The sequence below is a fragment of the Bradyrhizobium nivariense genome, from assembly GCF_029846695.2.
GTDB lineage: Bacteria > Pseudomonadota > Alphaproteobacteria > Rhizobiales > Xanthobacteraceae > Bradyrhizobium.
The window spans coordinates 1-45,824 of the sequence record NZ_JARWCR020000076.1 but is presented as its reverse complement, the minus strand read 5'-3'; the positions used below and the strand labels follow the sequence as shown (position 1 = coordinate 45,824).

42 protein-coding genes are annotated in these 45,824 nt (G+C 64.6%); 21 read left to right on the top strand and 21 right to left on the bottom strand.

The genetic code is table 11. The annotated features are described in order from the left end of the window. Positions 1 to 414 precede the first annotated feature (414 nt). Complete coding sequence (locus tag QCM77_RS38325; protein WP_279662755.1) at positions 415 to 1,476, bottom strand: isocitrate/isopropylmalate dehydrogenase family protein; 1,062 nt, start codon at positions 1,474 to 1,476, stop codon at positions 415 to 417. Between the two features lie 171 nt (positions 1,477 to 1,647). Between QCM77_RS38325 and QCM77_RS38320 the strand changes: the two genes are divergently transcribed. After that, positions 1,648 to 3,036, top strand: a complete 1,389-nt coding sequence (locus QCM77_RS38320) for an MFS transporter (protein ID WP_280096327.1) — start codon at positions 1,648 to 1,650, stop codon at positions 3,034 to 3,036. 4 nt (positions 3,037 to 3,040) lie between these two features. Here QCM77_RS38320 and QCM77_RS38315 read toward each other — a convergent pair whose 3' ends face one another. From QCM77_RS38315 to QCM77_RS38285, 7 genes are all read right to left on the bottom strand, one after another. Continuing rightward, positions 3,041 to 4,660, bottom strand: a complete 1,620-nt coding sequence (locus QCM77_RS38315; protein ID WP_279662753.1) for a B12-binding domain-containing radical SAM protein — start codon at positions 4,658 to 4,660, stop codon at positions 3,041 to 3,043. Between the two features lie 198 nt (positions 4,661 to 4,858). Beyond that, positions 4,859 to 5,698 (bottom strand): aKG-HExxH-type peptide beta-hydroxylase, encoded by an 840-nt coding sequence (locus QCM77_RS38310; RefSeq protein WP_279662752.1) that lies wholly within the window; start codon positions 5,696 to 5,698, stop codon positions 4,859 to 4,861. Positions 5,699 to 5,720: 22 nt separating this feature from the next. Further along, positions 5,721 to 7,151 carry a hypothetical protein gene (locus tag QCM77_RS38305; protein WP_279662751.1) on the bottom strand — a complete coding sequence of 477 codons (1,431 nt, stop codon included), beginning with the start codon at positions 7,149 to 7,151 and terminating at the stop codon, positions 5,721 to 5,723. Beyond that, positions 7,148 to 8,308, bottom strand: a complete 1,161-nt coding sequence (locus QCM77_RS38300) for a radical SAM protein (protein WP_279662750.1) — start codon at positions 8,306 to 8,308, stop codon at positions 7,148 to 7,150. Before QCM77_RS38300 ends, QCM77_RS38305 begins: the two co-directional genes overlap by 4 nt. Beyond that, positions 8,305 to 10,272, bottom strand: coding sequence for a RiPP maturation radical SAM C-methyltransferase (locus tag QCM77_RS38295; RefSeq protein ID WP_280096326.1), 1,968 nt, complete (start codon positions 10,270 to 10,272; stop codon positions 8,305 to 8,307). Before QCM77_RS38295 ends, QCM77_RS38300 begins: the two co-directional genes overlap by 4 nt. After that, entirely contained in the window at positions 10,269 to 11,204 is a 936-nt protein-coding gene (locus QCM77_RS38290; RefSeq protein ID WP_279662769.1) for a radical SAM superfamily enzyme, read from the bottom strand. The genes QCM77_RS38295 and QCM77_RS38290 overlap by 4 nt, the downstream gene beginning before the upstream one ends. Positions 11,205 to 11,400: 196 nt before the next feature. Beyond that, entirely contained in the window at positions 11,401 to 11,655 is a 255-nt protein-coding gene (locus QCM77_RS38285) for a hypothetical protein (protein WP_279662748.1), read from the bottom strand. Between the two features lie 269 nt (positions 11,656 to 11,924). Here QCM77_RS38285 and QCM77_RS38280 point away from each other — a divergent pair, with 269 nt between their 5' ends. The 10 genes from QCM77_RS38280 (at position 11,925) to QCM77_RS38235 (ending at position 21,277) form a co-directional block, all read left to right on the top strand. Further along, entirely contained in the window at positions 11,925 to 12,374 is a 450-nt protein-coding gene (locus tag QCM77_RS38280) for a (2Fe-2S)-binding protein (RefSeq protein ID WP_279662747.1), read from the top strand. Between the two features lie 11 nt (positions 12,375 to 12,385). Continuing rightward, positions 12,386 to 14,572 carry a xanthine dehydrogenase family protein molybdopterin-binding subunit gene (locus QCM77_RS38275; protein ID WP_280096325.1) on the top strand — a complete coding sequence of 729 codons (2,187 nt, stop codon included), beginning with the start codon at positions 12,386 to 12,388 and terminating at the stop codon, positions 14,570 to 14,572. A 53-nt stretch (positions 14,573 to 14,625) separates the two neighbouring features. Continuing rightward, complete coding sequence (locus QCM77_RS38270; RefSeq protein WP_280096324.1) at positions 14,626 to 15,897, top strand: FCSD flavin-binding domain-containing protein; 1,272 nt, start codon at positions 14,626 to 14,628, stop codon at positions 15,895 to 15,897. Between the two features lie 201 nt (positions 15,898 to 16,098). Continuing rightward, positions 16,099 to 16,533: a sulfur oxidation c-type cytochrome SoxX gene (soxX, locus tag QCM77_RS38265; RefSeq protein WP_279662744.1), complete on the top strand. Its 435-nt coding sequence runs from the start codon at positions 16,099 to 16,101 to the stop codon at positions 16,531 to 16,533. 8 nt (positions 16,534 to 16,541) lie between these two features. Further along, positions 16,542 to 17,009, top strand: coding sequence for a SoxY-related AACIE arm protein (locus tag QCM77_RS38260; protein ID WP_279662743.1), 468 nt, complete (start codon positions 16,542 to 16,544; stop codon positions 17,007 to 17,009). Beyond that, positions 17,009 to 17,326 (top strand): thiosulfate oxidation carrier complex protein SoxZ, encoded by a 318-nt coding sequence (soxZ, locus tag QCM77_RS38255; protein WP_279662742.1) that lies wholly within the window; start codon positions 17,009 to 17,011, stop codon positions 17,324 to 17,326. Before QCM77_RS38260 ends, soxZ begins: the two co-directional genes overlap by 1 nt. Continuing rightward, positions 17,323 to 18,102, top strand: a complete 780-nt coding sequence (gene soxA, locus QCM77_RS38250; protein ID WP_279662741.1) for a sulfur oxidation c-type cytochrome SoxA — start codon at positions 17,323 to 17,325, stop codon at positions 18,100 to 18,102. Before soxZ ends, soxA begins: the two co-directional genes overlap by 4 nt. A 78-nt stretch (positions 18,103 to 18,180) precedes the next feature. Continuing rightward, on the top strand, positions 18,181 to 19,506 hold the full coding sequence (locus QCM77_RS38245; protein ID WP_280096323.1) for an ABC transporter substrate-binding protein: 1,326 nt from the start codon (positions 18,181 to 18,183) through the stop codon (positions 19,504 to 19,506). Continuing rightward, positions 19,503 to 20,441 (top strand): carbohydrate ABC transporter permease, encoded by a 939-nt coding sequence (locus tag QCM77_RS38240; RefSeq protein WP_279662739.1) that lies wholly within the window; start codon positions 19,503 to 19,505, stop codon positions 20,439 to 20,441. Before QCM77_RS38245 ends, QCM77_RS38240 begins: the two co-directional genes overlap by 4 nt. After that, complete coding sequence (locus QCM77_RS38235; protein ID WP_462676333.1) at positions 20,438 to 21,277, top strand: carbohydrate ABC transporter permease; 840 nt, start codon at positions 20,438 to 20,440, stop codon at positions 21,275 to 21,277. Before QCM77_RS38240 ends, QCM77_RS38235 begins: the two co-directional genes overlap by 4 nt. Here QCM77_RS38235 and QCM77_RS38230 read toward each other — a convergent pair whose 3' ends face one another. Together QCM77_RS38230 and QCM77_RS38225 are read right to left on the bottom strand one after the other, a co-directional pair. Continuing rightward, on the bottom strand, positions 21,278 to 22,930 hold the full coding sequence (locus QCM77_RS38230; RefSeq protein ID WP_280096322.1) for a regulator: 1,653 nt from the start codon (positions 22,928 to 22,930) through the stop codon (positions 21,278 to 21,280). A gap of 10 nt (positions 22,931 to 22,940) precedes the next feature. Beyond that, the gene (locus QCM77_RS38225; RefSeq protein WP_279688666.1) at positions 22,941 to 23,645 is read right to left on the bottom strand and encodes a cysteine hydrolase family protein; all 705 of its coding nucleotides are present in this window, start codon (positions 23,643 to 23,645) and stop codon (positions 22,941 to 22,943) included. A 337-nt stretch (positions 23,646 to 23,982) separates the two neighbouring features. Here QCM77_RS38225 and QCM77_RS38220 point away from each other — a divergent pair, with 337 nt between their 5' ends. Continuing rightward, on the top strand, positions 23,983 to 24,609 hold the full coding sequence (locus QCM77_RS38220; RefSeq protein ID WP_347882425.1) for a DUF6537 domain-containing protein: 627 nt from the start codon (positions 23,983 to 23,985) through the stop codon (positions 24,607 to 24,609). 142 nt (positions 24,610 to 24,751) lie between these two features. Here QCM77_RS38220 and QCM77_RS38215 read toward each other — a convergent pair whose 3' ends face one another. The 4 genes from QCM77_RS38215 to QCM77_RS38200 all read right to left on the bottom strand — a co-directional run bounded on the left by QCM77_RS38215 (position 24,752) and on the right by QCM77_RS38200 (position 29,867). After that, a complete protein-coding gene (locus tag QCM77_RS38215; RefSeq protein WP_280096320.1) occupies positions 24,752 to 26,479 on the bottom strand; it encodes an FAD-dependent oxidoreductase in 1,728 nt (575 codons plus the stop codon). Positions 26,480 to 26,538: 59 nt separating this feature from the next. Beyond that, positions 26,539 to 27,558, bottom strand: coding sequence for a S1C family serine protease (locus QCM77_RS38210; protein WP_279662734.1), 1,020 nt, complete (start codon positions 27,556 to 27,558; stop codon positions 26,539 to 26,541). Positions 27,559 to 27,619: 61 nt separating this feature from the next. Further along, a complete protein-coding gene (locus QCM77_RS38205; protein ID WP_279662733.1) occupies positions 27,620 to 28,069 on the bottom strand; it encodes a hypothetical protein in 450 nt (149 codons plus the stop codon). Between the two features lie 199 nt (positions 28,070 to 28,268). Then, positions 28,269 to 29,867 carry a GMC family oxidoreductase gene (locus QCM77_RS38200; protein ID WP_279688670.1) on the bottom strand — a complete coding sequence of 533 codons (1,599 nt, stop codon included), beginning with the start codon at positions 29,865 to 29,867 and terminating at the stop codon, positions 28,269 to 28,271. 203 nt (positions 29,868 to 30,070) lie between these two features. Here QCM77_RS38200 and QCM77_RS38195 point away from each other — a divergent pair, with 203 nt between their 5' ends. After that, positions 30,071 to 30,859, top strand: a complete 789-nt coding sequence (locus QCM77_RS38195; protein WP_279662731.1) for a thermonuclease family protein — start codon at positions 30,071 to 30,073, stop codon at positions 30,857 to 30,859. Between the two features lie 241 nt (positions 30,860 to 31,100). On the opposite strand, the gene cyoD is transcribed toward QCM77_RS38195, so the two are convergent. From cyoD to QCM77_RS38175, 4 genes are read right to left on the bottom strand one after another with little or no spacing between them, the layout of a single operon-like run. Further along, a complete protein-coding gene (cyoD, locus tag QCM77_RS38190; RefSeq protein WP_280096319.1) occupies positions 31,101 to 31,493 on the bottom strand; it encodes a cytochrome o ubiquinol oxidase subunit IV in 393 nt (130 codons plus the stop codon). Then, on the bottom strand, positions 31,490 to 32,131 hold the full coding sequence (locus QCM77_RS38185; RefSeq protein WP_279688674.1) for a cytochrome (ubi)quinol oxidase subunit III: 642 nt from the start codon (positions 32,129 to 32,131) through the stop codon (positions 31,490 to 31,492). The genes cyoD and QCM77_RS38185 overlap by 4 nt, the downstream gene beginning before the upstream one ends. After that, positions 32,131 to 34,131, bottom strand: a complete 2,001-nt coding sequence (cyoB, locus tag QCM77_RS38180) for a cytochrome o ubiquinol oxidase subunit I (RefSeq protein ID WP_280096318.1) — start codon at positions 34,129 to 34,131, stop codon at positions 32,131 to 32,133. Before cyoB ends, QCM77_RS38185 begins: the two co-directional genes overlap by 1 nt. Beyond that, complete coding sequence (locus QCM77_RS38175) at positions 34,121 to 34,954, bottom strand: cytochrome ubiquinol oxidase subunit II family protein (RefSeq protein ID WP_280096317.1); 834 nt, start codon at positions 34,952 to 34,954, stop codon at positions 34,121 to 34,123. The genes cyoB and QCM77_RS38175 overlap by 11 nt, the downstream gene beginning before the upstream one ends. A 225-nt stretch (positions 34,955 to 35,179) precedes the next feature. On the opposite strand from QCM77_RS38175, the gene QCM77_RS38170 reads away from it, so the two are divergent. Genes QCM77_RS38170 through QCM77_RS38160 form a run of 3 tightly spaced genes read left to right on the top strand, consistent with a single transcriptional unit; the run spans position 35,180 to position 37,372 of the window. Then, a complete protein-coding gene (locus tag QCM77_RS38170) occupies positions 35,180 to 36,001 on the top strand; it encodes an SDR family NAD(P)-dependent oxidoreductase (RefSeq protein ID WP_280096316.1) in 822 nt (273 codons plus the stop codon). Between the two features lie 14 nt (positions 36,002 to 36,015). Continuing rightward, positions 36,016 to 36,570: a carboxymuconolactone decarboxylase family protein gene (locus tag QCM77_RS38165; protein WP_280096315.1), complete on the top strand. Its 555-nt coding sequence runs from the start codon at positions 36,016 to 36,018 to the stop codon at positions 36,568 to 36,570. 1 nt (position 36,571) lies between these two features. Then, the gene (locus QCM77_RS38160) at positions 36,572 to 37,372 is read left to right on the top strand and encodes an SDR family NAD(P)-dependent oxidoreductase (RefSeq protein WP_279688680.1); all 801 of its coding nucleotides are present in this window, start codon (positions 36,572 to 36,574) and stop codon (positions 37,370 to 37,372) included. Positions 37,373 to 37,440: 68 nt separating this feature from the next. Here the strand turns inward: QCM77_RS38160 and QCM77_RS38155 are convergent, their stop codons facing one another. Beyond that, positions 37,441 to 38,772 carry a PQQ-dependent sugar dehydrogenase gene (locus QCM77_RS38155; RefSeq protein WP_280096314.1) on the bottom strand — a complete coding sequence of 444 codons (1,332 nt, stop codon included), beginning with the start codon at positions 38,770 to 38,772 and terminating at the stop codon, positions 37,441 to 37,443. Between the two features lie 235 nt (positions 38,773 to 39,007). On the opposite strand from QCM77_RS38155, the gene QCM77_RS38150 reads away from it, so the two are divergent. The 3 genes from QCM77_RS38150 (at position 39,008) to QCM77_RS38140 (ending at position 41,576) form a co-directional block, all read left to right on the top strand. Beyond that, on the top strand, positions 39,008 to 40,213 hold the full coding sequence (locus QCM77_RS38150; RefSeq protein WP_280096313.1) for a urate hydroxylase PuuD: 1,206 nt from the start codon (positions 39,008 to 39,010) through the stop codon (positions 40,211 to 40,213). Between the two features lie 151 nt (positions 40,214 to 40,364). After that, positions 40,365 to 41,222: a VOC family protein gene (locus QCM77_RS38145; RefSeq protein ID WP_280096312.1), complete on the top strand. Its 858-nt coding sequence runs from the start codon at positions 40,365 to 40,367 to the stop codon at positions 41,220 to 41,222. Positions 41,223 to 41,300: 78 nt separating this feature from the next. After that, positions 41,301 to 41,576, top strand: coding sequence for a hypothetical protein (locus tag QCM77_RS38140; RefSeq protein ID WP_280096311.1), 276 nt, complete (start codon positions 41,301 to 41,303; stop codon positions 41,574 to 41,576). A 9-nt stretch (positions 41,577 to 41,585) separates the two neighbouring features. Here QCM77_RS38140 and QCM77_RS38135 read toward each other — a convergent pair whose 3' ends face one another. Then, positions 41,586 to 42,620 (bottom strand): L,D-transpeptidase family protein, encoded by a 1,035-nt coding sequence (locus tag QCM77_RS38135; RefSeq protein ID WP_280096310.1) that lies wholly within the window; start codon positions 42,618 to 42,620, stop codon positions 41,586 to 41,588. Between the two features lie 195 nt (positions 42,621 to 42,815). Here QCM77_RS38135 and QCM77_RS38130 point away from each other — a divergent pair, with 195 nt between their 5' ends. Then, positions 42,816 to 43,778, top strand: a complete 963-nt coding sequence (locus tag QCM77_RS38130) for a lytic transglycosylase domain-containing protein (protein WP_280096309.1) — start codon at positions 42,816 to 42,818, stop codon at positions 43,776 to 43,778. A 48-nt stretch (positions 43,779 to 43,826) separates the two neighbouring features. Here the strand turns inward: QCM77_RS38130 and QCM77_RS38125 are convergent, their stop codons facing one another. Then, complete coding sequence (locus QCM77_RS38125; protein ID WP_279662717.1) at positions 43,827 to 44,951, bottom strand: DUF1236 domain-containing protein; 1,125 nt, start codon at positions 44,949 to 44,951, stop codon at positions 43,827 to 43,829. Positions 44,952 to 45,056: 105 nt separating this feature from the next. Between QCM77_RS38125 and QCM77_RS38120 the strand changes: the two genes are divergently transcribed. Continuing rightward, a complete protein-coding gene (locus QCM77_RS38120; RefSeq protein ID WP_279662716.1) occupies positions 45,057 to 45,518 on the top strand; it encodes an NUDIX hydrolase in 462 nt (153 codons plus the stop codon). Positions 45,519 to 45,824 lie beyond the last annotated feature (306 nt).

Below are 45,824 nucleotides of genomic sequence, written 5' to 3'. Positions count from 1 at the left end.
AATCATCGAGGCATTCCGGCAACAGCGTCGTCTGCTGGCGATCCGCCCCTTGAACGAAACCCCGCATCACTTCCCCCGCCGATTCAGCAAGGAATCATAGCATCGACGGGGTTTTCACACAGCCTGGGTCAAAAGGCGGAATGCCGGAGCTGCACACGTAGATCCGCTTCACCACAGAGAGCGGACTTCGCACCTTCACGCGGAGCACACACTGGTCTTTTGCCGACCGGTGCAATCCTAGCATCCTGCCAGTGTTTTGCCCGACGGGTCAACGTCATGGCAGCGGCGAATGTCGTCGTGGCGCGTTTCGAAAATCCCTTATTGATCAAAGAGCCTTCTACTGTGCATGGGGTTGTTTTCGAGTTTTTTTGTTTCGGGCCCCAGAAAAAAAAACGCAAGGCCCCGCAGGACCACTCACCCCGCCTGCAAGATCTCCGCGATCGCGGCCCCCGCCGCGATCGTGCCGAGTTTGCCGCCGACGTCGCGCGTCGCCCTGCCCTCGCGAAACGCCTTCGCCACTGCCGCCTCGATCGCACGCGCGGCTTCCTCATAGCGCACCGCGCCGTTCTTCTCGCCGTGCCATGCAAGCAGCAAGGCCGCCGACAGGATCAGAGAGACCGGATTGGCGACGTCCTGGCCTGCGATATCAGGTGCCGAGCCGTGCGCCGCCTGCGCCATGGCGTGGCTGTTACCGACGTTGAGCGAGCCGCCGAGGCCGAGGCTACCCGAGAGCTCAGCCGTGAGGTCGGACAGGATGTCGCCGAACATGTTGGTGGCGACGATGACGTCGAAGCGGTCGGGGTTGCGCACCACATGCGCCATCATGGCGTCGACGAGGATGTCGTCGACCGCGAGGCCGGGATAGCCCTTCGCCGCCTCGCGGCAGATGTCGAGGAACATGCCGTCGCCAAGCTTGAGCACATTGGCCTTGTGCACGATGGTCAGATGCTTGCGCCGCTTCATCGCGAGACGGCAGGCCGCGTGCGCGATACGCTCGCAGCACGCCCGCGTGACCCGGCGCAGCGAGATCACGACATCTGATGTGACCAGCATCTCGCCATTGCCCTGCTCCATGTTGCGGTCGGCGTAAAATCCTTCCGTGTTCTCGCGCACCACGACGAGGTCGAAATCGCCGACCCGGCCGGACCGCCCCGCATAGGTGCGCGCCGGCCTGACATTGGCGTAGAGGTCGAGGTTTTTGCGAAAATGCCGCGACGGATTGATCTCGCCATGCGCCTCGTCCTTGAAGTCGAAGGTCGCGGTCGGCCCGAGGACCAGGCCGTCGGCGGCGCGGACGATATCAAGCAGCTCGTGGCGCACCGTCGTACCGAATTGTTTGAGGCTCGCATGGCCGACCGCGTGCTCTTTCAGGCGCAGATTGAGCTGGAAGCGCTCGGAGGCCGCGCGCAGCACGCCTATTGTCGCGGTCGTGATCTCCGGTCCGATGCCGTCACCGGGCAAAACGACGATGTGCATGGCGATCCCCTGAAATTGCGGCAGCTCGCGCGATCATACGCCAGCGCCCGGAATCATCGCCCGGCCTTCGCGCATACACCGCATGCAAGCATATGCCTGTGGAAGGCGGCCGCGCCGTAGTACATGCCAAAAGTCCCCTCAGCCACGCCGCCGGAGCAACGCGCTAACGCAATGAACATCACGTTACCTGCCGCCGCGCGCGAGACCGACCACCCCATTGCCGACGGCCTTCCGGCCGCACAGCGGCGCTGGGCCATCGCCGCGATCTTCACCGCGCTCGCGATGGCCTCGCTCGACACCGCGATCGCCAACATCGCGCTGCCCGCCATTGCCGGCGACCTGCATGTCACGCCGGAGCAGTCGGTCTGGGTGGTCAACGTCTACCAGATCGCGCTGGTGGCGACGCTGCTGCCGCTCGGGGCGCTCGGCGAGATCGTCGGGCACCAGCGCATCTATCTCGGTGGCCTGATCCTGTTCACCATCGCCTCGCTGTTCTGCGCTGTGGCGTGGTCGCTGGAGAGCCTCTTGGTCGCACGCACGCTGCAAGGCCTCGGCGCGAGCGGCATCATGAGCGTCAACACGGCGCTGGTGCGCTTCGTCTATCCCGGCCGGATGCTCGGCCGCGGCTTCGGCCACAACGCGCTGGTGGTCGCGATCGCCTTCACGTTTGGCCCGTCGATCGCTTCCGCCATTCTCGCGGTCGGCCCGTGGCCATGGCTGTTCGCCGTCAACATCCCGTTCGGCCTCGTCGCGATCGGCATCGGCTTTGCGATGCTGCCGAAGACGCCGCGCGCCGATCACGGCTTTGACTTTCTCGGCGCGATCCTGGCGTCGGCCTGCCTCGGCCTGTTCATCACGGGCATCGGCAGCGCCGCGCATAATCTCTCACCGGTGGTCGTGGGCGTCGAGCTGGTCACGGCTCTCGTGCTCGGCTTCATCCTGACGCGCCGCCATGCCGACCATCCGGCGCCGATGCTGCCGATCGACCTGTTCAGCCGGCCGATGTTCGCGCTGTCGGCGGCGACGGCGGTGTGCTCCTTTGCGGTGCAGGGTCTCGCCTTCGTCTCGCTGCCGTTCTATTTCGAGGATGTGCTCGGGCGCTCGCAGGTCGAGACCGGCTTCTTCATGACGCCGTGGCCGCTGGTGGTCGGCATCATGGCGCCGATCGCGGGGCGCCTCTCCGACCGCCATGCCGTTGGGTTGCTGGGCGGCATCGGGCTGGTGCTGCTCGGCCTCGGCATGGCGCTGCTCGCGATGCTTCCCGCGAATCCTGCTATCCCCGACATCATCTGGCGGATGGTGATCTGCGGCATGGGGTTCGGCTTTTTCCAGGCGCCGAACATGAAGGCGGTGATGTCGAGCGCGCCACCTCACCGCAGCGGCAGCGCCTCGGGCATCGTCGCGACCGCGCGCCTGACGGGGCAGACGACAGGGGCGGCGCTCGCTGCCCTCTGCTTCGCGCTGGCCGGTCACGATGGCGCAACCGTCGCATTGGCACTTGGCGCCGGCTTTGCCGCGCTCGGCAGCGTGATGAGCTTTTTGCGGCTGGCGGTGAAGTAGACCCTCAAGCCAGATGTCGGGCCGCCGCCACCTCGACAGTCGCGACCGGAATGACCGTCTCCGCGTCGAGCGCGGCGAGGCGTGCATCGATGGCAGCGATGACCTTGCGCGAGAACGGCCCGAGATGCGCATAGGCAGCGATCATCTGCACGGCGATCCGCGCCGATGACGTGTCGCGCTTGGCGCAGTTCATGAAGGTCTGCCACAGCGGCCCGCGCGCCTCGGGAAGGGCTGTGACCACCTTATGCACCGTTTCCATCGCACCGAGCCCCGCGCGGATGTCGCCTTCGGCGAGCTCCTGGCGCTGCCTTGAACGGTCGAGCAGCGTCATCAGCCGATCGACCCGTCTGGCATAGGCCGCCGGGCTGTAGATGTGCTCCAGCACGCGTTTGTAGTCCGTCAGGATGTCGCGCAACGGGCGCACCGGGTCGAAGTTGATCCCGGCGGTACACTGATCGGCGCCGATGGTCGGCGCCAAATCGTGGCCCGGGTGCAGCCGGCCTTCGCGCTCAAGGCGGCGCGTGAGCTGCGTGTTCGGCAAGGCATAGAGCAGGCCGACCATGCTGACGGGGATCGCCGCCTCTTCGATGAAGTCGATCATGGCATCCGCCATCGAGAGCTTCTCATTGTCGAAGCCGACGATGAAACCCGCGGTGACGAGCATGCCCGCGGCGTAGATCTTGTGGATGCTCTCGGCGATGTTGCGCCGCGTGTTCTGCTTCTTCCGCATGGCGACCAGTGTCGCCGGATCCGGACTTTCGATACCGACGAAGATGGCGAAGAAATTCGCCTGGCCCATCAGGTCCAACAGCTCGGGATCGTCGGCCAGATTGACCGAGGCCTCAGTCGACAATTCGAAGGGATAGCCGTGGGCGCGCTGCCATTCGGCGAGTTGGGGCAGGAACAGCCGCAGGGACTTCTTGTTGCCGATGAAGTTGTCGTCGACGAAGTCGAGATGGCCGCGGTAGCCCATGGCGTAGAGCCTGTCGAGCTCGACCAGCATTTGCTCATTCGTCTTGGTTCGCGGGACGCGGCCATAGAGCTCGATGATGTCGCAGAACTCGCAGGTGAACGGGCAGCCGCGCGAGTACTGCACACCGAGATAGAGGTAGTCTTCGAACTTCAGCAGGTCGAAACGCGGCACCGGCGTCGTGGTGACGTCGGCCTGGAATTTCGGCGCGGTGAAGATGCCGGAGCGTGCGCCGCCGTCCCAGGCCGCGATGAATTCGTCGATGACGCTCTCGGCCTCGCCGAGCACCTGGAAGTCGGCCCTCTCATAGATGTGGGGGCTCGAGGTGGGATCGGGACCGCCGACGACCACCGGCTTGCCCGCGGCACGGCACTTGTCGATCAGGCGTAGCGTGTCGGCCTGCTGCGGCATCATTCCGCCGGTGAAGACGACGTCGGCCCAGGAAAGATCCTCGTCGCCGAAGGACGCCGTGTTGCAGTCGATCAGTCGGACCGTCCAGCTCTTCGGCAACATCGCGGCGACCGTGATCAGGCCGAGGGGCGCCGCGGGGCGCTTCACGCCCAACACTTTGCAGGATTCGCCAAAGCTCCAGAACGACTCTGCCGAGAACAGCGGATAGAGCATCAGGACGTTGCAAGGCTGCGGTACGTTCATGGAACCCCTTTTTGCTTGATTCCACTGTAGCAGAGCGTCACCGACTTGCACCCCCTGCAAAAGGGACAAACTGTCGCCGCAGCGCAGCGGTAATCGAGCCTGGAACCGGCATTTACCCGCGGGACGTCGTCCCAAGCCGGGGATTGGCGTTCAGGGACGAGTGCGCGCCGCGGCCAGCCTGGAACCCGGCCCGATCGATCAGCAGCGCTCGGTCACCAGCATCTTCCGGCTGCTTGCCAGCACGTCGCTGCACCAGGCGAAGAACGCGCCGAGAAACTCGCGGCCGGCCGCGTCGGTGCGGGCGTGCTGCCGCAGCGTCTCGAACCCCGTCTCCATCCGGGAAGCGTTGCGCGCGAGCAGCGCACGGATGTCGCTGCGGACCTGCGGGTCGTCTTCCTGCTCGAGCATATGCACGTCGAGCTGGGTGACGTGGATGAACGAATATTGCGCGTGCAGGACGGCCGTCATCGGACGCGGCCGGTCGACCACGATCGGACTGGGATAAAGCTCGTCTTGCGGATTGCTGATGATCCGGACCGCATTCTCGTTGGCGACGCCGAACGCCCTCAGCTTGTGATGGGCCATCTCATGGACGATCGCCTGCGCGGCCGCGAGCGGGCAATTGACCGTGAGGCCGATGACGCCGAACCGCGCATCGACCGAATGACTAGCCGAGCCGAGGCGGCCGGGACCATCGGTCGGCTGTTCGGTGTCGCGATAGCACTGGATGGTGTGCACGATATCAGGCCATTGCTTCGCAGCGAGCGGCCAGCGGCGGACGTAGCCAAGCGCCTGTTCCATTGCCGCGACAGCTTGCGCATCGGGGACAAACCGCGGCGCGGGCAGCAGTGGATCCTCGGTGCGCAGGGCAACTCTCCCCTCCGCAATCGCCGGCGCACCATTCACCGGAGGTCGCCGCGGGGGCAGCGGCCGCCACGGCGTCGATTCGGTTTCGATCAGGCCCAGCGCAACGGCCGTATCATAGCCGTCAGTTTGCGGTCGTGCCGTGCGTTCCCAGTCAATCGACGTCGCATCCATGGCGAGCTCTCCTTCGAACCGGTCAGTGCGGGCGGCCACTCGTCGCCGAGAGCGCCGCGGACACGCGCCCTGCGCGTCCAGGCAGCAAGGCAATCCCCATCGTTGCCGCAAGCGTATCCATGTCTTTGTGCCGGTGCAGCGAGCGGTCGGTGCCGATCACGATCACCGATTTCGCGATCGCGCAAACGGCAGCAAGACCTTCGCGGTCGCCAAGACGCTCCGGATCGACGAAGGCGAGATCGATTCCAGCGGGCGCCAGACGCGACAACGCCGCAAGCGCCTCGATGCTGGATCCGCCGAGCACCGGCAAGGATGCACCGAGGCGCCGGCGCGCGGCCTCCGCTGCACCGGCATCTTGCTCGATGCCGCACAATCTCAGCTTTGGCTTTGTCTGGGAGATCAGCTCCAGCAACAGTCCATCGCCACATCCGACGTGCACGGCCGATGCAGCGCGGCGCAGCGCAGCGGTCTGCTCCCAGACCACGGTGCTGAAGCGCGAGCGCATGGCGAAAGGATTGTCGAAGCCGGCCACTTCAAATCCGATGCCGATTTCGGTGAGGATGTCGGCGCTATCCACGGGCTTCATAGTCGCGGCTGCCGCGCCCTCTCGTTTTCCCGGGCGTGTCACCGCTGTGCCGTGACGAGGCGGCGTGCCCTCGTCAGACAGCCATGTGCAGCGGAACGCAGCCGTCGTGACCTCGGCGATGCCGTTGACCAGCGACGCATCGACCACCCAATCCGCGATCTCGTCAAGCCAGCTCATTTCCTCGACAAACCCAAGCTGGCGGCCGAGGTCGAGAAACGCACACGAACGATCATGCGTAGCGGAACAATCCGCAGAACACGGTGCATGCCTCACCGGCCCCAATCCCAGCACCGCCAGCGCGACGTGAGCATGCATAGCCGCCTTGTCCCCGCGCGCGAGCATGCCGGCCAACGGATCGCTTCCGCCGCGCCGAAGGTAGTCCGCCCAGGATGTTGCGCAGCATGCGGGATAGCCGAACCGTATCGCCGCTTGCACCAGATCATCCGCGGCCGGCTCGGCGAGCGATGCATCGAGCGGCGCAGCGCCGATCAGGAAGGCATAATCGAGCAGTCGCTTCGGGTCGTCGATCGACGCTTCAAGCGACCAGTCGGCAGCATAACCGAGCGACGCCTTGATCGGCTTGGCGTCGAGGCCGATCGAGCGTGCCCGCTCCGTCAGGGCGCCGATGCCATCATAACCGGTCCACAGCACCGTCGCCGGAATGCGCTTCAGACGTACCATTTCCAGCTCGATTGCGAGCGCTGCATGCCTGAGACGTTCCAGACGCGGCTGCCAGAGCGCGCGCGCCTGCGGGCCGCTGAAGCTGATGCGCTGCGCTGCCGCCTTGACGACATCGGGCTCGCGCGGTGTGGCCGCTAGCGGAGCGCGCGGCCAGGTCAACGAGCCTGTCAGCCCCGCGGACGTCATGGTGTTTCCACCTGTTGGAGCAGCGAATGCAAGGTCGGATTGTCGCCGATCGACCAGGCCGCGATCATCTTCGCTTCGAGCTCGGAGCGACGCTCCGATCGGCTGATCGCGGTTTCCCCCTTTGCCTGAAGTTCGGTCTCGATGTCCTCGAACAGGCCGAACCACACCGGGCAATCGATCGAGCGCATTCGCCAATCGCCGCCGATCGCGGTGCCCGGACAATTGCCCTTGCATGCGAGGAAGAACCGGCAATCCTGACATCCACCATCGGCCTGCGGCGTCCGGTAAAGCGAGAGCTGGCGATCGAATGCCTCGCGGCCGGCGCGCAGATGGGTCACGCCGTCCTTGTTGGTACGGCCGCAATTGCCGAGCCGGCCGTCGCTCTCGACGCCCACCACGGCGCGGGTCGCATAGGGATCGCAGGCATGGAACACGCACGAGGTGCGGGCGTCGTCGCCCCCGAGCATCGAGGCCATCTCGGCGAAGATGTCGAACTGGACTGACGGCAGCTCCTGTTCGAGCCGGCGCAGCCGCCGCAAAGCCGGAAGGTTCTCCTGCGCGGTGAGCGCGAGGCCTTCGCCAGCTTCTGTTTCATCCTGTTCCAGCAAATGCAGGCGCAGCTTGCGGACACCGAGGCTGCCGAGAAACCCGATCCACGCGCACAGCACGTTCAATCGATCCGGTGCAGCGTTCATCCGGTTCAACGTCACGATCACGTTCGGCGGCATTCCCTCGCGGCACAGCGTCTCGATCGCCGCCTCGATGCGCGCGGTCGCACGCCGCGTCGCCGGCAGGCTGCCGGCCCAGCGGGCATCGTTGAGCGGTCCCGGCCCGTCGATCGAGATGCCGACGCGTACGTGGTACTTCCTGAACAACTCGATGTCGCGCTCCTCGATCAGTGTGCCGTTGGTCTGCATGCCGACGCCGCCGTGGCGATCGAAGCCCAACCGCATCAGGCGTTCGAGATCGGACCGGCGCGTCATCATGATCTCGCCGCCGAACAGGCTGAACGGCTCCGCCAATTTGTCCAGCGTCGCGATGATCGCATCGAGATCGTAACGCGTCGGCACATTGCCGGCGGTGCGGATGCCCTCCTGATAGCAGTAGCGGCACTTGATGTTGCACTTGTCGCCGAGCGGGCGGACTTCGACGGTCATGGCTCCACCCGTTCGAGGCCGACCGGTTCACCGCGGACGTCCGTCAGGCTTGCATGTAACGCGCCTGCTTCATCCTGAGCCGCCACACGTCCGCGCGGCAGCACGAAGCCGAGCGGAAACTCGGCTCGGGCCTCCGCATCGAAGATCTCTCGACCGGCCTCGGTGACGAGCGACAACATCCTGCCGTCGATCTCGATCGCGAACCGCCGCATCAGAAGCGCATCCATGGCGGCCTCGATCGATGCCGCGTCGAAACGCTCGGCGAACTGCGCGACGGCGTTTGGCCGTGTGGAGGGATTGCGCAGCCAATTGAGCACGGCGATCTCGACCGGTGTCGGACAATAGAACGGCTGAAACGCACATGCCCGCGTGTCGCTGACGAGATGAGCGGCGCCCACTTCCGTCATCGTCAATTGCGGCGCGAAGGGCTGGTCGAACCATCGCGCGCGCCACGTCGCACTTGCGGCCTTCAGCGCCACCAAATCCTGCTCGCTCGCGGCGTCGGGCGCGTCTCCCTCAAAGAAATAGGCAAGGTTGGCGAGGTCCTCGTCGGGGACGTCATAGATCGCGCCATAGGCCGGCATCGGCGTAACGTTGCGAAAGCCGATCTCGGCGGCACGTTCGAAATTGGGGCTGAACCGGTCGAGCCGAATACGGCCGCAGCCGACCGGCGGCTGAAGATGTTCGAGCAGCGGGGCCATTTTGGCGACGGCGTCGTAGGCGTCGCGCGGCTCGCCGGGAAATCCGTACAGGATCGACCAGACCAGCCCGACACTGAGCTCGCGGCAATTGCGCAGCAGTCGGAGATTGAGCAGAGCGCTCACGCCCTTGCGCATGAGATGCAGGACCGGATCGGACAGGCTCTCGATGCCGGGCTGCAACCAGACAGTCCCCGCGAGCGCCAGTTTCTCGAGCTGCGCCTCGTCCATGTTGGCCTTGATCTCGTAGAAGAAGCGAAAGCCGTGCGACGGACGCTCGGCGAGCTTTCCCAGCACGCCGTCGATGTGGTTCATCCCCAAAATGTTGTCGGTCGCTGCGAACCGTCCGACCCCGAACGCCGCATGCAACGTCTCGATCTCGTGGAGCACGCGGGGCGCCGATTTGGCCCTGAAAGCCATGCCCTCCCCGTTCAGGCCGCAGAAGGTGCAATGGTGTTTTTGTCCCCACCAGCAGCCGCGCGAGGACTCGAACGGTATGGAGGGGCGCACGCGCGCGGCTTCGGACAAATCGGCCAGTTGCGCGAAATAGTCGGCGTAGTCGGGGATCGGCAGCGCGTCCATCGCGGTCGGACCGGTGGCTGCCCCAGTGGCAGCCTCGTCGCGGCACAGGCAGCCAGGCATGCCGCGGGGCCGCTCGCCACGCAGGATCGCTTCGACGGCCGGCCCGAACACAGTGTCGGCTTCGCCGTTGAAGACATAGTCGATCTGCGCAAAGTTCTTCAGCAGAACTGCGCCCATCGGCCCATGGCAATTTGCGCCGCCGAAGCAGATCACGACGGACGGATCACGCGCCCTGACCGCGGCCGCGATCGCCAGCGAAGCGACTGTTTGCTCGAACATCGAGGTGAAGCCGATGATTTTGGGATTGCGTTCGAGCAGCCGGTCGGCCGCTTCCGCCACGAAGGACGGGATCAGGTTGCAGCGGATCTCGTAGAGCTGCGCGAGCCCCTTGCGCTCGATCGCTGCGCCGAGCTCGCGGATGTGGCGCTGCGCCTGCGGCCGGCCGGAGCGCGTGCCGATGCAGTCGCCAAACAGCCAATCGCCCGCCAGGAGGTGGCTCGGCAGCTTTTCCGCGAGCTGCTCGTTCAGATCGAGCCCGATGCGGTCAGCGAAGAGCAGGTTCAGATAGAGCGACTCGGCCCGAATGCCCTTCTGCCGCAGCAGCGCCTGCAACAGGCCAAGCGCCGCCGATGGCCGCACCACGGACATCACCGGCGCCGAGCAGAACAGGACATCGACGCTCATGGGACCGCCACGATGTTTGCAGGCGCGGCCTGCCCATCCAGCAGGATCTCGCAGGTCTCGATCTGGTTCCGGCGTGCCTCGGCGGCGGCGCGCACGCGCGCCAGCAGTTCCGGCGAGCGGAAGATGCGATCGCAGGCAGTGCAAATGCCATCGAAATCCTCAACGCGCATTGGCGCGGGATCGTCGGCCGTGACGGCGGCCAGAATGGCGACAGGCCCTTCGAGCCTGATCCACCGATAGAGAGGATCATCGGCGGCCGCCCGCATGGCGGCTTCGATCCCCTCGTCCGCGATGTGGCCGACTTTCAGGGAACCGTAGTGAGGAAGCACGCCGCAGCAGGGCTGGATGCCGCCCTCGTGATCGACTGTGACGGTGTGGAGAACGGATTCGCACGGTCCGCGGTAAGCCGACGCGTGACGAACGCGCCCCGCTCGCGTTTCCTCATCCGTGCCCGCGCCACGACCGGTCGAGTTGGCGACAGTTTCGTAGATGTTGATCCCGGGCTCATCCTGAAGGCCAAGGTCGACGCGCAGCCTGGCGGCGGTGATCCGCGAGCCGGCCTCGACCACCACCGCGATCCTGAGCAGCAAGCCGCACTCCCGCGCGGCCGCGACCGAATTGGCAATGAAGTTCAGCGGCACGAACTCGGCGTGGGGATCATCGTAAGACAATGTCATTTCTGTAAGGCCGGCGGTGCGCAATTGGCGAACAGCCGCCATCGCGCGCGCGGGCGACTTGGCCCAGAACGCACTCGTGGTGATGCCGGCGCGCAAGCCCAGCGACGCGGCCAACGCTACGGCATCAGCCACGATATCCGCATGCAGCATCGGATCGCCACCGACGAAATGGACGATCTCCATCGACGGTATCTGCGCGGCCTGCTGAATGCACCGATGAACGTCAGCGGCGGAGAGATGGCCGCCGTGAAACATGTCGGATGAAAAGCAACAGTGCGAGCACTTGAGCGGACATTTCAGGGTGACGTTCAAAACGAGATTCTTAGGCGTCACCCTGGCCGCGCGGAAATCGGATAAATATTGTGCGCCGAGCGCCATGGCCGACGACCCCATATCCCGGCTGCCCGGCGAACCGGTCAGCCGGCCATCATGATCTACTGCCTAAGCCGGATCAGAGGATGTCGATATGGATCGAGCCGGCCTGTACGCCGCCGCTCCGCGAGGCCAGCTTGTTTCGCAGCATGGACGCGGTCTGGTCGTCGAGCTGAACGCCGACACTGCTCAGATACGAGACCGGGTCCTTGCTGACGTCGCTCGCAAGGCTGAGCAGGTCCGCGTGTGTCGTGAGTCCAGAAGGCGTTTTCGCTTTGAGATCGTTACCTGACGCAAGAACTTTTTCGAGATCAATCGTGACGATGCGACCCATGGCGCTTCTCCCTTAGGATGGACTAATGATCCATCAAACCAAAGGTTGTACAATACCCAGAGATAGTCAAATTAATTCGATACGACCAAAGGCTGCGGATTTGTACCGCCGTTCACAACGCCGCAACCCCGCGCGCGCGACATTCTTCCCGCACGTTCCGGTCTCGTTGACGGCCACCCCTCGGACTATTGATTTGAACAGTTCCAATTTGCCGGACACATTGCGCCGCTGAGTCCAATCGGTGGATTGGACCAATCAGGGGACTTGCGATGGCAAATCTAACAATCAACGAAAAAAACTTCACGCTCGAGGTCGAGCCGGATACCCCGCTGCTCTGGGCAATCCGCGAGAATGCCGGCCTGACCGGCACCAAATATGGCTGCGGCATTGCGCAATGCGGCGCCTGCACCGTTCACATCGACGGCGTTGCCACCCGCTCCTGCGGGGTCTCGGTCAGCGAGGCCGTGGGCAAGAAGATCACCACGATCGAGGGGCTCGCCTCAGCCAGCTCGCTGCACAAGGTGCAGGAAGCCTGGATCGCCCAGGATGTGCCGCAATGCGGCTATTGCCAGAGCGGCATGATCATGGCTGTGGCGGCGCTCCTCACCGAGAAGCCGAAACCAACCGACGCCGACATCGACGAGGCCATCACCAACATCTGCCGCTGCGGCACCTTCCAGCAGGTGCGCGAAGCGATCCACACGATCGCAAGCGCGTAAGGAGCCGCCACATGAACAAGCATATCTCTCCCAGGATGAGCCGCCGCGCCTTCGTCATCGGCACCGCCGCGGTCGGCGCAGGTCTCGCAATCGGCCTCGATATCCCCTTCGGCGGCCCCGCCGTGGTCCGCGCTGCCGACGGCTCGCCCGAGATCGGCGCCTGGGTCGTGGTCCGGCCCGACGACACCGTCGTCATCCGCATCGCCCGCTCCGAGATGGGCCAGGGCTCGCTCACCGGCCTCGCTCAGCTCGTCGCCGAGGAGCTCGAATGCGACTGGTCGAAGGTTTCGACCGAATATCCGACACCCGGCCAGAGCGTCGCCCGCAAGCGCGTCTGGGGCGATTTCTCGACCGGCGGCAGCCGCGGCATCCGCTCGTCGCACGACTACGTCCGCAAGGGCGGTGCCACCGCGCGCGTGATGCTGATCCAGGCCGCCGCCGAGGCGTGGAAGGTGCCGGCGTCCGAATGCACGGCCGCCAACGGCGTCATCACCCATACGCCCTCAGGCAAGACCACGACCTACGGCAAGGTCGCCGAGGCCGCAGCCAAGCTGACGCCGCCGGCCGACGTCAAGCTGAAGGACCCCAAGGACTGGAAGCTGATCGGCAAGGGCGTGAAGCGGCTCGACACCGCCGACAAGACCACCGGCGCCATGACCTACGGCATCGACGTCAAGCTGCCGGGCATGCTGAACGCCGCCATCAAGGACTGCCCGGTGTTCGGCGGCAAGGTGAAGAGCTTCGACGAAGCCAAGATCGCCGGGATGAACGGCGTCAAGAAGGTCGTCAAGGTCGGCGATACCGCGGTCGCGGTCGTTGCCGATACCTGGTGGCACGCCAAGACCGCGCTGGAGGCGCTGCCGATCGTTTGGGACGAGGGCGACAACGCCAAGGTCTCCAGCGAGTCGATTGCGAAATGGCTGACCGAAGGCCTCGCCAACGAGCAGCCGGCCTATGTCGGCAACAAGAACGGCGACGCCAAGGCGGCGATTGCCGGTGCCGCCAGGAAGATCGAGGCCGTCTACAGCTATCCCTACCAGAACCACGCCACCATGGAGCCGATGAACGCCACGGCGGTCTACACGGCGGACAAATGCGAGGTCTGGTGCGGAACGCAGAATGGCGAGGCGGCCTTCGCCGCCACGTTGGAAGCCTCGGGCCTGCCGGCGGAGAAGTGCGACGTGCACAAGGTGATGCCCGGCGGCGGCTTCGGCCGGCGCGGCCAGACCGACTATGTCCGCCAGGCCGTCTTGATCGCCAAGCAGATGCCGGGCACGCCGATCAAGCTGTTGTGGTCGCGCGAAGAAGACATGGCGCACGGCAGGTATCACCCGATCACCCAGTGCAAGATGACCGGTGCGTTCGATGCCGACAACAACCTGGTCGCGCTGCACTACCGCCTGTCCGGGCAATCGATCCTGTTCTCGCTGCGTCCCGAAGCGCTGCAGAACGGCATGGATCCGGCCGCGTTCCAGGGCGTCGCCCAGTCCGGCGAGGCCGCGTTCGGCTATTCGGTGCCGAACCTCCTGATCGAACATGCGATGCGCAACCCGCACGTTCCGCCGGGCTTTTGGCGCGGCGTGAACGTCAATCACAACGCGATCTACATGGAATGCTTCATGGACGAGCTGGCCCAGGCCGCAGGCCAGGACCCGCTCGAATTCCGCCGCAAGCTGATGGGCAATCACCCCAAGCATCTGGCGGTGCTCAATGCCGTGGCTGAGAAGATCGGCTGGAGCACGCCGGCGCCGCAGGGCGTCTATCGCGGCATCGCGCAGGTGATGGGTTATGGCAGCTATGTCGCCGGCGCCGCCGAAATCTCGGTGACCGACGGCAACAAGATCAAGGTGCATCGCATCGTCGCCTCCACCGATCCCGGCTACGTCGTCAATCCGGCGCAGGTGGAGCGGCAGATCGCCGGCTCCTTCGTCTATGGCCTCTCCGCGCTGTTCTACGGCGGCTGCACCGTCAAGGACGGCCGTATCGAGCAGACCAACTTCGACACCTACAATTCGATGCGCATCAACGAGATGCCGAAGGTCGAATCGGTGATGGTGCCGAGCGGCGGATTCTGGGGCGGCGTCGGCGAGCCGACCATCGGCGTCGCGGCGCCGGCGGTGCTCAATGCGTACTTCGCGGCGACGGGCAAACGCATCCGCTCGGTGCCGCTGCGCGACCAGAACATCACTTTCGCCTGAGAAACGCCGCGGCGGCCACACGGCCGCCGCGGCCAACTTTCCGGACAAGATTCATGAATGCGCAGGTGACACGGCGGGATGCCGTCCTCGGCATCACCGCCGCGGCCACATCGCTCGCCGTCCCTTCGATCCTGCGCGCGCAATCGGCGGGCCGCGTCGTCGTGATCGGCGGCGGCTTTGGCGGCGCGGCCTGCGCGCGCGCGCTCAAGCGCGCCGCCACGAGATTGCAGGTCACGTTGATCGAGCCGAACAAGACCTTCACCTCCTGCCCACTCAGCAACGAAGTGATCGCCGGCCTGCGCGACATCGAGGCGCAACTGTTCGGCTACGAAAAGCTCGCGGCCGAGGGAATCACCGTCGTCGCTCAGGCCGCGACGACCATCGACACGCAAAAGCGTAGCGTGATCGCAGCCGATGGCGCCGCGTTTCCCTATGATCGTCTCGTACTCTCTCCCGGCATCGACTTCCACTTCGAAGGCCTGCCCGGCTACGACGACGCAGCGTCGGAAAAAATGCCGCACGCCTGGAAGGCCGGCGCGCAGACGCTGCAGCTGCGCCGGCAGCTGGAAGCGATGGCGGATGGCGGCGTCGTCGCGATCGCAATTCCGGCCAATCCCTCGCGCTGTCCGCCGGCGCCATACGAGCGCGCCAGCCTGATCGCGCATTACCTGAAGACGACGAAGCCGCGCTCGAAGGTTCTCATCCTCGATGCCAAGGACAATTTCTCCCAGCAGCGGCTGTTCGAGAAGGCGTGGAAGGAGCTGTACGGCGACATGATCGAACGCATCGGGCTGTCGCAAGGCGGCCGTGTGACCTCGGTCGATCCCGCGACAAGGACCATCGTCACCGAATTCGGCAACTACACGCCTGACGTCGCCAACGTCATTCCGCCGCAACGCGCCGGGCGCATTGCCGAGATCGCGGGCGCTGCGGATGCCACCGGCTGGTGCCCGATCGATCCTGTTACCTTCGAGTCGAAGCTCGTTCAGAAGATCCACGTCATCGGCGATGCCTGCCTCGGCGGCGGCATTCCCAAATCGGCATCCGCTGCAGGCGCACAGGGCAAGGCCTGCGCTGCCGCTATCGTGAACCTACTTGCCGGCCGCGCGCCAGAAGCACCGCGATTGACAGGCGTCTGCTACAACACCGTCGCACCCGGCTACGGCTTTTCACTCGCAGGCAATTACCAGCCCAAGGGCGACATCTTCGCCGAGGTCGAGGGCGGCGCGACCAGCCCGGTCGATGCGCCGCGCGAGCTGCGTGCCCGCGAGGCGACTGAAGCGGAGCGCTGGTTTCAAACCATCACGGCGGACACCTTTGGCTAGAGCATGATGAGACCAAGCTGTCGCCACGAACACGGTGCGCCCCCTCCCCCGCCTGCGGGGGAGGGCTGGGGAGAGGGTGCTTCCACAATCGAGAACCCCCAAGAGGAAAGAGCCCTCACCCGGCGCTACGCGCCGACCTCTCCCGCAAGCGGGAGAGGTAAGAGGAGCTCGTGGCGACGTCTTTCGTCTCACACACGATCGATGATCGCCGCGCTGATCAGCGGCAGCCTCGCGGTAGTTTCCCTGGCGAAGGCCGAGGAACTCCTGCCCTACAACATCGCTGGCGACGGTATTGCGGAATCGCTCACCGGCGCACCCGGCGATGCCGCGCGCGGCCGCGCGCTGGTGCTCGCGCGCACGACGACTTGCATCCTGTGCCATTCCGGCCCCTTCCCGGAGACCCGGTTCCAGGGCGACCTCGCGCCTGACCTCTCGGGTGCGGGGAACCGCTGGACGGCGAGCCAGTTGCGGCTTCGACTGGTCGATGCGGCGCGCTTCAACCCTGAGACCATCATGCCGTCCTATTATCGCAACGACCACCTCGTGCGGGTCGGGCGAAATTTCGCCGGCAAACCGATATTGTCCGCCGCCGAGATCGAGGACATCGTGGCTTTTCTTGCAACGCTTCGGGACTAGGACTGTTCATGCCAACCACGCGACGACAATTCCTGAACCTTGCCGGAAGCGTGACGGTCGCCGGGACGATCCCGATCGTCACGCTGCGGCCGCTCGAGGCGACACCGGCGATGCTCACCGCCGCGATCCGCAACGTCGTCGGCGAAGCACCTGTACGCACCGGCAAGGTGAAGCTCGACATTCCGCCACTGGTCGAGAACGGCAATACGGTGCCGATGACCGTGAGCGTCGCCAGCCCAATGACGGCGGACGACTACGTCAAGAGCATCCACGTCTTCAACGAGAAGAACCCGCAGCCGAACATCGCCAACTTCTACCTCAGCCCCTCCTCCGGCCGCGCCCAGGTCTCGACCCGGATCCGGCTCGCCGACACCCAGAAGGTGGTGGCGATCGCGCGTCTTTCCGACGACACGTTCTGGCAGGTCACGACCGAAATCGTCGTGACTCTGGCCGCCTGCACCGAGGAGATGAATTGATGGCCGCGCTGATCAACGTTCCGGCGAAAGCACGACGCGGCGACGTCATCGAGATCCGCACACTGACCTCGCACATCATGGAAACCGGCTTCCGCCACACCGCGGACGGCGCGCTGGTGCCGCGCGACATCATCACGAGTTTTACGTGCCGCTACAACGGCACCGAGATTTTTCGCGCCGATCTGTTCCCGGCGATTGCGGCCAACCCTTATTTGTCTTTCTTCGCAGTCGCGAAGGAGAGCGGCAAGTTCGAGTTCGAGTGGATCGGCGACAACGGCTATTCGTCGAGCGCATCGGCGTCGATCACGATCGAATGAATTTTTGGCGCGCGATAGCGGCGGCGGCGCTCCTCGCCACCACCCCTGCCCTGCTCGCCGGCGAAATTCCGCCGGACGCGCGCCGCTCCGGCTATTCGTTCATGGGGCCTGACACGCGCGCGATGCAGGACGACGACACGTCAAATCCCGGCATGCTGTTCGTGCTCGACGGTGAGGCGTTGTGGACGAAAAAGACCGGCGGTGCCGACAAAGCCTGCGCGGACTGCCATGGCGATGCACGCGGCAGCATGAAGGGCGTCGCGGCGCGCTATCCCGCCTTCGACAAGGCGCTGGCGCGCCCCGTCACGCTCGACCAGCGCATCAATCTTTGCCGCAGCAATCATCAGCAGGCAACGCCGCTGCCCTACGAGAGCCGCGACCTGCTGGCGCTGTCCGCCTTCGTCGCGCACCAATCGCGCGGCACCGCGATCACGGCTGGCGACGATCCGCAACTGAAGCCATTCGTCGAACAGGGCCGCGACCTCTTCATGCAGCGGGAGGGCCAGCTCAACCTTGCCTGCACCAATTGCCACGACGACAACTACAACAAGCGACTTGCCGGCGCGCCGGTCACGCAAGGACAGCCGACCGGCTATCCGCTCTATCGGCTGGAATGGCAGACGCTGGGATCGCTGGAGCGGCGGCTGCGCAGTTGCATGACGGGCGTCCGCGCCCAGCCCTATGATTACGGCGCACCCGAGCTGGTCGCGCTCGAACTCTATCTGATTTCGAGGGCGCATGGCTTGCCGATGGAGGCGCCGGCCGTGCGGCCCTGAATTCTACAGATTAGGACTAGGCAGACGCGGAACGGCCGCTAGTATCCGCCCAAATTGAGTCACAGGGAGGGACCTAAAGTGGTCAACCACAAAATCTCGCGTCGTACGCTCTTGACGGGCACTGCCGCAGCTGGCGCGCTCAGCCTGACGGGATTGCCAGCGCGCGCCGAGGTGAATTGGAAGAAATACGCGGGGACCAAGCTTGAGGTGATCCTCGCCAAGGGGCCCCGTGGCGACAATCTGCAGAAAAACATCAAGGAGTTCACCGATCTCACCGGCATCCAGGTCGAATCCGAGCAGATTCCCGAGCAGCAGCAGCGCCAGAAAGTGGTCATCGAGCTGACCTCGGGACGGCCGAGCTTCGACGTCGTCCACCTCAGCTATCACGTGCAGAAGCGGCAGTTCGAAAAAGGCGGCTGGCTCGCCGACATGACGCCCTTCTTGAAGGATCCGACGCTGACCGCGCCCGACCTCGTCGAGAGCGACTTCTCGGCGGCCGGCCTGCAATACGCCAGGAACGACAAGGGCCAGATGCTGTCGCTGCCGTGGTCGGTCGATTATTTCATCCTCTACTACAACAAGGAGCTGTTCCAGAAGAAGGGCGTCGCCGTCCCCAAGACGCTCGACGAGATGGTTGTGGCTGCCGAGAAGCTGACCGACGCCAAGGACGGCACCTACGGCTTTGTCGGACGCGGCCTACGCAACGCCAACATGACGTTGTGGACCAATTTCTTCCTCAACTATGGCGGCGAATTCCTCGACGCCAAGGGTAACATTCTGACCGACGGCCCTGAGGCCATCGCGGCGACGAAACTCTACCAGACGCTGCTGACGAAGGTCGCCCCGCCCGGTGTCGCTGGCTTCAACTGGATGGAGTCGATGGCCTCGTTCACACAAGGACGTTCGGCGATGTGGATCGATGGCGTCGGCTGGGCGCCGCCGCTGGAGGATCCGGCCGCCTCGCGCGTGGTCGGCAAGGTCGGCTACACCGTCGTGCCGGCCGGACCGAAGGGGCAATATTCGGCCACTTATGGCGATGGCATCGGCATCGCCGCCGCCAGCAAGAACAAGGAAGCCGCCTATCTGCTCTGCCAGTGGGCCGTCTCGAAGCAACAGGGCGCGCGGCTGCTGCAGGCCGGCGGCGGCGTGCCGTTCCGCAACTCGGTCCTGAACGATGCGGAAGTCCAGAGCGGCGTCAAGATGCCCAAGGAATGGCTGCAATCGGTGATCGACTCCGCCAAGATCAGCAAGCTGGGCCTGCCCGTCGTGATCCCGGTCGCCGAGTTCCGCGATCTCGTTGGCGCGGCGGTCACCGCGACCCTCGCCGGCGCCGATCCCGCAACCGAGCTGAAAAAGGCCCACGAGCAGTACCGGCCCATCCTGGAGCGCAGCGAAAAGGCGTGAATGCAATTACACAAGTCACTCCGGCCGCGGCATCGTCAGATGCCGTGCCGGAGAAGGAGTTGCGGCCGCCGTCCTACTGGCCGTTCGTGGTGCCGGCGCTGGTCGTCGTGCTCGCCATCATCATCTTCCCGTGGATCTTCACGATCTGGATGAGCCTGAACGAATGGAAGGTCGGCTCGCCGACCACTTTCGTCGGGATCTCCAACTATCTGCGGCTGACCAGCGATCCCCGCTTTCTCGAGTCGATCGGCCACACGTTGGTCTATACCTTACTGTCGGTGCTGCTGCCGCTGGTGCTCGGCACGTTCGCAGCCGTGGTGTTTCACCAGAAATTCCCCGGCCGCGGCTTCCTGCGCGGCGTCTTCATCATGCCGATGATGGCGACGCCAGTGGCGATCGCGCTGGTCTGGACCATGATGTTCCACCCGCAACTCGGCGTGCTGAATTATTTGCTGTCGCTGGTCGGGATCCCTGCGCAGCTCTGGGTGTTTCATCCAGCGACCGTCATTCCTTCGCTGGTGCTGGTCGAGACCTGGCAATGGACGCCGCTGGTCATGCTGATCGTGCTCGGGGGCCTGGCCGCGATCCCGAGCGAACCTTACGAGAGCGCGCAGATCGACGGCGCCAGCCTCTGGCAGGTGTTCCGCTTCATCACGCTGCCCCTGATCATGCCGTTCCTGTTCATCGCCAGCATGATCCGCATGATCGACGCGGTGAAAAGCTTCGACATCATCTTCGCGATCACGCAAGGAGGACCGGGCTCGGCGTCGGAGACCATCAACATCTATCTCTACAGCGTCGCCTTCAGCTATTACGATATCGGCTACGGTTCCGCGGTCGCGGTCGTGTTCTTCCTCCTCATCGTCGCGCTCGCTGCCGTGATGCTCTACGCCCGCCAGCGCATGCTGTGGACCGAGATCGCGAGCGGCGCATGAACCCAAGTCAAATCAACATACGCCAGATCATCGGCAAGATCGGCCTGTGGTTCGCGGTGTTCGTCATCGTGTCTCCGGCAATCCTGTTCTTCCTCTGGATGGCGTCGCTGTCGCTCAAATTCGAGGTCGACAACGCCGCCTACCCGCCGGTGTTGATCCCCGAGCACATCGCCTGGAAGAACTATGCGGACGTGCTCGCCTCCAACCGCTTCCTGACCTATTTCGTCAACAGCCTGATCGTAACAGGCAGCGCGACCGCGCTAGCCCTGCTTGTCGGCGTTCCCGCCGGCTATGGGATTGCGCGGATGGCCGCGCACAAATCCGCGATCGTGATCCTGATCGCCCGTATCACGCCGGGATTGTCCTATCTGATCCCGCTGTTTCTCATGTTCCAGTGGCTGGGATTGCTCGGCACGCTGGTGCCGCAGATCATCATTCATCTCGTCGTGACGGTGCCGATCGTGATCTGGATCATGATCGGCTATTTCGAGACGACGCCGATGGAGCTGGAAGAAGCCGCGCTGATCGACGGCGCCACACGCTGGCAAGTCTTCCGCCATGTCGCGCTGCCGATCGCCAAGCCCGGAATCGCGGTCGCCTTCATCCTGGCCGTGATCTTCTCCTGGAACAATTTTGTGTTCGGCATCGTGCTGGCCGGGCGCGAGACGCGCACCCTGCCCGTCGCGGTCTACAACATGATCTCGTTCGACCAGTTGAGCTGGGGTCCACTGGCCGCCGCCGCGCTGATCGTGACGTTCCCAGTGCTGCTGCTGACGGTGTTCGCCCAGCGACAGATCGTCGCCGGGCTCACCGCGGGGGCGGTCAAGGGCGGATAGCTATTCCGCCGGCGCGGCCGTCATCTCCGCATGCGGCATGTAGTTCTCGCTGGTGCGCCGGCTGAGAGCGTACAGTCCGGCAGCCATCACGGCGTAGGCGAAAGCGATGGATGGCGTGACGCCGAACCCTCCGCCGATGCCCACGGCCTCGCCGTGCATGAAGCCGAAATAGGTGAGCACGGCGCCAACCAGGGCGAACGCCGACGCCTTCTCGAAATCGCGCTCGATGATGAAGACGCCGATCGCACCCAGGATCAGGCCGCCGAGGATGGAGCCGCCGCCCATCACTTCGAGTCCGTGATAGAACACGCCCTGCTGAGGCAACGCGGCGATCGCCGCAGCCTTGACCGCGTCGGCCTTGTCGGCAGCCATTCCGCCGACGGTCGCAGCCGCGTTCATGGTCGAGCCCAACATGGTGTCGATCTGGAGCTTGGCCCAGGCCGCGAGATGCGGCGTCAGCGCCAGCACGATCGCAGGCGCGTGCTTGACCGGCGTGGTCTGGAACGCCTGTGCGCCGATCAGCATGCCGATATAGAGCAGGATCGGCGAGATCGCGACCACCGGCACCAGCGCGAGCAGCACCGGGATGATGCCGAACCACGCCAGCACGACCACCATGATGCCGGTCGCGGCCGAGTAGCCGATACGGCCGCCCATCGCCTTCCAGCCGGGATGGCCGATATAGACGGCGTTGATGAAGGGGTTGCCCATCAGGCAGCCGATCAGGCTGACGACGCCGTCGGCGGTCAGAACGCGTGTGGTCGGATATTCGTCGCCGGCCGCTTCCGCGCTCTCGACATTGTCCATGGCCTCGACAAGGTCATAGATGCCGAAGGGAATGGCGGTCACCAGGATGACCCCGAGGAATTCGAAGCCGGAGAAGACGTAGCCCACGGCGGGGATCGGCACCGAGAAGCCGAAACTGGCAAAGGCATCGCCGACGCCCTTGACGCTCAAGCCGCCGAGATTGAGCCCAAACAGGTTCGAGCCCCAGGCGATGACCATGCCGACCGCGATCGCGATCAGGCCCGCCGGAATGCTCTTTGGATACTTCACGCCGCCGAACCAGCTCACCAGGATGATGGCGAAGCAGACCAGGCCGATCTGCGGCGTCATGTACATTTCGAGCGCCGGTCGCATCGAGATGAAGGTGACGGAAACGCCGGCGAGCGTGCCGAGCAGTGCCGCGCGCGGCGTGATCTTTCGAATGAACGGCGCGATAAAGCCGCCGATCATCAGGATAAAGCTCTGGAAGAACACCCAGACGAGGCCGGCCGACCAGCCCTTGAGCGGATCGCCGGTCTTGATCGTGATCGGCAGCATGATCACGAAGGTAACGATGAACATGTGCGGCACGCTGACGCCGGACGGCAACGCGCAGACGTCGTTGCGGCCGGTCTTCTGCGCCAGCCGATAGGCGAGGTACGCATAGTAGAAGGTCGACAGGCACATCATCAGCCCGAGTGCCGGCAGGATGCGGCCGAACACGAGACTATCAGGCATCTTCAAAACGAAGCGCAACAGGCCCGTGAGCACCAGCATGTTGACGAGAATGTTGGTGCCGAAGCCGAAAAACGCGTTCCAGTCGCCCGATGTCCATAGTGCCGGCTTGAACTCGGAGGTGCCGGCCGTCCCCGTCGTGCTTGTGCTCATGGTGATGCCCCTAGGCTGAAAAGTTTGAAGTCTTCATCGCCTCCAGTACCGCGGCTGAGCGCGCGACCCAGCCGAAGATGCCGCCCTGGGCCTTGATCATCTTCAGGCCCATCTCGTGAAACTCGGGAAAGTAGGACGCACAGCCGTCCGAGATGACGACGCAGCGATAGCCGCGGTCATTGGCCTCGCGCACGGTGGTGTTGACGCACACTTCGGTGGTGACGCCGCACACCAGCAGATTCTCGATGCCGTATTTCTCCAGCACGTCCGTGAGCTCGGTGGCGTAGAATGCGCCCTTGCCGGGCTTGTCGATCACGATCTCGCTGTCGAGCGGATAGAGCTCCGGGATGATGTCGTGGCCGGCCTCGCCGCGAATGAGGATGCGGCCCATCGGGCCGGGATCTCCGATGCGAAGGCTCGGCGCGCCGCGCTCGACTTTCGCCGGCGGCGCGTCGGAGAGATCGGGCAGATGGCCCTCGCGCGTGTGGATCACCAGCATGCCGGTATCCCGCGCCGCCTTCAGCACCGCACCGATCGGCTTCACCGCGCGCGCGAGCTGGCTGACGTCGTTGCCCAGCGTCTCGCCGAAGCCGCCCGGCTCCATGAAATCGCGCTGCATGTCGATGATGAGAAGCGCGGTGGCCGACCAGTCGAGCTTGACCGGCTCGGGTTCGGCGCTGACGACGCCCAGTGTCGGCTTGGCTGAGTTCAACATGACGCAGGCCCCGCGAGAACTCTCTTTGCCAGGAGTTCTGCAAGCGCCGTGCCATTGTGTACAATAGCGATCGGGCGTGGGCTGCGGAGAAATTCGCTGCGCTGTCAGGAAGTTAGAAAGAGAACTGACGGTTGCTTATTCCCTGTGCGACGGCCTTGCGGCGTGCAATTGCTCAAAGGATGAGCGGGAAACGGCTCTCGCCTACGCCCCATACAGACGCCGATGCTCCTGTTCATACGGCGCGTACGAATCCTTCAGCGTCGCCATGTTCAGCAGCATGGTCGCGACCACCGTATTCGCCTTGTCGAACACGCGCGTCTTCACCCAGGCGCTCTCGGTGCGTCGGCTGCCGGAGAGCGCGACGACCTACGCCCAGCGCTACCTCGTGGCCGTCGCCAAGGTGCGCAAGGCGGAAGCAGCTGCCTCGCCCGCGTCCACGGAGCTGACCGAGGCTGTCGCAAAAAACCTGTTCAAGCTGATGTCCTACAAGGACGAGTACGAGGTCGCGCGGCTCTACACGGATGGCAGCTTTGCCAAGAAGGTGTCGGAGAAGTTCGACGGCGATTTTTCGCTGAAGTTCTATCTGGCACCGCCGATCTTCGCGCAGCGCGACAAGACGACCGGACATCTCAAGAAAAAGGAATTCGGCGGCTGGATAATCCACGCCTTCTGCGTGCTCGCCAGGCTTAAGTTCCTGCGCGGCGGTGCGCTCGACCCGTTCGGCCGCACCGAGGAGCGCCGGACCGAGCGGAAGCTGATCGAGGACTATCTCGGCATGATCGATCAGCGGATCGCCGGGCTGAAGCCTGCGCAGATTCCGCTGCTGGCGAGGCTCGCGCGGGTGCCGGAGACGATCCGCGGCTTCGGGCATGTCAAGGAAGCCAACATCAAGGTGGCCGCGGCGGAGAAGGCGCGGCTGGAAGCGGAACTGGAGAACAGCCGCTTTGCGGCGGCTGCGGAGTAAGAGCAAGCCGGGGCCCACACACTCAGTGTCATCGCCCGGCTTGACCGGGCGATCCAGTACTCCGAGACGATTGTGATTAAGTTGAGAAGCCGCGGCGTACTGGATGCCCCGCCTTCGCGGGGCATGACAGCGGTGGAGATGGCTAGACCGACGTCGTAGCGGCGATCGGCTTCGCTGCCACACTCCCCTCCGCCAGATGCCGACCCGCGATGTACCCGAACGTCAGCGCCGGCCCGAGCGTGATCCCCGGCCCGGGATAATTGCCGTTCATGATCGAGCCCATGTCGTTGCCACAGGCGTAGAGGCCCGCGACCGGCGTGCCGTCCTCGCGCAACACGCGCGCCTGCGCATCGACCTTCATGCCGATCGCGGTGCCGAGATCGGCTGGATAGATTCGCATCGCAAAGAAAGGGCCACGGAGAATGGGCGCGACGCAGGGATTGGGCTTGTGAGCAGCGTCCCCAAGATGCCGCTGATAGATGGTGCTTCCGCGACCGAATTCCGGGTCACGGCCCTCTTTCGCATCGACATTGTAGCTCGCGATCGTCGCCGCGAGTGTGGACGGCTTGATGCCGATCTTCGCCGCGAGCTCCCCGATGTCGGGGGCCTCGACCAACTCTCCACTCGCCAGATAGCGCCGGATACTGCGCGCAAACGACTTGATGCGGCCGAAGCCATAGCTCCACAGGAACCGGCGGTCGCAGATCAGATAGAACGCACGATCAGGCTCGCCATTGCCGTCGCGCAGCATCGCGAGCACGAACTCGTGGTAGGACAGCGCCTCGTTGACGAAGCGCCGGCCGGCCGCATTGACGGCGATCACGCCGGGCTTGGCGCGGTCGGTCACGGTATGCGGGAAAACGCCACGGCTTCCGTCAGTACGACGGAACAGCGAGGCTGGCACCCAGTAGGCCGGGCTCGTCGCATCCGTATTGAGCGCGGCACCGGTTGCGGTCGCAAGCCGAAGCCCGTCGCCCGTACCGGACGTGTTGGTCGCCGAGATGAATCCGGCCGCAGGTGGGAAGAAGCGCTTGCGCAAGGTCGCGTCGTGCGAAAAGCCGCCTGTCGCCAGCACCACACCGCGGCGCGCGGCGATCAGGCGATCGCGCGCGCCATGACGGATGATCACACCGCTGACACGATCGCCCTGCATCGACAAGTCTTCGACGTCCGCGCTGAATAGGATCTCAACCTGCCGGGCCAGCAGCGAGGCATACAGCCGTGCGGCGAGCGCATTACCGAGATGCAGCGTCGTGCCGCGCGCGCTGCGCAGCCGTTGCCACGCATACTCCGAGACGAGCCGCGTCGCCCGAAGAGTCGGGCGCAGCGATTTTCCGACCCGGCGCAAATGCGGGATGTCGAGGCGGTTGACCATCATCCCGCCGAACAGCATGAACTCCGGCAGCGGCGCACGCAGCCGCGCGAAATGCGCGCCCAGCCGCGTGCCGTCAAAGACGACCGGCTCGAGCACGCGCCCGCCCGGCGTCGCGCCCAGTCGCTCCGGATAATAGTCCGGATAGGCTTTGACCGGCTGGAGGCACACTTGCGTGTTGGCTTCGAGATAGGCGACCGCCTCCGGCCCGCGCGCGAGGAAGGCGGCGCGCAAGCCGGCATTGGCGGGCTCGGGCACGGTACTCGCGAGATACTGGACCGCATCCGTGACGCTGTCGGAGAACCCCGCTTCTTTCATCTTGGCATTGGCGGGGATCCAGACCATGCCGCCGGACCATGCGGTGGTGCCGCCGACGAAGGCTGTCTTCTCGATCACCAGCACCCGCAGGCCTTCGGCGGCGGCCACCGCCGCGGCCGTCATGCCACCGGCGCCGGCGCCGACGACGATGACATCGTAGGTCTCATGCGCCGGCATCATGCGGCGGGGTTCCCGAAGAGTGGCATGACACCGTCATACCCCGCCTGGGCGCCCACACGCTAGCGGGCCGGCTTGCGCTCGACCGGATCGATGTCGATCGCCCGCAGGCGGCCGAGCCGCAGCACGTCCATGGCCAGCCGCCGGCCGATCCGGTCGCGGTCGAGTACGCGGATTAGATCGTCGACGCCGTTGATCTCGACGCCGTCGAGGCCGATCACGACATCGCCGGACAACAGGCCCGCCTTCGCCGCCGGCCCGTCAGGCTCGATCTGTGCCAGCAGCGCGCCCATCTTGTTCTCGACGCCGGCCAGCACCGCGTGCCGCCGCGGGATCGGCGCGGTCTGGCCGGCCACGCCGATATAGGCGCGGCGGACATAGCCGTGGCGGATGATCTCCGACAGCACGAATTGCGCGGTGTTGCTGGCGACCGCAAAGCAGATGCCTTGCGCGCCATTGATGATCGCGGTGTTGATGCCGATCACCTCGGCATTCGACGACACCAGCGGCCCGCCGGAATTGCCGGGATTGAGCGCGGCATCGGTCTGGATCACGTCCTCGATGGTGCGGCCGCTCACGGAGCGGATCGAGCGCCCGAGCGCCGAGACCACGCCGGCGGTGACGGTCGATTCGAAGCCGAGCGGATTGCCGATCGCGATCACGAGCTGGCCGCGGCGCAAGGTCTTGGAGTTGCCGAGCGCGGCATAGGGCAAGTCGCGGACGCCGTTGGCGCGCAAAAGCGCGAGGTCGGTGTCGGGATCGACGCCGAGCACCCGAGCATCGCCAACGTTGCCCTCGACGTCCCGCAGCCGGATCTCCTTCGACGAGCCGACCACATGGCTGTTGGTGAGGACGAGCCCGTCCGGCGAGATCACGATGCCGGAGCCGAGCCCGCCGCGCTCGCGGCCGTTCGGCACTTTCGGCCCGGTCTCTACCCGCACGACGGCGGGACCGACACGGTCGGTCACGTCGATCACCGCATTGGAATAGGCGTCCAGCAGGGCCCGGTCGTCGACCGGAGCATCCGCTGTCGTTCGCGATGACGAGCCGTCATCGACGATATCTGAGGTAGAATCCAGCATGGCAAGAGTCCTTGAGGCTCACACAGATGGTGGCCTGTTGCCTCTCGCGCAAGTGGCCCGCTTAGGGTGCCCGTCGCAGCGTGCCCGCCCTTGCTTTGACCGGATCGAGCAGCGACCAGTCGCCATCCAGGAGCACATAGCCCTTGGGGAACGGCGCGCGCAGCTCGAGCCCGAGCGAGCGCAGCACGCGGTCGTCGCGGTAGTAGCATTGCAGCACGACGCGGACGAGCGTTGCGGCGGCAGCGCCGCCGGAGCTGCGAAACTCCTGCACCACCGCATCGCGCTTTGCCGAATCGAGCTCGGCGAGCGGTTGGTCCGCGAGTCGCCCCAGATGCTCCAGCGCCGACGCCACCAATTTGCTGTCACGGCCAAGCGTCGCAAGCATGTCGGCCTGGATCGCGGGGTCATCGGCGCCGGGCACCTTGTACTCGTCGCTGGCGGGAACGATCATCGCGGCGATGGTGCGGAGGTCGTCGCGCTGCCGCGGCGTGAGGGAGAGTGGATCAGGCATCGTGTCCTCTTCTAGCGCTCGCGCCGCGATGAAGGTCTGCTCCCTCCCCCGCCTGCGGGGGAGGGTCGGGGAGAGGGTGCTTCCACAGAGAGACTCCCCCAGAGGAGAGAACCCTCACCCGGCACTTCGTGCCGACCTCTCCCGCAAGCGGGAGAGGTGCAGCGAGTTCGTCGCGGGCTCTGTGCATCCATCACGCGCCTCAATCGAACAAATTGGCGAGACGCTGCTTCATCTGGTCGGCGACGTAGAGCGCGATGGCCTGGATGGTCGAGGTCGGATTGACGCCGCCTGAGGTGACGAAGACGCTACCGTCGACGATGAAGAGATTCTTCACGTCGTGCGAGCGGCCCCATTCATTGACCACGGAGCGTTCAGGATCGGTACCCATCCGCGCGGTGCCGAGCAGGTGCCAGCCGCCCCACGGGATCGGCGAATTGATGCAGATGTCGGTCGCACCTGCCATTTCGAGAACCTCCCTGCCGCGCGCGAGCGCATGCTCCATCATCTTCCGGCTGTTCTCGCTGATCGTGTAGTCGATCTTCGGCGCCGGAATGCCGTGGCTGTCCTTCAAGACCGGATCGAGCGTGACCCGATTATGCTCCTCCGGCAGGTCCTCGCAGATCGCGGAAAACCCGAGCCGGTGGCCGTTGAGCTTGCGGAAGACGCGGTGATGATCGGCGCCCCACGGCAAAATCCCCTTCTGCTCGCTGACGACAGCCTCGAACACCGGCCCCGCGCCGCGCACGAACTGGACGCCATAGCCGCGCACGAAGCCGCGCGACAGGTCCGTGTCATACCATTCCTTGCTCCACAGGCAGGTCGGCGGCGCGCGGTTGCTATCGGTCGGCTCCTTCACATAGCCGTAGATCTGCGCATACGGATGGAACATCAGGTTCTTGCCGACGAGGCCGGACGAATTGGCAAGCCCGTTCGGAAAGCGGTTCGATGCCGAGTTCAGCAGCAGCCGCGGCGTGCCGACGCCGTTGCAGGCGATGATGACGACATGCGCCGGCTGGAACTGCTCGACGCCGTCCTTGTCGTAATAAACCACGCCGGTGGCCATGCCGTTCTCGTCGGTGGTGATCTCGCGCACCCGGCAGTGAGTACGCAGCTCGACGCCGGCACGGACCGCGTGCGGCCAGTAGGTGATGTCGGTCGAGGATTTAGCGCCTTGCGCGCAGGCCGGCGTACAATGGCCGAGATTGATACAGCGCGCGCGGCCCTCGTAGTCCATGGTCGCGACCGTCGTATCCGACGGCCACCAGTGCCAGCCGAGCTTGTTCATGGCCTTGCCGATAATGGCGCCGGACAAGCCGAGCGGCTGTTGCGGCATCGGCGGATGCGTCAGCGGTGAGAGCGGGTCGCCCGACAGGCCGGACGTGCCCATCATGCGGTCGTTCTCTTCGAAGAACGGGGTCAGCGCGTCGTAGTCGATCGGCCAGTCATCGGCGACGCCGTCGAGCGTCTTCACCTTGAAATCGGAGGGATGCAGCCGGGGCCAATGCGCGGTGTACATCACTGTCGAACCGCCGACCGCATTATAGTTCACGACCTTGATAGGCGAATTGTCGTCGTTGATCGGATAGTCCTCGGGCCGGGCGCGGATGTTGGGGCTGGACGACCACTCGCCGTAGAACTTGGCCTCCCAGTCCCGGCTTGTGCTCGGATATTCCGCCGGGTTCATCCAGCCGCCCTGCTCCAGGCAGAGAATATGCATCTTGGTCTCTGCCAGCGACCACGCCACCGCCGCGCCTGAAGCGCCGGCGCCGATGATCAGGACGTCCACAGGGTCGTTCATCGCAACGTTGTCCTCCCGCCCTCGCCACTTCCCGGGCGATTCGGCCATCACGGCTCGCAAGGCTTCCGCAAACGATAGGATCAGAGCTACGGCTGAGTAAAGCCGCGAGGCCGGAATGTCGCACTTCGCAGGGCGCAGACCATTGGTATCGCCACATCCGGATGCTAGGAACAGGGCGAAAGAGCCATCGATAGCGAGACCGTATGTCCTTCGAGAATTCATTTGCCGCCGCCCGCGCTTTCGCGCTGGTTTTTTTTCTCGCTTTGTCCGGATTTCTGGGCACCTCCGGCCCCGCCTCCGCGCTGACGGCCGCCGCGACGGTCCGCGACGGCAACGCCATCCAGCTCGGCGACGTCACCTACCGCCTCGACGGCGTTGACGCGCCCGAGCTGGACCAGGTCTGCATCGACGATCACGCCGATCCCTGGACGTGCGGCATCGAGGCCCGCGACCAGCTCGCCAAGCTGATCGGCAAGCGATCCGTGCGTTGCGACGATGTCGGCCCCGAAAAGAGCTTCGGCAAGCGGCACCGCGCGATCTGCACGGCCGAGGGCGACAAGACCAGCTTGAATGAGCAACTGATCAAGCTCGGCTTTGCCGTCGCGCGCGAGCCGATCAAGGCGAACATCAAGCCGGCGGCGGCCGACGCCAAATCGGCCTCGGCCGGGATCTGGAAGGGCTGCTTTGTTGCGCCGCAAGAATTCCGCACCGGCAAAAAGGACGGCGCGCTCCTGGGCGTCGCCTGCCGCGCCGACCGCGACAAGGAGATTCGCGCGGTGTTGTTTCCCGAGGATCTGTCGATGCCGCCGAGCTGCGGCATCAAGGGCAAGCTTGCGGTGCGCGCGCGCGTCACCGGCAATATCGGCATCTATCATTTGCGGGGCTGCCCGAGTTACCCCGCGACCACCAAACCGGACCGCTGGTTCTGCTCGGAGGACGACGCCCAGGCCGCCGGCTTCCGCAAGGCCTATAATTGCCGCCGGCCGAAATGACGAAGCCTATCACGCGCCCGTGAGCGGTAGCCGGAGGCAGTATTCATCCGGAATTGAATTCGATCGGGAGTTGCTGCATTTGTAGGCGTACGCGAGCGCTTTGCGCGAGCGTTTCCTTGGCGGCAATCCGGCTCCGGCCCGATTGCTTTGCTCGGGCGTTTCCTCCCTAGACTTGGGCCGCTTGTCACAACAAGCGGCCTTCTTTTTGGAACAATGCGCTAACGGCGCCTTCTTGTTCGCGCTATGGGCGCATCTGCATGATGTGATCCATCGGCGGCATGTTCGCGTTCAGATGCGCCATGATCCAGACGGTGCCGCCGACCACCAGGAAGACCACCAGCAATCCGAAGGCCAGCGCCAGCACGTTGTTGGTGTTATCGGGCCCCGTGGTGATGTGCAGGAAGAACACCAGATGCACGCCCATCTGCGCGATCGCCAGCACGATCAGCGCGACGGGAATGGAAGGCTGCCAGACCAGATTGGTGCCGGCGATGAAGAACGACGTCGCCGTAAGCAGAAGCGCAAGCGCAAGGCCGACGACGTAACCGAGAATCCTGGTGCCGACACTGTGTTGCTCTTCCTCGCCCGGCGCGAGGTCGTCGTGTTCGGTCCGTACATGCGTCTGATCGCTCATACGCCACTCCCAAGCAGGTAGACCACGGAGAACACCGCGACCCAGATGATGTCGAGCGCGTGCCAGAACAATGCAAAGCACATCATCCGGCGCAATATGTCGGCGCGAAAGCCTTTTGCAAAAACCTGGGCCATCATGGTGAGCAGCCACAGCACGCCGGCGGAGACATGCAGACCGTGGCATCCGACCAGCGAAAAGAACGCGGTCAGGAACGCGCTCCGCGACGGGCCGTAGCCGCGAGCGACGAGGTCGGCGAACTCGCGAAACTCAATCGCCAGGAAGATCAGCCCGAGCAGGCACGTCACGGCCATGCCGAGGTAGAACCAGAACCGGTTGCGTACATCGGCCGCAATGCCGGCCATGCCGCAAGTAAAACTCGACAACAGCAGGCAGACCGTCTCGATCGCGACATTCCGCGGCTCGAAGATTTCGGAGCCCTTCGGGCCGCCGGCGGTCTGGCCAGACAGCACCGCGTAGGCCGCAAAGAAGCAGGAGAACATCACGATGTCGGAGAGCAGGAAGACCCAGAAGCCATAGGCAGTCACGATGCGCTTTGGCGCGGGGCCGGGATGCTCGATGACGAGCCCGATGTGATGGGGATCGGCGTGGGCACGGCCCGCGGTCGCGATCATCGACATCAAACCGCCCCCGCCATGCTGACGAGGCTGCGCCGCTCCTCGAGATTGACGCGGTCTATCGCTGCGACCTCCTCGGCCGGAATGACGTATTCGTCATGGTCGCGCCAAGCGAAGACGACGAAGGTCGCGAACGCACCGATGCCGCCCAAAACCACCATCCACCAGATGTGCCAGATCAGCGCAAAGCCCATGATGGTGGCGAAGAACGCGCAGACGAAACCGGTCGGCGAGTTCCTGGGCATCTCGATGTCATGATATTCGGGCCCTTCATGCTCGAACGATTGCTGCCGGGCATGGGTCTTCATGTCCCAATAGGCGTCCTCGCCGCGCACATCGGGATGGAAGGCGAAGTTGAACACCGGCGGCGGCGACGAGGTCGCCCATTCCAGCGAGCGGCCATCCCAGGGATCTCCGGTGCGGTCGCGCAGGGCTTCGCGGTTGCGGATGCTGACCACGATCTGCACGATCTGGCAGATCACCCCGATCGTCAGCACGGCCATGCCGGCGGCCGCCACGAACATCCACGGCCGCCACGCCGCGACGTCATAGTGCTGCATGCGCCGCGTCATGCCGAGCATGCCGGCGACATAGAGCGGGACAAAGGTGATGTAGAAACCAAGGAAAGTAAACCAGAACGCCAGCTTGCCCCAGCGCTCGTCGAGGCGGAAGCCGAAGGCTTTTGGAAACCAGTATTCGAAGCCGGCGAAGGCGCCGAACAGCACACCGCCGATGATGACGTTGTGGAAGTGCGCGACCAGGAACATGCTGTTGTGGAGCATGAAATCGGCCGGTGGCACCGCGACCAGCACGCCCGTCAATCCGCCGATGATGAAGGTGACCATGAAGCCGACCGCCCACAGCATCGGCGTCGCAAAGCGGATGCGGCCGCCATACATCGTGAACAGCCAGTTGTAGATCTTCACCCCCGTCGGCACCGCGATGATCATGCTGGCGATGCCGAAGATGGCGTTGACGTCCGGACCTGCGCCCATCGTGAAGAAGTGATGCAGCCAGACCATGAACGAAATGATGCAGATCGCCATGGTGGCGAGCACCATCGAGCGATAGCCGAACAGCGCCTTGCCCGAGAAGGTCGAGACCACCTCGGAGAAGATGCCGAAGGCCGGCAGCACGAGAATGTAGACTTCCGGATGTCCCCAGGCCCAGATCAGGTTCATGAACATCATGACGTTGCCGCCGGCTTCGTTGGTGAAGAAGTGGAAGCCGAGATAGCGGTCGAGCAGCAGCATCGCGAGGGTGGCGGTCAGAATCGGGAAGGCCGCGACGATGAGGAGATTCGAGGCCAGCGTGGTCCAGCAGAACATCGGCATGCGCAGATAGTTCATCCCCTTGGTGCGCAGCTTCAGCACCGTCGTCACGAGATTGATGCCGGCCACCAGCGTGCCGACGCCGGAGATCTGCAGCGACCACGCGTAATAGTCGACGCCGACGCCCGGCGAGTAGGACAATTCCGACAGTGGCGGAAACGCGAGCCAGCCGGTGCGGGCGAACTCGCCGATCACGAGCGAGAGATTGACCAGCAGCGCGCCGGTCGCGGTGAGCCAGAAGCCGACCGAATTGAGCGTCGGGAAAGCGACGTCGCGCACGCCAAGCTGCAACGGCACGATCAGGTTCATCAGCCCGATCACGAACGGCATCGCCACGAAAAAGATCATGATGGTGCCGTGCGCGGAGAATATCTGGTTGTAGTGCTCCGGCGGCAGATAGCCCTGCGACTGATAGGCGACTGCCTGCTGGATCCGCATCATGATGGCGTCGCTACCGCCGCGCAGCAGCATCACCGAGGCCAGCAGGATGTACATGACGCCGATGCGCTTGTGATCGACGCTGGTGATCCATTCGTGCCAGAGATAGGGCAGATGGCCCTTCACCACGACCCAGATCAGCACCGCGAGAATCCCGACCAGCACCACGGCCCCCGCGATCAGCGGAATGGGCTGGTCGAACGGAATGGCCGACCAATCGAGCTTACCGAGCATCGTGGCCTCCACTGTGCGGACGGCCGGCATCGGAGATCAGCTCCGGCCCCGGCCCGGGCGGAATGTGTTGGCTCGCGATCAGGTCGAACAGCCTGGGATCGTCGAGCCGGTAGGCCGGCCTGCCCTTCTCGATGCCCTGCTGCATCAGCTTCTTGTAGCTTTCCTCATTGAGGACAGCATCGCTCTTCGCCGTCGCCGCCACCCAGTCCGGGAAAGCGAGCGGCGAGATCACGTTGACGTCGAACATCATGTCCGGAAAACCGTCGCCAGAGAAATGCGCCGACAGGCCCTGCAGCTTGCCTTCGTTGTCGGCGCGCAGGTTCAGCTTCGTCACCATGCCGTTCATGGTGTAGATCATGCTGCCGAGCTGCGGGATGAAGAACGTGTTCATCACGCTGGACGACGTCAGCTGGAAATTCAGCTCCGCACCTGCCGGCACTGTCAGCGTGTTGACGGTTGCGATGCGCTGGTCCGGATAAATGAAGAGCCATTTCCAGTCGAGCGAGACGGCCTGGATGCGGACCGGGCTGCCGGTGCCGGGCACGGGTGCTGCGGGATCGAGCTGGTGCGAGCCGATCCAGGCGACGCCGCCGAGCAGGATCACGGTGAGCGCGGGGATCGCCCACACCACCATTTCCACCCGCCCCGAATAGACGAAGTCCGGCTGAAAGCGCGCCTTCGGATTGGACGCGCGAAACCAGAACGCGAAGGCCAGGATCGTGATGATGGTCGGCACCACGATCGCGAGCATGATGAAGACGGAATCGACCAGGATGGTGCTGTTGGCGGCAGCCACGGGCCCTTGTGGGTCGAGCAGATTCATCGGCAAGCCACTGGCGGTTGGGAAGCCCCGGACAGAGCCTAGCGCGGGAAAGGCTCCGGCAGCAAACGCAGTCGCGTGAAAACAGTTCCTGAGCGGCAAGGACCAGCCCTGTGCAATGCGCCGGCCGCGACATGCAATTCCATGTGATGTCAATGACATGAATGCAGGAGGTGCGCCCTTCTCTCCGGCGGGGACGATTGCTAATCTGCACGAAAATAATTTGGGATGAACGACATGCAGGGCCCCGAGGACGATGCCGGCCTCGCCGGCAAGGTGGCGTTGATCAGCGGCGGCGGCGCCTCAGGCGACGGCATCGGCAACGGCCGCGCTGCAGCGATTCTGCTGGCCCGCGCCGGCGCAAAAGTGCTGGTGGCCGATCGCGATCTCAAGCTCGCCGAACGCACGGTCGAGATGATCCGGGTCGACGGCGGCACCGCCGCTGCCCATGGTGGCGACATCACCAGCGAGGGCGATTGCAAGACACTGGTTGAAGCCACGCTCGATCGCTGGGGCCGGCTCGATTTGCTCGACAACAATGTCGGCATCGGCAGCCGGGGCAGCGTGGTCGACGAGACGCCCGAGCAATATCGCCGCGTCATGCAGGTCAATGTCGAGACCATGTTCCTGCTCTCGAAGCATGCCATTCCCGCCATGACCAGGACCGCCAAGGGCGGCGCGATCGTCAACATCTCGTCGATCTCGGCGCTGCGGCCACGCGGGCTCACGAGTTACACGACCTCGAAGGCGGCCGTCATCGGGCTCACGCGCGCGATGGCGGTCGATCACGGCCGCGACAATATCCGCGTCAACTGCATCTGCCCCGGGCCGATGTACACGCCGATGGTCTATGCCCGCGGCATGAGCGAGCAGGCCCGCGCGCAGCGCGCCAAGGCCTCACTGCTGAAAACCGAAGGCACCGGCTGGGACGTCGGCCATGCCGTCAAGTTCCTGCTCAGCAATTTTGCGCGCTACATCACCGGCCAGGTGCTCGTGGTCGACGGCGGCGTTACGCTGCAAGCTCCCGAACGTGAATCACAAGAACACTGAAAGGAACACCAGGGATGGCCCGCCTGCCCTATCTCGAGGCCGACCAGGTCGCGCCCGAATATCGCGACATGCTCAAGCGCAACACCAATTTGCACAAGCTGCTGGTCAACTCGCCGGAGATGGCGCGCGCCTTCAACGGCATCGGCGGCTACATCCGCTTCAAGAGCAAGCTTGACCCGCGGCTGCGGGAGCTTGCGATCCTCCAGGTCGGCTGGATCGAGAAGTCGGAATACGAGTTCACCCACCATGTGAAGATCGGCAAGGAATTCGGCGTCACCGACGAGGACATCGCCGGCCTGATGGCGGAGACCGAGGGCAAGCCCTCGAAGCTCGAGCCGCTGGCCAAGGCGATCCTGAAAGGCGCCCGCGAGATGGTTCGCGCGCTCGCGATGTCGGACGCGACCTTCGTCGAGATCAAGCAGCATCTCTCCGACGAGCATATGGTCGATCTCGTCCTGACCATCGCTTTCTATTGCGGCGTGGTGCGCGTGTTCGCCACCACGAAAATCGACAACGAACCCACTTACAAAGAGGTACTCCAGCAGTACCCGATCCCGGGAGTGAACTGACATGCGCTTGATGGACAAGATTGCGATCGTGGTCGGGGCCGGGCAAAGCCCCGGCGAAGGCATGGGCAACGGCCGTGCCACCGCGCTCACCTTCGCGCGCGAGGGCGCCAAGGTGCTGTGCGTCGATCATCATCTGGAATCGGCGCAGGAAACCGTCGCCATGATCGCCGCGAAGCAAGGCAGCGCCGCAGCCTTCAAGGCCGACGTGACCAAGTCCGCCGACATCAAGGCGATGGTGGCGGACGCGCAAGCACGCTGGGGCCGGATCGACGTGCTGCACAACAATGTCGGCGTCAGCCTGTCCGGCGGCGACGCCGAGCTGCTTCAGCTGACCGAGGAGGCGTTCGACCGCGTCGTCGCCATCAATTTGAAGAGCTGCATTCTGGCGGCGAAAGAGGTGATCCCGATCATGCGCGCGCAGAACAGCGGCGTGATCATCAACATCTCCTCGATGGCGGCGATCACGACCTATCCCTACGTCGCCTACAAGGCGACGAAATCGGCGATGATCGCCTTCACCGAACAGCTCGCCTACCAGAATGCCGAATACGGCATCCGCGCCAACGTCATCCTGCCGGGCCTGATGAACACGCCGATGGCGGTCGACACCCGCGCCCGCGAATGGCACAAGACCCGCGCCGAGGTCGAAGCCGAACGCGACAGCAAGGTGCCGCTGCGCAGGAAGATGGGCACGGGATGGGACGTCGCGAATGCCGCGCTGTTCCTGGCGTCGGACGAGGCGAATTTCATCACCGGCGTGACGCTGCCGGTGGATGGCGGAGCCAGTGTGAGACGAGGGTGAGCGACGCGAGCCCAGTGCTTCTTCCCTTCTCCCCTTGTGGGAGGGTGCATCTCCACCGCGGCACGACTCTAGTGCGTCACCCGCCAGATCGTGCCGTTACCATCCTCCGACACCAGCAGCGATCCATCCTTCGCCACGGCAACACCGACCGGCCGCCCCCACACCTCCGCATCGCTCACCACGAACCCCGTGACGAAATCCTCGTACTCCCCGGTCGGCTTGCCGTCCTTCATCCGGATGCGGATCACCTTGTAGCCGGTGCGCTTCGAGCGGTTCCAGGAGCCATGCTCGGCGGCGAAGGCGTCGCCGTAATACTCCGACGGAAACTGCGTGCCCTGATAGAAGGTCATGCCGAGCGAGGCCGAGTGCGGCTGCACCAGCACATCAGGCACCGTCACCTTGTCCTTGAGGTCCGGCCGCGCGCCGGCGTGGCGCGGGTCTTCGTTGCCGCCGATATAGAACCACGGCCAGCCATAGAAAGCGCCTTCCTTCACGCTGGTGACGTAGTCAGGCACGAGATCGTCGCCGAGCCCGTCGCGCTCGTTGGTCGAGCACCAGGGCAGCCCGGTCTGCGGCTGGAGCGCGAGTCCGACGCAGTTGCGGATGCCGGTGGCGTAGATCTTCCGCTCCTTGCCATCAGGATTGAAGGCGAGCACGGTGGCGCGCTCGGTCTCGCTCGCCCATGCCGCGCCGAGCGGCTGCGTTCGCGACCATGCCTCCAACCCGCCCGGCGGCGTGCCCATGCCCTCGGCGACGTTGCTGAGCGACCCGACGGACACCAGCATGCGCTTGTTATCCGGCGTGAAGACGATGTCGCGGGTCGAATGGCCGCCGTCATGCGGCAGGCTCGCCACGACCGTCTCCGCCTTGCCGCGCGCCTTGAGGTCGCCGGCCTGATAGGGAAAGCGGACGACGCTGTCGGTGTTGGCGACATAGACCCATTGCGGATTGTCGCCGCTCGGGAAAAAGGCGATGCCGAACGGCTGCCGCAGTCCGCCAGCGAACACCCCGTTGGTCGCGACCTTGCCGCCCTCCCCGGTGCGCAATACGCGGATGTTGCCGGCGCGCGTCTCCGCGACGAAGACATCGCCGTTCGGCGCAACCCGCACGATGCGCGGGGCGCGCAGGCCCTCGGCGAACAGCTCGATCTTGAAGCCGGCCGGCACCTGAAGCGCAGCCTCCGGCGGACGCGGCACCACACGCGAGAAGCTCGCGACCGACTTCGTGGCGCCGGGCCTGACCAGATCCTGCAGCCGGATCAACCTGACCGTGCCGGGCTTGTCGGCCCGCCAATCGCCGTAGGCCTCCTTGCCCTGCAGGACCGGCTCGGCCTGTGCGCAGGTCGCAACTGCGAGCAGCCACCCCGCGGACATCGCCACGAACGAAATCCTGTTCTTCACGTCGTTTCCTCCCGGCCTTCACGTGTCGCGCGTCAACGCCGATCGACCCGTAAACGTTCTGCGATAGGTCAAACGCCTGCCGAATCCCACGTCAGCTCATGCCCGCACGATGTGCATCAGCTCCAACCCATCGTACTGGAAAATGCCGGTGATCGGTGCGACACATTGTAGGGGCGGGGCCGCCGGTTGCGGTCATCAAAGCTGCGGCATTGGTATCGCATCTGTTGGGGTGATCATGTGGGGATCCATCATTTCGGAATGGGCGAGCCTGCTGCTCCGCTGGCTGCACGTGGTGGCGGCGATCGCCTGGATCGGCAGTTCCTTCTATTTCATCGCCCTCGACCTCAGCCTCAAGCCCAAAACCGACTCTCCTGAGAGCGACCTGCCGGACGGCGTGCAGGGCGAGGCCTGGCAGGTCCATGGCGGCGGCTTCTACCGGATCATGAAATATCTGGTCGCGCCCGCCCAGATGCCGGACGAGCTGACCTGGTTCAAATGGGAGGCCTACACCACCTGGCTGTCCGGCTTCGCGCTGATGGTGGTGGTATATTATCTCGAGGCCGATTTGTTCCTGGTCGACAAGTCGATCCTCGACCTCACGCCATTCCAGGCCGGCCTGTTCAGCCTCTCGAGCCTCGCGCTGGCATGGCTGCTCTATGAAGGCGCCTGCCGTACCGGGCTCGCGCAGCGCGAACTTCCCTTCACCATCGGCGGCTATCTGTTCCTGGTCGCGTTGACCTATGCCTTCACCCACGTGCTGAGCGGGCGCGGCGCCTTCAACCAGATCGGGGCGATCATCGGCACCATCATGGTCGCCAACGTCTTCGCGCTGATCATCCCGAACCAGAAGAAGATCGTAGCCAGCCTGATCGCGGGACAGGCGCCCGATCCAAAGCTCGGCAAGACCAGCAAGGAGCGCTCGGTCCACAACAATTATCTGACGCTGCCGGTCGTCGTGCTGATGATCAGCAACCACTATCCCCTGCTTTACGCCACGCGCTTCAACTGGATCATCGTCGCGATCATCCTGGCGCTCGGCCCTGTGATCCGGCACTTCTTCAACGAGCGTCATGCCGGGCGCAAATCGCCATGGTGGGTGTGGGGCGTCGCAGCGGTCGGCGTGATCGCGATCCTCTTCCTCTCCGCCGCCGGACCGCGAGAGGTGAAGACGGGGGCGCTGTCGGCGCAGCCGACCCTCGCCAATGTCGAGGAGATCGTGATGTCCCGCTGCAGCATGTGCCATGCGGCCGAGCCGGTCTGGGCCGGCATCGTGACCGCGCCGAAGGGCATATTGCTCGATGCGCCCGAGCACATCCATCGCAACATCCGCCTGATCGGCCGCGTCGCCGCCTGGTCCAATGCGATGCCGCCGGGCAACATCACCGAAATGACCAGCGATGAGCGCGCCATCCTCGCCGCCTATATCGAGCAGGCTCGCTGACGCCATCGACCGTGATGCGTCGAGAGCATTTCGCGAAATGAAATTTCGCATCTCCCGCCGATTTGAAAATGACTTGGCCGCCTATCCGGCGTAGACAGGACCAATGGCCGCCAGCGCGGCCTCTGGTCAGTTTGCATTCGGGGAAAGAACAGTGGCCCTCAAGAACGTCATCGGTATCGACCACGCCGTGGTCATGGTTCAGAACCTCGACAAGGCCGCCGAGAATTACCGGCAGCTCGGCTTCACCATCTCGCCGCGCGGCACCCACAGCGCGCATATGGGCACCGGCAACTACACCATCATGTTCGATCCGGATTATATGGAGCTGCTCGGCGTGCTCGCTGCGACCGAGCACAATGCGCCCGCGCGCGCCTTCCTCGACAAGCGCGGCGAAGGGATCGAGCGCATCGCCTTCACCGCGGTCGATTCCACCGCCGGCGCGGAGGAAATCCGCGCACGCGGCCTGGAGCCGATTGGTCCGACCGATTTCGAACGGCCGGTCACGCTGCCGAACGGCACGGTCTCGGCGGCGAAATTCCGCACTTTCATGTGGCCGACCGCGGAAGCGCCAGGCGGCGTGCGCATTTTCGCCTGCCAGCACAAGACCCGCGAGACGGTGTGGCTTCCCGAGCTGATGAAGCACGCCAATGCGGCGAAGCGGATCAAGCAAACGCTGATCGCAACGCCAGAGCCCGCGAAGGAAGCCGCGCATCTGGGACGGCTGATCGACCGCGAGCCGAAGACGGAGGCCGACGGCGCGGTGACCGTGCCCTCCGGCGGTGATCGTGCCGATTTCGTCTATTTGACGCTGGACCAGCTCGGCAAGCGCTATCCCGGTGTCCCACTCACAGGTCTCTCCGAGCGCGGTGGCGCGGCCCTGGTGCTCGTGAGCGGCGATCTCGCGGCCACCGAGAAGGCGCTCGGTTCGGCGGCTGTGCGCAGCGGGACCGCGATCTGCGTGCCGCCGGCCAAGGCCAACGGCACCCTGCTCGCCTTCGTTGCCGGCTGAATTGAACTAATTCTTTAACAAGCGTTTACCGGGCGGCCCTAGGCTTCTGGGCTACCCACGCCTTCAGGGGCCAAGCGAATGTTTAAAGAGGAATCGCCGATCGCCTATGACGCGCCGGCCGAACTGAAGAAGTGGCCGTCGCTGAAGGGCGAGAGGCAGAAGGGCCGAGGTCCGCCCTATCTCGTCTACAACGGCACGCTCGCTGACTGCGTGCGCGAGCTCATGGGCAAGCCCATCAAGGGCATCTCGCTCTACGACATCATGACGAGGCCGCAAACAGCGTTCGACCAGACGGTGCTGTCGCCCGGCGATGCCGCCGAGATCGCGATGCGCAAGGACTTTCCAAAGGATTAGTTTCGAGGACTAGTTCGAGGCCCGCTTGCCGCCGGACTTCCCCGGGTGCTTGGACGAGGATTCCGTCGGCGCATCCAGGAAGACGACCGGTGTGCCGCGCTTGATATGATCGCCGAGCGCGCGCACGTCCCAATTGGTCAGCCTGACGCAGCCGTGCGACGCGGACTTGCTGACCTTGTCGGGCTCCGCCGTGCCGTGGATGCCGTAGCCCTGCGCGGACAGGCCGATCCAGTACGCCCCTACCGGATTGTTTGGACCCGGCTGGACATCGAACGGCCGTTTCGATTTGACGCTGCTGAACTTGTAGTCAGGATTGTAGTGATAGGTCGGCTTCTCGTTTGTGCTGATGACCTTGAGCGTACCGCTCGGCGTCGGACGGTCCGGGCTACCGATTGACGCGGGATAGAACGCGAGCAGGCGGCCGGCCCCGTCGAATGCTTTCAGCGTGCCGTTCTTCTTGTCGATCTCGAGCCGCGCAACGGGTGGCAGCTCGCCTCGTGCAGAGACATTCGCAACGGCAATCGTCTCCCCGGCCTTGTCGAAGGACTTGCCGGGATTGAGCGTCCGAAGCAGGTCCCCGCTCATGTGGACTCTTTCGGCGAGTCCCTCGAGCGGGCTGGTGTAGCTCAGCGCCTTCAACGACTTCATGTCCTCGAGCTTGCGCGGCAGCTCTTTCAGGAACGGTCCCTTCACATCGGCCTCGGTGATCCTGTAGTCGACAATCATGGGACCTTCGCTCGCCGCGCTCAGCCTGTCCCAAAGCTCCGGCGCGATCGTCTTCTCGAAAGCGATACCGCTCTGCTCGGCAAATGCCTTCAACGCTTTCTGCGCGTTCTCGCCGAACTTGCCGTCGATTTCGCCCGGCGAGAACTGCGTACGGTCCAGCATGATCTGAAGCTTCACCACGGATGCGCTGATCTTGTCGGTAGCCGGCTGTTTCGCGGGACGCGCAGCGTCGTTCACTGCGGTGGCATCGAGATTGTTCGCGAGCGCCGGACAGATCACCCACAGCGAAATCACTGCGCCAAGCATCCACCGCACCATGTCGCTCTTCCCAATTCACCAATGCTCCCCGCAAAACCGCGGAGAGTTTCCCGGCGGGAACACCGTAGTAGCACCGACGGAACCGACGAGACCGCAGCTTTGCCGCAATCGCACGGTTAAGAACTCCTCATCGCCCGCGCAGCGCTGGCCGTTCATCCCACAGTTCGCATCCCACAGTTCGAGGTTGCTCCAGCAATGCGATTTGTCGTCGCGGCTTGCGCCGCGTTTATGATTCTGATGTGCGACCTCGATCCGTCGGCGTCCCGCCAAGCACCAGCTTTCGACCACGCCGTTCTTCAAAACACTCAAGCCTCACCACTTGTTCCGGTGGTCGATCTGTTCCTCGCAAGCGTGCAGGCCCTCGAGCTCGCCAATGCACGCGCTGCCTTTGAGGAGACACCCGAGCCGCCGCGCGCCGTCGAACCTGTCGCGCAGGCGCCGATTTCGCCGACTGAACGATTCTGCAACGCGCTTCGTGAAGCCGCCGAGGCCAGCGGCATTCCCGTGCCGTTCTTCGCCCGCCTGATCTGGCAGGAGAGCCGCTTCAAGTCCAACGAGGTCAGCCAGGCCGGCGCCCAAGGCGTCGCACAGTTCATGCCGGAAACAGCAGCGGAGGTCGGGTTGGACGATCCCTTCGATGCGATGAAGGCGCTGCCGGCGTCAGCCAAATTCCTGCGCAAGCTCCGCGACGATTTCGGCAATCTCGGCCTTGCCGCGGCCGCCTATAACGCGGGCCCTGGCCGGATCCAGAAATGGCTCGCCAGAGAGAGCGAGCTGCCGCGCGAGACGCGCGACTACGTCCGCATCATCACCGGCACCAAGGCCGAAGACTGGACCGAACGCACGGAGGCCCTCGCGATCCGGATCGACCTGCCGCGCGAAGCGCCATGCGAAGGCATCGGCAGCCTGTCCAAGACGAAAGACGTCGCCTGGGTTCCGGTAAACCTGACGCCCTCGGTCACGACCATCATTCGCAAGGCGGAGCAACTGGCGGTGCGATTGACGACCAACCGTGCACGCAAGCGGTTCGCAACCCTGCTTCGGAAGAACGCTTCGGCTCACGGCAAAGCGCGCATCATGATTGAAGCGCGCGCGGCCGGAAAGAGCGCGAAGCGCCGAGTCATCCGTCTCGCCGCGCACGAACGATCTGCCAGCTGATGCCGGATCGGAAGCCGCTCGAGGGAGCGGCTTCCGGCGGCGTGCGAACTAGTCGATTTCCTCGATGATGCGGCGTTCGCGGGGCTCGATGACATAGGTCCGCGAATCGCGGTGGATGTAGCGGTACTCCCGCAGGTCGGGCGCGTCCCGGTAGACGGTGCTCGGGAATTCCTCGACCTCGACACTGTCGGGAACGCGGTCACCTACATGAATCTCGCTGCGTGCGGTGCTGCCGGTGGTCTGTCGTTCGCTCCGTCCCTCGGTGCGGGTCTTCGCATGCTTGCGGATCACTTCGCGATCGCGATCCGAAAACTTGCTGGCGCCGCGCTCGCGCGTGGTCGTCGTTGTCGCGGTGGATTGTCCCGAGTACGGCAGCACGGTCACGATCTTGTATGTCGCCGGATCGACCACGACGATCTCATCCTTCACCAGCGCAAAGCTGTAGCCGCGATATTGCGGCACGATCTCGACCACATCGGGCGGCAGCGTCGACAGCTGGATGTCGCGCGGCACCACCGTGCCGACGCTCAGCGAGAAATTGACGCTGGTCAGCGGCCGCACGTTGAGGTGGGAGATGGACGCGCTGATCTTGGTCTCCTGCTGCTTGTTGAGGTTGACGTCAGTGCGCGCCGCGGCCTGTGAATTGGCGCGCGCCCGCTCGCCCTGCGCCTGATTGCTGCTCGGCGCGTTTGGCGATTGCTGGGCCTGGTTGGTTCCGGTCCCGCTGGGCGCCTGCTGCGCCTGATTGGCGTTCGTCGACGGAGGGTTGGATCGATCCTGCGCCTGGTTCGAGTTCGCCGCCGGCGGATTGGCGCTCTGCTGGGCGCCGGGCTGGTTGCCGGCCGTGTTCGAGTTGGCCGCACCGCTCGACGGCCGAGAGGACGTGTCCGCGCTATTGGTAGCGTTGGTCCCGGAGCCGGAATTGGCCGATCCGGAAGACGGAGTTGTCGCCTCGGTATTCTGTGTCGACGCTCCCGGCGTCGATGATTGCTGCGGTTGCGACGTGGTCTGCTGCGTTTGTGCCGCGCCAGACGGCGAGGTGGTGGACGGAGCTGCGGAATTCGACTGGGATTGCGGCGTCTGCTCGGACTTGCTGTTCGTGCTTGGCGATTGCGCAAAGGCGGCGTTCGCCAGCACCAGCCCCAATGCGGTCGTTGCCAATAGGCGGATCATGGTTCACTCCCTTGTTCGGTTAAAGCGTTGGCTATTAACCTGCGCTAAAACCCTCTGTTCCACTTTTTCCCGAACGGAAGGCGCCGCGCCTGCACGGAACCTGCAATGCCATCGAACAGTGCCGGGATCCTCGCCTACCGAAAGCGACGGGAAATCGAGGTTCTCCTCGTTCATCCCGGAGGGCCGTTCTGGCGCAACAAGGACCTCGCTGCATGGTCGATCCCGAAGGGCGAGTATGCGGACGGAGAAGACGCAGACATCGCCGCGCGACGGGAGTTTGCCGAGGAGCTCGGACTTGAGCTGTCTATGCCGCTGATCGCGCTTGGTCAGGTCAAGCAGCGCGGCGGCAAAGTCGTCACCGCGTTCGCAGTCGAGTTCGACATCGACGTGCGCAGCATTCGCAGCAACACGTTCGAGATGGAATGGCCGCCGCGCAGCGGCAGACGGCAGACCTTCCCGGAGGTCGATCGTGCCGAATGGTTCACGCTCGAAGAAGCGCGCGAGAAGATCAACGCAGGACAGCGCCCGCTGCTCGAGCGGATAGCTCAGGTGGCCGGCATCGGATAACCGCTTCGATCGCGTACCGCGGCGCTTGCAACGCGTCAGTCACACCGGCTTGTCGTCGTCGGTCACCGGCTCCCTCTCCCGCTCGCGGGAGAGGGCTGGGGAGAGGGTGTCTCCGCAACGGGATAATCCCGAAGCGGAAAGAGCCCTCACCCGACGCTACGCGCCGACCTCTCCCGCAAGCGAGAGCTTTGCACAAAGGCGAATCAGGGATTCATTAGGGCCTAGGCTCGGAGGGGCTCGGGATGGCATATCGACAGGTTGGGCAACCGGGTTTCGCGGACGCGCTGGTGTCGCGGCGAGGGAAAG

What these genes read in the sequence shown, in the direction of transcription:
- QCM77_RS38325 (WP_279662755.1), bottom strand. Translation starts at nt 1,476, where the DNA reads ATGCACATCGTCGTTTTGCCCGGTGACGGCATCGGACCGGAGATCACG.
- QCM77_RS38215 (WP_280096320.1), bottom strand. Translation starts at nt 26,479, where the DNA reads ATGATGCCGGCGCATGAGACCTACGATGTCATCGTCGTCGGCGCCGGC.
- cyoD (WP_280096319.1), bottom strand. Translation starts at nt 31,493, where the DNA reads ATGAGCGATCAGACGCATGTACGGACCGAACACGACGACCTCGCGCCG.
- QCM77_RS38170 (WP_280096316.1), top strand. Translation starts at nt 35,180, where the DNA reads ATGAACGACATGCAGGGCCCCGAGGACGATGCCGGCCTCGCCGGCAAG.
- QCM77_RS38270 (WP_280096324.1), top strand. Translation starts at nt 14,626, where the DNA reads ATGAATGCGCAGGTGACACGGCGGGATGCCGTCCTCGGCATCACCGCC.
- QCM77_RS38275 (WP_280096325.1), top strand. Translation starts at nt 12,386, where the DNA reads ATGAACAAGCATATCTCTCCCAGGATGAGCCGCCGCGCCTTCGTCATC.
- soxX (WP_279662744.1), top strand. Translation starts at nt 16,099, where the DNA reads ATGATCGCCGCGCTGATCAGCGGCAGCCTCGCGGTAGTTTCCCTGGCG.
- QCM77_RS38195 (WP_279662731.1), top strand. Translation starts at nt 30,071, where the DNA reads ATGTCCTTCGAGAATTCATTTGCCGCCGCCCGCGCTTTCGCGCTGGTT.
- QCM77_RS38310 (WP_279662752.1), bottom strand. Translation starts at nt 5,698, where the DNA reads ATGGATGCGACGTCGATTGACTGGGAACGCACGGCACGACCGCAAACT.
- QCM77_RS38150 (WP_280096313.1), top strand. Translation starts at nt 39,008, where the DNA reads ATGTGGGGATCCATCATTTCGGAATGGGCGAGCCTGCTGCTCCGCTGG.
- QCM77_RS38185 (WP_279688674.1), bottom strand. Translation starts at nt 32,131, where the DNA reads ATGTCGATGATCGCGACCGCGGGCCGTGCCCACGCCGATCCCCATCAC.
- cyoB (WP_280096318.1), bottom strand. Translation starts at nt 34,131, where the DNA reads ATGCTCGGTAAGCTCGATTGGTCGGCCATTCCGTTCGACCAGCCCATT.
- QCM77_RS38135 (WP_280096310.1), bottom strand. Translation starts at nt 42,620, where the DNA reads ATGGTGCGGTGGATGCTTGGCGCAGTGATTTCGCTGTGGGTGATCTGT.
- QCM77_RS38320 (WP_280096327.1), top strand. Translation starts at nt 1,648, where the DNA reads ATGAACATCACGTTACCTGCCGCCGCGCGCGAGACCGACCACCCCATT.
- QCM77_RS38210 (WP_279662734.1), bottom strand. Translation starts at nt 27,558, where the DNA reads ATGCTGGATTCTACCTCAGATATCGTCGATGACGGCTCGTCATCGCGA.
- QCM77_RS38230 (WP_280096322.1), bottom strand. Translation starts at nt 22,930, where the DNA reads ATGAGCACAAGCACGACGGGGACGGCCGGCACCTCCGAGTTCAAGCCG.
- soxZ (WP_279662742.1), top strand. Translation starts at nt 17,009, where the DNA reads ATGGCCGCGCTGATCAACGTTCCGGCGAAAGCACGACGCGGCGACGTC.
- QCM77_RS38290 (WP_279662769.1), bottom strand. Translation starts at nt 11,204, where the DNA reads ATGTTTCACGGCGGCCATCTCTCCGCCGCTGACGTTCATCGGTGCATT.
- QCM77_RS38285 (WP_279662748.1), bottom strand. Translation starts at nt 11,655, where the DNA reads ATGGGTCGCATCGTCACGATTGATCTCGAAAAAGTTCTTGCGTCAGGT.
- QCM77_RS38120 (WP_279662716.1), top strand. Translation starts at nt 45,057, where the DNA reads ATGCCATCGAACAGTGCCGGGATCCTCGCCTACCGAAAGCGACGGGAA.
- QCM77_RS38315 (WP_279662753.1), bottom strand. Translation starts at nt 4,660, where the DNA reads ATGAACGTACCGCAGCCTTGCAACGTCCTGATGCTCTATCCGCTGTTC.
- QCM77_RS38160 (WP_279688680.1), top strand. Translation starts at nt 36,572, where the DNA reads ATGCGCTTGATGGACAAGATTGCGATCGTGGTCGGGGCCGGGCAAAGC.
- QCM77_RS38235 (WP_462676333.1), top strand. Translation starts at nt 20,438, where the DNA reads ATGAACCCAAGTCAAATCAACATACGCCAGATCATCGGCAAGATCGGC.
- QCM77_RS38205 (WP_279662733.1), bottom strand. Translation starts at nt 28,069, where the DNA reads ATGCCTGATCCACTCTCCCTCACGCCGCGGCAGCGCGACGACCTCCGC.
- QCM77_RS38140 (WP_280096311.1), top strand. Translation starts at nt 41,301, where the DNA reads ATGTTTAAAGAGGAATCGCCGATCGCCTATGACGCGCCGGCCGAACTG.
- QCM77_RS38295 (WP_280096326.1), bottom strand. Translation starts at nt 10,272, where the DNA reads ATGAGCGTCGATGTCCTGTTCTGCTCGGCGCCGGTGATGTCCGTGGTG.
- QCM77_RS38165 (WP_280096315.1), top strand. Translation starts at nt 36,016, where the DNA reads ATGGCCCGCCTGCCCTATCTCGAGGCCGACCAGGTCGCGCCCGAATAT.
- QCM77_RS38300 (WP_279662750.1), bottom strand. Translation starts at nt 8,308, where the DNA reads ATGACCGTCGAAGTCCGCCCGCTCGGCGACAAGTGCAACATCAAGTGC.
- QCM77_RS38125 (WP_279662717.1), bottom strand. Translation starts at nt 44,951, where the DNA reads ATGATCCGCCTATTGGCAACGACCGCATTGGGGCTGGTGCTGGCGAAC.
- QCM77_RS38175 (WP_280096317.1), bottom strand. Translation starts at nt 34,954, where the DNA reads ATGAATCTGCTCGACCCACAAGGGCCCGTGGCTGCCGCCAACAGCACC.
- QCM77_RS38130 (WP_280096309.1), top strand. Translation starts at nt 42,816, where the DNA reads ATGCGATTTGTCGTCGCGGCTTGCGCCGCGTTTATGATTCTGATGTGC.
- QCM77_RS38305 (WP_279662751.1), bottom strand. Translation starts at nt 7,151, where the DNA reads ATGACGTCCGCGGGGCTGACAGGCTCGTTGACCTGGCCGCGCGCTCCG.
- QCM77_RS38280 (WP_279662747.1), top strand. Translation starts at nt 11,925, where the DNA reads ATGGCAAATCTAACAATCAACGAAAAAAACTTCACGCTCGAGGTCGAG.
- QCM77_RS38260 (WP_279662743.1), top strand. Translation starts at nt 16,542, where the DNA reads ATGCCAACCACGCGACGACAATTCCTGAACCTTGCCGGAAGCGTGACG.
- soxA (WP_279662741.1), top strand. Translation starts at nt 17,323, where the DNA reads ATGAATTTTTGGCGCGCGATAGCGGCGGCGGCGCTCCTCGCCACCACC.
- QCM77_RS38225 (WP_279688666.1), bottom strand. Translation starts at nt 23,645, where the DNA reads ATGTTGAACTCAGCCAAGCCGACACTGGGCGTCGTCAGCGCCGAACCC.
- QCM77_RS38200 (WP_279688670.1), bottom strand. Translation starts at nt 29,867, where the DNA reads ATGAACGACCCTGTGGACGTCCTGATCATCGGCGCCGGCGCTTCAGGC.